The sequence below is a fragment of the Cryobacterium sp. TMT1-3 genome (assembly GCF_004402315.1).
GTDB classification, from domain to species: domain Bacteria; phylum Actinomycetota; class Actinomycetes; order Actinomycetales; family Microbacteriaceae; genus Cryobacterium; species Cryobacterium luteum.
Genome location: NZ_SOFW01000034.1, coordinates 1 through 56,507, shown reverse-complemented (window position 1 = coordinate 56,507; position 56,507 = coordinate 1). Strand labels below are relative to the sequence as shown.

Here is a 56,507-nt window from a genome sequence, read left to right as displayed (position 1 = left end):
GCTGATGATTCCCACGTTGCTGACCGTCGAGGTGCCCTCGGCCGAGAGCGCGGCGATCAGGTGGCTAAAGCCGCCGCGCAGGTCGGGCACGACGATGTCGGCGCCGTGCAGCTTGGTCGGACCGGTGATGACGGCCGAGTGGTTGAAGTTGCGCTGCCCGAAGCGGCACGGGTGCCCGCCGAGGCACTCCTTGTGAATCTGAATGGTGGCGCCCATTTCGACGAGCGCGTCGACGAAACCGAACCGCTGTTCGTACACCGTCTCGTGCACGATCGAGGTGCCGTGCGCCTTCGTGAGGGCAATGACGAGCGGCTGCTGCCAGTCCGTCATGAACCCGGGGTGAACATCCGTTTCGATGATCACCGGCTTCAAATCGCCGCCGGGGTGATAGAACCGGATGCCGTCGTCACAGATGTCGAAAGCACCGCCGACTTTGCGGAACACGTTGAGGAAGGTGATCATCTCGGCCTGGCGGGCGCCGCCGACGAAGATGTCGCCGTCCGTCGCGAGGGCAGCGGCAGCCCAGCTCGCGGCCTCGTTGCGGTCGAACAATGCGCGGTGGTTGTAGCCGACCAGGCGTTCGACACCCTCGATTCGGATCACTCGGTCGGTATCGACCGTGATGATCGCGCCCATCTTCTGCAGGATGTTGATGAGATCCATGATCTCGGGCTCGATCGCCGCGCCCTTGAGTTCGGTGAGGCCGTCGGCCCGCACCGCGGTGAGCAGCACCTGCTCGGTCGCTCCCACGCTCGGGTAGGGCAGCTCGAGCTTGGCGCCCTTGAGACCGTTCGGCGCCGACATGCGGATGCCGTTGGGCTGCTTCTCGACGACGGCGCCGAATTTGCGCAGCACCTCGAGATGAAAGTCGATCGGGCGGTCGCCGATGCGGCAACCGCCCAGGTCGGGGATGAAGGCTTCGCCGAGCCGGTGCAGCAGCGGTCCGCAGAACAGGATCGGAATGCGGGACGAACCGGCGTGGGCGTCGATCGCGGCGAAGTGCGCGCTCTCCACGTCAACCGGGTCGAGAATGAGGTCGCCGGGTTCGGCGCCCTCGGTCACCTTGACGCCGTGCACCTCGAGCAGCCCCCGAACGATCCGAACATCGCTGATGTTCGGAACGTCCTTGAGCACGCTCGGGGTTTCTCCGAGCAGGGCGGCGACCATGGCTTTGGTGACGAGGTTCTTCGCCCCCTTCACCTCGATGCGGCCGACCAGCGGAATGCCGCCACGGATGGTGATTTTGTCGGCGGTGAGGCCAACGGATGCCCCGTGGTTCTGGGCACTCCCCCGCTCGTTCGCGTCGTCGTTGAGCCTGGCTTCGTTCAAAGTTTTTGCCTCTTGATCACGCCGGGCTTCGCTGAGAGTACTCACAAATTACCTGTCCTGGTGCAAATTGATGCAATACAAATTAGTGCAAATTAGTACATTGATTCCGGGGATCGCGCGGGAAGGGTCTGGGGCAACCACGACTCTCGCGTCGCTTCGAATTCGTTGATGCGCGCTTCGTCACGCAACGTCAGCCCGATGTCATCCAGACCTTCGAGCAGCCGCCATCTAGTGTAATCATCGATCTCGAAATTCACGGTTAGATCGCCGACACGCACGGTTTTACCCACCAGATCCACGGTCAGCTCGATGCCGGGGTCGGCTTCTACGAGGTTCCACAGGGTTTCGGCATCCGCTTCGCTGATCTGCCCGGCGAGCAGCCCCTGCTTGCCGGAGTTGCCGCGAAAGATGTCGCCAAAACGAGGGCTGAGTACCACGTCGAACCCGTAGTCGCGCAGGGCCCAGACCGCGTGTTCGCGCGAGGAACCGATGCCGAAGTCGGCCCCGGCGATGAGCACGCGAGCGCCCTGGTATTCCTTCTTATTGATGACGAAATCGGGGTCCTGACGCCAGGCCGCGAAGAGGGCGTCTTCGAAGCCCGTGCGCGTGACACGCTTGAGGTACACGGCGGGGATGATCTGGTCGGTGTCGACGTTGGAACGGCGCAGCGGTACCGCGACTCCGGTGACGGTCGTGAACTTCTGCATGCTACTGGTCTCCATCCTGAACGAGGTCCCACGGACTCGAAAGCGTGCCGCGAATGGCCGTGGCGGCCGCGACGAGCGGCGACACCAGGTGGGTGCGCCCACCCTTGCCCTGGCGTCCCTCGAAGTTGCGGTTGCTGGTGGACGCGCAGCGTTCGCCGGGTTCGAGCTGGTCGGGATTCATGCCGAGGCACATGGAACAGCCGGCAAAACGCCATTCGGCTCCGAAATCGAGGAAGATCTGGTCGAGGCCCTCGGCTTCGGCCTCGATGCGCACCCGGGCGGAGCCGGGAACGACCATCATGCGCAGTCCCGCGGCGATGGTCTTTCCCTTGATGATTTCGGCGGCCGCGCGCAGGTCCTCGACCCGGCTGTTGGTACAGGAACCAAGAAAAACGGTGTCGACCCGAATCTCCTTCATCGGGGTGCCAGCCTCAAGGTCCATGTATTCCAGCGCCCGTTCGGCCGCCGAGCGCTCGTTGGCATCGACGATATCGGCGGGGTTCGGCACGGATCCGCTGAGCGAGACGCCCTGCCCGGGATTGGTCCCCCAGGTGACGAACGGCTCGAGCTTGTTGGCGTCGATGATGACCTCGGCGTCGTAGCTGGCACCCTCATCGGTGGCCAGGGTCTGCCAGTACGCGACGGCGGCGTCCCAGTCGGCACCGCGCGGTGCGTGGGCGCGACCCTCGAGGTAGTCGTAAGTGGTCTGGTCCGGCGCGACCATACCGGCGCGGGCGCCAGCCTCGATCGACATGTTGCAGATGGTCATGCGCCCCTCCATGGAGAGGGCACGGATGGCCTCACCACGGTATTCGAGCACGTAACCCGCTCCCCCGCCGGTGCCGATCCTGGCGATCACGGCGAGGATGATGTCCTTCGCGGTGACCCCGGTACGCAGCGTGCCGTTGACCGTGATGGCCATGGTCTTGAACGGGTTCAGCGGCAGCGTCTGCGTGGCCATCACGTGCTCGACCTCGCTCGTGCCGATGCCGAGCGCCATCGCCCCGAACGCGCCGTGCGTGGAGGTGTGCGAGTCACCGCAGACCACGGTGATGCCGGGCTGGGTCAGGCCGAGCTGCGGGCCGACCACGTGAACGATGCCCTGCTCGATGTCGCCGAGCGAGTGCAGCCGCACGCCGTACTCGGCGCAGTTGCGTCGCAGAGTCTCGATCTGGGTGCGGCTGGTCAGATCGGCGATCGGCTTGTCGATGTCCAGCGTCGGCGTGTTGTGGTCTTCGGTCGCAATGGTCAGATCGGGCCGGCGCAGCGTGCGTTCGGCCAGACGCAGCCCATCGAACGCCTGCGGGCTGGTGACCTCGTGCAGCAGATGGAGGTCGATGTAGATCAGGTCGGGCGTGCCGTCTTCACCTTTGGTGACGAGGTGCTTGTCCCAAACTTTCTCGGCGAGCGTGCGCAGGCCGATGCCGGAACTCCGTTGCGAAGTGGGTATTACGTTGGTCATTTTGAGCGTCTTCCTCACGAATCGATGGCAGCCACGCCGAACGCCGCGACGAGGGAGGCCTCAGGACAGGGACTCGTCGCGGCACAGAAGAAGTCGGTTGAGCACCACGAATTCAGGGTAACACCTCGCCTCGCACCCTGCCTCGCACACGGTCCGGCGAACAGATCAGCCGAACGCCGACTCCACGTAGATGACGCTCACGTTGTCGCGCCCGCCGTGTTCGATGGCTTCATCGACGAGTTGGTCAGCGATACTGCGTTCGTCGCCCTCCGAACGGATGTCCGTGGCCAGAACGCGCGCAATCGCCACGTCGTCGAGTTCCTTGGTCAGCCCGTCGGAGCACATCAGAAATGACTGCTCATTGTGGGCGGGCAGCAGCCAGACGTCGGCGTCAACGAACTCGTCGGCGCCGATGGCCCGGGTGATGACGTTACGCTCCGGGTGTTTTTCGGCATCTTCCATTGAGATCAGGCCGGCGTCCACCATCTCCTGCACCGCGGAATGGTCGACCGAGAGCTGCGTCAGAACGCCGTCGGTCCAGGTATAGACGCGGGAATCACCCACGTTGAAAACCATCCAGTGGTACCCGACATCATCGCCCGCGTCGACGAAGGCGATACCAGCCAGGGTCGTTCCCGACACGGCGGTGCCGAAGTCGTCGGCAGCGCTGAGATCGCGCACGGCATCGTTCGACGAATGGATGGCGTCGAGGATGCGTTCCGGCGTCGACGGCAGGTCGCGCGCGATGTGTTCGTCGAACACGCGCAGCACCGTCTGGCTGGCGACGTCCCCCTGAGCGTGACCGCCCATGCCGTCGGCCACGAGAAACACCGGGGATTGCGCGAGAATGCTGTCTTCGTTGACCTTGCGCACGCTGCCCACATCGCTGCGGGCACTGAAACAGAGGCGGGCGGTAGCGGCGGAGAGTTCAATCGTGCTCTGCTGGTTCAGAGTCATGAGAACCCCCCGTTCGCCGGCGCCCGGCCTCGATCAGTCATTCCTTGGCGTCGACCGAAATCTTCTCGGCCAGAGTGACCCCGCTCTTCTTGGCATCATGACGGGCTTTGATCAGGCTCGCCACGGTGGCCACGGCCATGCTACCGATGATTACGCCGAGCGAGGTCCAGGTGCCGATCTCCGGCGCCCATTCCACGCCGTTGCCGCCGTTGATGAACGGCAGTTCGTTTTCGTGCATCGCGTGCAGCACGAGCTTCACGCCGATGAAGCCGAGAATGACGGCAATGCCGTACTTGAGGTATTCGAGGCGTTCCAGCAGGCCACCGAGCAGAAAGTACAGCTGACGCAGGCCCATGAGGGCGAAGATATTGGCGGTGAACACGATGAACGGGCTCTGCGTGATGCCGAAGATCGCGGGGATCGAGTCGAGCGCGAAAATGAGGTCGGTGGTGCCGATCGCGATGAACACGATAAGCATCGGGGTGAAGACTTTCTTGCCGTCGATCTGGGTTCGCACCTTGGAACCGTCAAATTCCGAGGAGATCCGAATGCGGCGGCGCAGCAGACGAATAACCGCGTTCTCCTTGTCTTCGGTTTCTTCCTCCGACGAAAAGGCCTGTTTGACGGCGGTGTAGAACAGGAACGCGCCGAAGATGTAGAAGATCCAGCTGTAGCTTTCGATCAGCTGAGCGCCGAGCAGGATGAAGATTCCGCGCAGCAGGAGGGCGATGATGATGCCCACCATCAGTACCTCTTGCTGGTATTTTCGCGGCACCGAGAACCGGGCCATGATGATCACGAAGACGAACAGGTTATCGATCGAGAGGCTGTACTCGGTGAGCCAGCCGGCCAGGAATTGCCCGGCATGTTCGGCGTCGCCGAGCACGAGCATCAGTAGAGCGAAGATCAAGGCGAGGCCCACATAGAAGGCCACCCAGAGTCCGGCTTCGCGCATGCTCGGAACGTGCGGCCGCTTGTAGACGATGAGCAGGTCGGCGACCAGAATCAGGGTCAGAACGACGAGGGATCCAACTTCGAACCAGAGGGGGAGAGCGAGTTCCACGGGGGCCTTTCAAGTGATGACGGGAGTCGGGTGGTACAGAACCCGAAAGTCTCTCCCGCACCAAAATGGCCCTATTGGAACCAATCGATACCACCGCGACCGGGGCCCCGTCAGTGCGGCCCGTATTGACGATCGCGATATAGAACCCGATCGGGCCCAGAGGGATACTCCCCTTCGCTTGCAGAATTCTACCAGTGTGATGGACCCGCGCGTGCCCGCGCGAAGGCGCCAGGCTCGGCCGCCACCTATAGTTGAGGGCTATGACTACGCACCGGTTTCGATGACGGCCGCCGACAACCCGCAGGAATACATCGACTGGTCGAACGAGGGGCAGCCGGCCACCGCGTCCTGGCGATCTGCGAACGGAGCACCAGCCCCCAAGCGGGTCGTGCCGGTTGACGACACCATCACAGCGGATGCCGCCTACCGGCTGGCCTCGCAGGGTATCGCGATGCTCTGGCACGGCGACTTTCAGAATGCCCGCCAAATTCTGACCGCCCTCGAGCACCGCACGCGGCCCAAACCGGATCGGACCGAGCGAACGACCGCCGAGCTGTTCTACCGGTATCGGCAGAACCGTTCGCACCGTGCGCGCATCCTCGGTCATCTGCTCATTCCGCTTGAGGGGGGCAATATCATCGGGCTGCGGCGGGCGCCCGACGTGGTCTCTGCCACGGTCGACGCCTATGGGAGCATCACCGAGGCATCCGTTGTGTCGCTGCACGAGGTGCTCGGTACGATCGGCGCCCACCAGTGGCGCACTAAGGGCATTCCTGTTGCAGCGTTGAACGCCAGCGTCTATCCGCATTACGGCACGTTCTTTCCGGTGCGCAGCGAGTACGTCGGCCTGGTGGCGAGCGCTCCGCTGGCAGCTCCGAAAGTGGCCTTCGACATCGGCACCGGCACCGGGGTGCTCGCGGCGGTGCTGGCGACTCGGGGCGTACCGAGGGTGGTCGCGACGGATATCGAGCCGCGCGCGGTGGCATCCGCTCGAGAAACAGTGTCGCGCCTGAAGCTCACCGAGCGGGTAGAGGTGCACCTGACCAGCCTGTTTCCCGACGGTCGCGCCGATCTGATCGTGTGCAACCCGCCGTGGATCCCGGCGACGGCGCATTCCCTGCTCGACGCGGCCGTCTACGACCCCGGCTCCCGCATGCTCAAGGGTTTTCTGGCCGGGGTGCTCGGCCATCTAGAGCCCCGGGGCGAGGTGTGGCTCGTGCTCTCCGATTTTGCCGAGCTGGTCGGGCTGCGTTCCCGCGACGACCTGCTGAAGGAGATCGATGCGGCGGGGCTGCGGGTGATCGGTGCGCTCGAAGCGCCCGCCGTACACGCCCGCGCGACGGACACGAGCGACCCTCTTCACGCGATACGCCGGAACGAGGTCACCTCATTGTGGCGTCTGACCGCGCGTGAGCCGACGACTTAAACAAAGAAGCCCGGCGCTTTCGACCTGAAAGCAACCGGGCAATTGTGACCCCAGCGGGATTCGAACCCGCGTTACCGCCGTGAGAGGGCGATGTCCTAGGCCGCTAAACGATGGGGCCGTTTTTGCAACTTACCGAGTATGCCACACACCGGAGCGCACTTCCAAACTGAGCGTTTGCGGCGCGTCGCACCGGGTGGGTGCGTCCCCGTTCGGTGCCGACCCAAACCCCGAGTAGAAAGCGGACGCTGTTGCGCCACGGCTCGAATCGGGGTTAGCTCAGGGCATGAAACTGACCAAGCTGGAGCATGCCGCGCTGATTCTGGAGCTTTCGGGCAAGAAGCTCTACATCGATCCCGGCTCGTTCACCACCGCGCTCACCGGCACCGCGGGCGCCGTCGCCGTGGTCATCACCCACGAGCACGCCGACCATTGGACTCCCGAACAGCTGGGGCGCATCGTTGAAATGAACTCGGACCTGCGCATCTTCGCGCCGGCCGGTGTCGCTCGGGCGATAGCCGCGACCGACGCCGCGCTTGACGTCACGACGGTGCAGGCCGGCGATGTTATCGACGTCGACCCGTTCACCCTGCGTTTCTTCGGGGCGACCCACGCCGTCATCCACGAATCGATCCCGATCATCGACAACGTCGGGGTGCTTGTCAACGACGAGCTGTACTACGCCGGTGACGCCTTCACCGTTCCCGAGGGGATGCAGGTGGGGACGCTCGCCGTGCCGGCCGCCGCGCCCTGGATGAAAATCAGTGAGGCCATGGATTTCATTCTGGCCCTCAAACCGAAGCGCAGCTTTCCCACCCACGAGATGCTGCTCTCCCGGGCGGGAAAAGAGCTGTCCAACGCGCGATTCCAGAGCGTCACCGAACGGGGCGGCGGCGTGTTCTTCGCGCTCGAGCCCGGTGACAGTCTCGACCTGTAAGCCGTGCGGCGCGGCATCCATTCGGAACACGGCTCTTCCTCAGGCAATTTGCAGCAACTGCAACTTAGAGTGCAGTTACTGCAAATGTGGCCCGTGCGGGTCGCCAGAACCGAGGGAAACCGATGGACTCCGAGTGGGTAATTGATGCGCAAGGCTTGGAGAAATCCTACGGTTCGGGGGCGAGCCGTTTCGACGCGCTGAAGGGTGTGTCCGTTCAAATAGCGCCCGGTGAAACGGTGGCGATCATCGGCAAGAGCGGGTCGGGCAAGTCGACCCTCATGCACCTGCTCGCCCTGCTCGACGAACCCGATCGGGGAACACTTCAGGTCGCCGGCAAGAACGCCAAGTCGCTGTCAAAGCGCGCGGTCAACGAACTGCGCAACAAGGAGTTCGGCTTCGTCTTTCAGCAGTTCTTTCTCACCCCCAACGTGAGCGTGCTCGACAACGTCATCCTGCCGCTGAAGATCGCCGGCATGGGCGGCAAGGAGCGACGCCGCCGCGGCATGGAGGTTCTCGAACAGCTCGAGCTGGCCGACAAGGCCGGCAGCAAGGCCACGACCCTCTCGGGCGGGCAGAAGCAGCGCGTCGTCATCGGTCGCGCCCTGGTCAATGCGCCGCGCGTGATCTTCGCCGACGAACCCACCGGCAACCTCGACACCGCCACCGGAGCCGTGGTCGAAGACATCCTGTTCAACCTCAACCGCAGTCAGGGCATCACGCTCGTTATCGTCACCCACGACGAGGAACTCGCCGCCCGCTGCGATCGCCAGATCTACATTCGCGACGGACTTGTCGTGTCCCACACCACGTCGACCCACACGGGTGCCCACGCACTGATCATCGGAGGCGCAGCATGAGAACCAAAGACCTCGTCGTCACCGCGATCTCCAACACCTTTCGCAGCAAGCTGCGCACGACCCTGACCGTGCTGGCCATTTTCGTGGGCGCGTTCACCCTCACCCTGACCAACGCGGTCGGCGCCGGCGTCAGCCAGTACGTCGATGCCCAGGTGGGCGCCCTCGGCTCCCCCGACGTGTTCATCATCACGCAGGCGAGCGATGCCACCGCCGCCGGCGACGGCCCGGTCGAGTACGACGCGGCCAGTTCGGCATCCGTGTCGAGCCAGCAAGGCCCGCCCGGGACCACGACCAAGGCGCTGACGGATGCCGACCTCCAGGCGATCGGCGACACCGCCGGCATCGAGTCGGTCGATCCGATCCGATCCGTGCAGCCCGACTACATCGAATACGAGTCCGGCACTCCCTACGAGTTCAGCATCAACGCCACCTCGGCCGTGACCACGGCCGACCTCACGGCGGGCGCGCAGCTCGACGGCGGCGCCACTGAGGCTCAGCTCGTGCTGCCGGACGCCTTCGTGACCCCGCTCGGGTTCGCCTCCGCGGACGACGCGGTGGGGGCATCCGTTTCTATCGGCATCACCGACATTCTCGGCGCGAAGCACGTGGTTAATGCGACCGTCGTCGGCGTCTCGCTCGAGAGCCTGCTCGCTGCGGGCGCCGGGGCCAACGACGCGCTGATTGCCGAGTTGGCCGATGCTCAGTCCGGTGGCATCGACACCGCCGTCACGAGCTACGGTGTGGCCGTGGCGCACTTCGACACCGCGTTGTCGACGGATGCCGTGACCGCCCTCAAGGCGGATCTCGCCACCGCGGGCTACACCGCGAGCACGATCGAAGACCAGCTCGGCGCCGTGCAGACGGTGATCAACGGCATCGTCGGCGTGCTCAACGCCTTCGCGGTGATTGCCCTGATCGCCGCCGCATTCGGTATCATCAACACCCTGCTGATGAGCGTGCAGGAACGTACCCGCGAGATCGGCCTGATGAAGGCGATGGGGATGAGCGGCGGCAAGGTGTACACCCTGTTCAGCCTCGAAGCCATCGTCATCGGCTTCCTCGGCAGCGCCATCGGAGCCGGTGTGGCCATCGGGCTCGGCTCGGCGTTGAGTGCTGTGTTGTCGCAGGGCCTGCTGTCCGGGCTGCCGGGGTTGAACATCCTTCTGTTCGAGCCGCTGTCGGTGGCCTTCGTGATCGGGCTGGTGATGCTGATCGCGTTCCTCTCCGGCACGCTGCCGGCCCAGCGGGCGGCCAGGCAGAACCCGATCGAGTCGCTGCGGTACGAGTAGCGTCATGAACCAGGATGAGGCCTTGGCCGACACCCCGCCGCCCGGCGCGACCGTGCGCGCGCAGACTCGTCACGACAAGCATCACGCGACGAGCCTGCGCGTGGAGCGGAGTGCGGTCAGCCTCGTTCTGGAACACGGTTTCGACAGCGTCACCGTGGATATGATCTGCAGCCAGAGCGGCATCTCGCAGCGCACCTTCTTCAACTATTTCAAGACCAAGAAGGCCGCCATCATCGGCGCCGAGCCGCCCACGATCGATGAGGGGCGAGCGCGAGAGTTCATCGCAGCCCCCGGCGACGACCTGCTGCCCGACGTGCTCACCCTGATGAGCGCGATCGGTCCGCGCGAGGGCATGGACGAGCAGCTGTTCACCGACCGACTGCGCATTTTCGGATTGCACCCCGAGCTCATGCAGGAGCAGATGGAGCGGATGACCAGGGTCACCTCCGAAATCACCGAACTGGTCTACCTGCGCCTCGGTCGCGGTGCCACCGTTGACGGCGAGAACGACCCCGAGCTGGCTTTTCGGCACGGGCAGGCCGAACTGCTCACGCACGCGATGCTGGGAGTCGTGCGTTTCATGGCCCTACAGTGGATTCCCGATTTCGAGCGCCCGGCCGGCGCCGCTGGCAGGACCGACCGGGCGGCGGCGCCGACCCTGGCCGAGTCGCTGAGCCGAACGGTCGAGCTGTTGCGTCGCACACTGAGCATTCCCGGACTTTAGCCGCTCTCGATATCCGCGTCATGCGGCAACCATTTTTGAAGGGCAGCCCGCAATTTGCCGAGGTACAGCGGACGCATGAGGCACTCGTTCATGCCGACCATGCGGGTGTGGTCGGCATCACCACGCACCGCGCTGGCCGTCATGGCCAGAATCGGGATGTGCGCGGCTTGGTGATGTAGGCATCGCACCCGGCTTGGCGCGCTCGCTCCTGATCGCGAGTCATGGCCATCGCGGTCAGGGCGATCACCGGGATCTCCCGGGTGATTGGGTCGTTCCTCAACTGCGCGGTCGCGGCGAAACCGTCCATCCCCGGCAGTTGGATATCCATCAGAATCAGATCCGGCAGTTCGACCTGCGCGAGCAACAATCCGCTTTCGGCATCAACGGCTTGCAGTGTGGAATGCCCGGCCCGGCGCACGAGCAGGGTGGCGAGTTTCATGTTGACGGGGTTGTCTTCAATAATCAGAATTCTGGCCACGATGCATCACCCGCCCAGATCCGGCCCCGAGTTCAGTGCGCGGTTGACCTCGTCGATGAACGCTCTTCGATTGAAATTCTTCGTGCCGAGCACGCGCACGGGCTGGGTGGGATCACTGTCGACGGCCGCCAGTTCCTGCCGGGTGAGTTGCTTGCCAGTAACCACGAGCACGGGAATGTGTTCGGTTTCCGGGTCACTCTGCAACGCCAGCACAACCTGGTACCCGCTGAACCCTTCCATCATGAGATTGAGCAGCACGAGGTCAGGGTGCAGCCGCTGTGCCATCTCGATCGCGTCGTTCTTGGTGAAGGCACGTTCTACCGCATACTCCGGCCGGGTTAGAAAACGTGCGATTACATCAACCGTCTCGGGGTCGTCGTCGGCGACCAACACTCGTCGGGTGCGTCGGGCGTCTGGACTGAGACCGAGCACATCCAGCGACTGTTGCAGGGCTGCCCGGCTGATCGGCTTTTCCAGCACGGCCGCCGCACCGTGGGTCAATGCCAGGCTCACATCGGTGTCCCCCGCGATGATAACGATCGGGACCGCCGCGAGATCCGAGAACTCGTGCAACCGAAGCAGAAATCCCCAACCGTCCATCCCCGGCAAGCGGATGTCCAGGGTGATGAGACTGAGATGTTGGTGCGGGGCGAGGGCGAGACCCTCTTCTCCGCTGGGCGCGACGATGACGCGAAACCCCTCGGCTTCGAGCAGGAGCCGCAGAACTTCAGCGCTCTTGGCGTCGTCTTCGATGACGAGTGCCACGTGTTTCTCCGAGCGTGCCTCATATCCCTGCTGCGGCTGGGACTTCACCGCGGTGGCGAGCGACTCGGTGACCGGCTGGCCGGCCCCGAGCGAAAATACCTCGGCGCCGGGCGCGGTCGAATTTGGTTCCGTTTTTTTCTGAGCTACCGGCGCCGCTGCCGTGGCGGACGGGTGAAACGGATGCGGCTTCGGCCGGTTGGCAGCGGACGCCTGCGTCTCGATCGCGGCGGCCGCATCGCGATTCGTCTCCGACTTCTCCGAGCCCGGTGCTGACCAGACCGGTGCGCTCTGGTCGGTGCCGCCGAGTGGGAGCCACACAGCAAAACTTGCGCCCTCGCCCTCAGCACTGGCGACGGCAACCGTTCCTCCCTGGATTCCCACCATTTCCTTTACGGTTGCCAGACCCAGGCCGGTACCCTCGAAGCGGCGAGCCAGCGTGCTGTCGATCTGACTGAAGGCGAGGAACAGTTTCGACATGTTCTCGGACGAGATGCCCATCCCGGTGTCGTCGACACGAATTTCGAGAAAGTCTGCGATGGTACTGGCCGGCAGTGGAAAATCGTGTACCGGCCAGACACCGGCAATTTTTCCCACTGCGCTGCGCGGCACACGCTTGGCGATCAGGGTGACCTGTCCCTGGTCGGGAGTGAACTTGACCGCGTTGGACAACAGGTTGTAGATGATCTGTTTGGTTTTTCGCCGGTCGAGCAGCGGCACCCCGAGGTTGTCGGCACCCTCGAAACGAAGCTGAATTCCATGGGCCGCAGCACCATCGCGCACGATCGAGAGGCTCTGCTCGAGCAGCGAGCGCACATCTACGGCCTCCAACTCGATGTCCATCATTCCCGCCTCAACCTTGGACAAGTCGAGAATGTCGTTGATCAGTGCCAGCAGATGGTGCCCGCTGGTGAAGATGTCACCGATGTATTCGCGCTGGGAGTCGCTCATGTCACCAATGAGCCCGTCCTTGAGCGCCTCGGAGAACCCGATGATCGCGTTCAGGGGCGTGCGCAATTCGTGAGACATCGTCGCCAGAAACTCGGTCTTCATGCGGCTGGCGTGCTCCAGCTCGATGTTGCTCTCTTTGAGCGCACGCTCGAACCGTTTGCGTTCCGTGACGTCTCGCGCTGACGCGAATACTCCCTGAACGACGCGGTCGCGATCGTAGAACGTGGCGGCGTTGTAGGAGACGTCGGTCTCCTCGCCGTTGAGAGCGCGCACCGTGAGCTCGTAGTCGTTGACTCTGCTCTCGGTGAGTGCCCGTCGAATGGCCGCGTCGGCGCGGACCGGGTCGGTGAAGAAGTTGCGGCAGGGCGCGCCGATGAGTTCGTCCCGGGTTCGACCGGTGAGTTCGATCATCTGCTGGTTGACGTCGGAGATGATGCCCATGGTGTCGGTGGTCATCAGCGCATCGATATTCGACTCGATCAGCGAGCGAGTGTAGAACTGCTGATCACGCAACCGTTGGTCGAGAACCGACTGGGCTACCTCCACCTGTTTGCGCGACGTGTTGTCGGTGCCGATCAGCAGGTAGCCGATGATCGCCTCGTTCTGGTCCCGCAGGGCGGTGACCGAGACGATGGCCGGAAACCGACTACCGTCCTTGCGAATCTTGGTGAGTTCGTAGATATCCTCGATGCCGCGACTGGCCTTGAAAACGAGGGCTTCAAAACCGGGCTTGATCATGGTCCCGAACTCCAGACTCAGCTGGGCAGCCCGCAGCACGATCTCTTCCGAATCGTGGATCTCGGCCGGCGTGATCTTGTTCACCACCTCCTCCGCTGTGTAGCCGAGCATCCGCTGCGCGCCCACATTGAAAATCTGGATGACACCCTGGGCGTCGGTGGCAATACTCGAGAAATTCGCGCTGTTGAAGATCGCGTCCTGCAAACTCACCGTCTGCTGCAGCAGGTTTTGGGCCCGAATCGCCTCCTCCTCGATCTCGCTGTCTGCACCGGACGGGCTCTCGACCGTCACACTTCCTTTAGCGGTGGTGTGCTGCCGGGCAGGACTTCTTGGGATGTCGGTCATGGTCATCACGCCTTTCGTGATCTATCGAGTGCGTTGTGAGCGTGAGGTACAGAGAACGCGTCACGATAAGGCAGAAGAGGCACGCGGTCGGCAACTTCGCCTCGCTGGATTGCCGCGAGTCGACCGGGGGAATTTCCCTCACTTAAATCTATATCACGAATGCGGTCGAATCACCCCTATTTGGGGGTCGTCAAGATCGAAGCTCCGGGGGCGTTTCCTTCCACGATGGTGACATCCGAAACGGCGGTGTCGACGAGGCTGTCGGTTGCCACCAAATGTCGTTCTGTGCGCTGAGAAGGTAAGCGTCACCCAGGGTGGATCGCAAGAAACGCCAGCGTTCGGTGCCGGAGCAGTGCGGCCGCAGCAGCGTCGTACGACGGCAGCGAGCTGTCGGCGAAATAGTGTGGGTCACCGGGATAGAGAAAAAGTTCAGCCGTCGTCGTCGATTCGACGAGCGCGCGGGCGGCATCGAGGTCACCCTCACCGGCAAAGATTGGGTCGGCGTCCATGCCGTGCACCTGCATGGGAACACCATCCGGCCAGGCAGAGCCGAACTCGGAGACCGGGACGCAGGAGTAAAACAGTCGGGCACCTTGTGCGCCGGCTCGAGCCTGCGCGAGCTTTTGTGCGGGGAGTACACCGAGGGAGAAACCCGCGTAGACCAGTTCCGCCCTAGGGAAAGGTCGAAGGTCGAAGGTCGAAGGTCGAACTAGTGTGAAAGGTCACACCGGGAGGTATTCATGGCCGAGCTCCAGCCCATCCAGCCGTGCCTATGGTTCGAAGCCTCCGCTCGCGAGGCGATGCAGGTTCAGACCGCTGCGAGACCGTTCGGGCCCGAGCACCCCGAGCCGTGCGGGCCCCGGCACCGGGCGTCATTGCGTGCTCGCAGTGCTCTGCACAGCCCGCCCCACGGTATAGGGCTCCAGATTACGGAATTGGAATTGCAGTCGAACCGAGCCGTCGAGCGGCAGCACGAGAGTCGTATTGTGGTTATCCCAGGCGTTGGGGATGAGAAACATACGATCATCACCGACGATGAGCAGTCGCAGCCCCCAATAGCGGAAGCGAAAGGTCTCGTCGGCCAATGCGGGCAGCGCGGTTTCGCTCACCCGCGCCTCGTCCGGGAGGAAGAGCCGCTGCTCGGTGTCGACAATGACGCTGGGAAGGTTGTCGGGGGCCCGCGCCTGCTGCTGGGCGAGACCCAGGCCCGACCACTGTGCGACGGTGGCTGTCGCCCAGAACACGCAGGCGGCGACCGCAGCCCAGAGCAGCACGACGACGCCCGTCGGCGGGCGGTGACCCCCACCGGTTTCGCGGGCCAGGAATCGCACCGTCCCCACGCAGTATGCGGCGATCGCACCGCCCAGGGCCACGATGAGCGGGGTGACGAGCGGGTAGTAGTCCCATTCAGCCAGGAGCGGATAGGCGAAGAGCAAGATGAGACCCACCGCCAGGATGCCCAGGCCGACGACAACCCCGCGTCTCACCGCAACCGCGAAGCCGGATCGGCTCGAGCGGCGACGAATCTGAGCGTGCCAGGCGATCAGGGCTGCACCGACGAGCGCGAACACGAGGAGCGGAACCAGGAGAGGCTGCGGACTGCGCATCACGTAGTCCTGGGTGTTCAGGCCGATGACGTCGACATCGATGCCGAAGTAGTCGTACTGGGCCCGGGATGAGACATAACCGAAATAGAAGAGCAGGGCGCCGAGAAGTGTCGCCGGAGCGATGATGCTGCCGAGCACGTTCAGCCCGCGTTCGAACCGTGCAGCGTTCTCTCTCTCCCCCGGTTCGGACATCAGGCCGGTCCGCTCGTCGTCACTCCCAAGCCCTCATCCGCGGGCGGTGTATCGGAGGGGGTGTTCGCGGGAGGCGTGTCGAGGGGGATGCTGAGATTGCTTTCAGTGAATACTGCAGACAGGAATTTTGCGCAGTCCAGTGACTCACCGTCGCTGCAGGTGACCTCACCGGTGAGGCTCACGTTCAGCGGCGCATCGGGTGGACTGGGCTGATTGCCGGTCGGCACGATCGCCAGATCACAGGTCTGGTCGGCGATGTCGAAGACGAACTCGATGCACGGCGGGTTCTCGCCGCTGCACCCCGAATCGGCGAGCGCGTAGACGTCGTCCGTGAACCTGGCACCGCTGATCCAGATCTGCACATTCTCCGGTATTTTGGCATTGTCTTGTTCGACGATCCAGTTCACCGTCACGCAGTTGTCGGCGAGGGTATTTTCGTCGAAACTCACGTTGCCGCCGATCGGGAGCTGCGGGAGATCGACCGATATTGCGCCTCCGCCGGTGTCGGGAGGCGGCGCAGGCAGCGACGTGCTCGGCCCCGAGGAGCTGGGGGCGTTCGGGGGCGTCTCAGGCTGCGGGGGCTCTGCGACGGCACAACCCGCCAGGGCAGCCCCACGAGAGTGATCTCGACGAGAACAACGCCGATGACTGCAAGTCCTCGCCGTGCGTGCATGACAACCTCCCGGTGGAGGGTGACGACGAAGCGATGCGAATGTCGGTCGCGTTCGCTCCGGAACGCCACTGATGCCTTGAGTATCCCGCGAGTCGGGCGTGCCGGCAATACTCTGACACTATTTGGCAGACCGCAGCGTTGGTCGATAACGAGCGCCGAGTTTGCCCCGCGGAGTTCGCGCACCCCGGGTGGTCATCGCCGGCGCGAGTGCACAGCATGATGCCACAGGGTTCGATATCGCGAACCGGAATGAACTCGACATCCGCTCCCGCGTAGTACGACGCAATTGAAGTGACTGCAGTCTTCACTTTTAGCGGATCGAGGTGCCCCGTCTCTGCCCTGGACCGCGCCACGGCGGATCCGATCGGCAGGAGCGAGGCTTGCGCCTCGCAGCACGGGCTAACGAGCCACGCGGTGCCGGAGGTAGACGATTCCCGACTTGAAGGCACGGGTTTCGATGAGTTCGAGATCGACTCGGCGCTCGTGCCGGGGGAAGAACGGGATGCCGCCGCCGACCAGTACCGGGTAAACCATCACCTGGTATTCATCGATGAGACCCAGAGCGGATGCCTCGGCGGCGAGAGTCGCGCCGCCAATGGCGATGTTGCCTTCCCCCGGCTCGGCGCGCAACCGTTCGATCTCATCCGCGACGCCGCCGGTGGCCAGGCGGGCGTTGCCCTGCACAGCCGAGAGCGTGGTGGAGAACACCACCTTGGGGAGCGGATTCCAGAGCTCGGTCCACTCGAGGTCGGCAGCGTCGAGCGAGCTTTCCTGGTCAGCGCTCTCCCAGTACAGCATCGTCTCGTACAGCCGTCGACCCAACAGGTGAACGCCGACGGTTCGAATATCGTCGATCCAGAAACGAAAAACCTCGTCGTCGGGTGCCGTCCAGTCGAACGTGCCATCCGGCCCGACGATGTATCCGTCCAGGGACATGCCCATGGAATACGTCACCTTGCGCATCAGAAACCCTCCTTGGTATCGCGTTCGAGAATACGCCGGACGCCGCGGACTTTGGTGGAACTTGCAGCGGTCAGCGTTGCCGTGTGTCGCGATACTCGGCGACGCTGTAATCCTCCTTGAGGATCTGCAAGTGAATCCACGTCGAGATGCCAACGACCGTTGGCTCGCGTCGAAGTACCTCCACAAAGTCATTAGCGTCGCGTAAAGTAACGAAAACTGCCGTTGCGATGATGCCGAAATCACCCGTCGTCGTGGCAATGAATTCCACACCGAGTTTGCTCAATACTTCTACGCAGGGGCCGCTTACGCCCTTGTGTCGTACGCCCAGACCGAGTGCGATCGTGTGCGCACGGCCAAAATTCCGGTTCGGCACTGCAACCACTCGGATGATTTCGCCATCAATCAGCCGCGTCATTCGGTGACGTGCGGAGCTTTCAGGCAGACGCAGGGCCTCAGCGAGCACCCGAACGGGAGCTCGACCATCTAGTTCGAGCGCTTCGATCAGGCGCATATCAGTCTCGTCGAGAGAGAACTCATCCTCGGCCTGAAGTGTCGGTGCATAGATATTATGGACGATGCTGTCGTACCGATGCACCTGGATTGAAAGCACCTCATCGTGTTCTCGGATCGCAGCAAGCAACTCGACCAATTCCGCCTCGAAGCGACAGCGCATCTGAACGCACAGGCCCGCATCGCCTGTCGTTGTGGAAACATAGGTCGTCAACGACGACCCGACCATTTCTTCGTAGAGAGCACTAGCGTCACCACGAAGGACCACGTGCAGGTGGCCCTCGACGTGGAAACCGAACATGCGCGGATTTGCACTGGCCGTGAATCGTAGTTGACCGCTGTCAACCACAGATTTCACGATTTCAGAAACGTGATTTCGAGTGAGATCGAGTGCTTCTGCGATGGATGAGTATGAAGCGCGCCCATCCCGTCGCAGGTAGTCAATGACGTGATCTTCGTCAATTGAAAATCCGGATTTGTCCGACACTCGTCACCTCGTCTCAAGTTTACGTAAAGGGATTCACGCCAGACGCACTAACAAATCCGTCTTAAGGTATGCCTATTATGGGGAAATTGTACGTATTGGTTCCGATTTTGGCTATGCTTCATCATATTATCGGCCATATAAGTCCAATACTGACTATCTGGCATTCAGGTCCAGGAAACACCAACGATGGGGTTGGTCGTCGCTCAGTTCACTCGCTGCGCCTCGTGCCGCTCACTGAGGAGAACCGTGAAGGTCATTATTGTCGGCGCAGGCCTCGCGGGTTTGACGGCTGCTTGGAAGCTGCGTCAACTGGGTCATGAGCCCGTCGTTCTTGAGGCTCGCAGCAGAGTCGGTGGGCGTACGTGGTCAGAGAAACTCGGCAACGGTCAAGTCACTGAGCGCGGGGGTGAGTATATCTTTCCAACGGAGTTCGCCATTCGTGGATTGTCCGCAGAAGTCAAAGTCCCGATACTCACGCACAATGTTCGGTACGCACGACGAACGGTGAGTGGTTCGCATTTGAGCCCCAGCGAGCTGACCGAAGTTACTCTGCGCCTCACCAACACGCTCAAACAGATGCTTGCAGACGGCATGCATCGAGTCTCCGTGGACGCAGTTTTCCGGGCCACAATGGGGTCCAATTTTCATACCCACGCGGCGTATCGGCGAATGGCAACGTCGCTGGCCGGTGATCCTGACCTGATCAGCGCGGAAGCTGCCCTACTGCATGAGTCCTCCGCCGACGGCGGTTACGTCGAGGACGCTGGCAGATTCCTGTGGGGCAACCAGTCGCTTGCCAACGAGCTCGCCCGCATGCTTGGTGCGGCCATACGGCTGGAGTCCCCCATCACGGCGATCGAACAATCCCCAACGGGCGTTCAGGTGACCCTGCACGATGGAAGTTCGGTCGATGGGGACTCCGCAGTGCTTGCAGTGCCGCTACCAATTTTGCGTACTTTGCATCTTGGGTTCGAGCTCCCGGCCTCACAACGCGCTGCACTTGACCACCGCTCCATGGGCACGGCTGCAAAGCTCGGCGTTCCCCTGTCTCATGTTGATAGTGACGTTGCGCTCCAGAGCGCCCACCATGCCTGGTGGTCGTGGCGTTCTATGTCGATAGACGGCGAAAATCGTGTGCCGGCGCTCTCGTGCTTTGCGGGAGGAGGCGGTACCCTCGCCGCACTTGATACGGCGAACGGCCCCCAGCGCTGGGTCGCAGAACTGAAAAAAATGCGTCCCGAATTAGTCATTGACGGGGATGTCCTGCTCACTGACTGGACAAACGACGAGTGGACTCTGGGGTCATACTCGGCTCCGTCTCTCGATTGGACAGAAGAAGACACCTCCGCGTTCGACTCGGCGGCGGGGCTCGTCGCAATCGCGGGTGAGCATACTGGCCTGCAGCAGTCCCTGAATGGTGCCGTCGTGTCCGGCTATCGAGCAGCCAAAGCGATTTCCGATCGAGCTCACGAACGTCAAACTCAATAATGGGCCAGAGAGTGGAATCAACAGACGTAGTTGTCATCGGCGCCGGATTCGCCGGACTTGTTGCCGCACGAGAACTCGGCCGCGCCGGTCACCGAGTGATCGTGCTCGAGGCGCGCGATCGGGTCGGTGGGCGTACATGGACTCAGCATGCCCTCGGACATGAACTCGAATTTGGCGGCACGTGGGTGCACTGGGTGCAACCCCACGTGTGGGCGGAAATGACTCGATATGGCCGGAGAATCGTTCGCAGTCCGGTCGCAGAAAACGCATACTGGCTCGGTGCCGATGCCGCGTTGCGAAAGGGCACTCTTGAAGAGTTTATGGCTCTCATCCGCGACGGGCAGCAACAGATAGTTGCAGATGCGCTCACAGCGATTCCGCGTGCGGTGGACCCCACCGCTGGAGCAATCACCGAATGCGACGAACAATCATTGCAGCAGCGCCTGGACGAAATCGTCCTCGACGATGAGGCCCGCGCCGCGAACGAATCCGTGTGGGTAGGGCACGTAAATGCCCCACTGCGCGAGGTGGGTCTGGCCAGCGCTCTGCGCTGGGCGAGTGCGGCCGGTGGCCATTGGCCCCTCATGCATGACGCTTCAGCGACGTACCGCGTCGAGGGAGGCATGTCGTCCTTCACTGCGGCTATCGCCGCGGACGTCGCCGGAGAAATACGGCTCAACTCGACCGTCACGCACATCGAGCACGATGAGCATGGGGGTACCGTCACCCTCTCCGACGGTCGCCAGCTACGTGCGCAGCGCGTCATCCTGACCCTGCCCATCAATGCAATCGACGCGATTGCAGTAACACCCCCACTTCCGGCGGTGTGGAGGCGAGCCAACGACGAGCGCGTGGCATCTCAAGGAGTGAAGGTGTGGATGAGGGTGCGCGGTCGCGTGCCACGGTTTTTTGCTTACGCTTCGCAGCACCACCCGATCTCGGTGCTGAAAAGCGAATTTATCGAGGATGATCATTCGATACTGGTCGGCTTCGGCCCGGATCACACTGCCATAGACGTGAGCAGTATCGAACAGGTCCAGGCTGCTATTCGAGTATGGGGCGATGGCTTGGAAGTGACCGACGTTGCCGCGCATGACTGGATGAAGGATCCGTTGTCGCAAAATACCTGGATGATTCACCGTCCAGGACAACTGACGCGTGATCTATCACAGTTGCAAGTACCGGACGGCGTGCTCCACTTCGCCGGGTGTGACACAGCGGATCTTTGGGGCGGGTTCATTGATGGCGCCATCGAGAGCGGTCTTCGGGAGGCCCGGCTCGTTACGGCCCTGCTCACGCAGTGAAGCTGCCGGGCCTCATTCGCTGGGCCCGGCAGCCTCATGCTTATCAACACGGTCCGAAACTAAGTCAGTGACACGCCGGCCTCACCGGTGTCGACAAGAAGCACCCCCGAATCGACGTTCCATCTCATCACGGCACGCGTACCGGGCTCGCGCACGATGGTCGAGTGCGCCTCACGAACGGTGCCGACGCTCCCATCCGGAAGCTGCACCTCACAGCGCCAAGCTGAACCCAGATAGCTCGAGTCCAACACGATTACTGGCAGCGAATTGATCCGAGTGGAGTCTGTAACGGTGCCTTCATCGTGCAGAGTTATGTTTTCGGGGCGGATGAGAATTGCCAGGGATGTCGAATCCTGTTCACCGGGAACACGAATATCGTGCCCAGAAATATTCAACGTTGTCGTACCGTGAAGGGAATCGACCCTTGAGCCGGAAAGTACGGTGGATTCACCGAGAAAGCGCCCGACAAAAAGAGTTGCAGGCCTTTGGTACAGCTCAGCGGGGCTGCCGACCTGCTCGATCCGCCCATTGTTGAAGACCGCAATCCGGTCAGAAAGGGAAAGCGCCTCCTCCTGGTCGTGCGTAACGTACACAAAAGTTGATCCCACCTCACGGTGAATTCGCTTGATCTCTTTCTGAAGCCATTCGCGCAATTTCTTGTCGAGGGCACCGAGCGGCTCATCCATGAGCAATACGCGGGGCTGATAAACGAGTGCACGCGCGAGGGCCACGCGCTGTTGTTGCCCCCCTGAGAGCTCCGTCGGGTATCGATCGCCGAACTCTCCCATGCGCACCATCTGGAGCGCACCGGCGATCATCGTCTTCTGTTCGGATCTCGAAATTTTACGCCGATCGAGCGGATATGCAATGTTCTCAGCGACGGTTTTGTGCGGGAACAGCGCATAGTTTTGAAAAACCATGCCGATGTCTCGTTTATGTGCTGGCAGCTTGGCAACTGGCTTGCCGTAGATGTGTAGCAGCCCCTCCGTTGCCGAGACGAAGCCAGCAATCATGTTCAGAGTCGTCGTCTTGCCCGACCCGGACGGGCCGAGGAACGTCATGAATTCTCCCGGCTCAATAACGAGGCTGATGTCGTCAACTACGGCTTTCTTCCCATAACGTTTGGTCACAGCCCGAAGACTGATCCCCGCGTCATTGATTACGCCGATGATCTGGGTATTCAGATTTAATTGCCGAAGTTCCTGTTCGTGAATGTCAGGTGCGGCGTCAATACTGTCCGGTCTCATGCCGAAACTCGCTTTCTTTTGCGGGTAGCAAATTGTGCAGTGAGCATCACAATCACAGATGTGAACATTGCGACAACAGCCACCGCGGCGACAGTCGGGTCACTCGCCTGGGTCACGCTGTTGTAAATCTTCACGGGCAAAGTTTGCAGCTGCGGGCTTTGAATAAAGAGGGACAAAATAATTTCGTCGAAAGAAGTCACGAATGCGAACAGCGCACCAGCTGTCACTCCCGGCATTATCAGTGGAAGGGTGATGCTGAAAAATGTTCGAAGTCGACCCGCTCCCAAGGTAGCCGAAGCCTGTTCCAAGCGTGGGTCTACCCCCTGCAGTGAGGCCGTTACGTTGATGATGACCAAAGGGAGTGCAACAACCGTGTGAGCGAGCACAAATCCGGGGAGAGTGCCCAACAGGTTGAATCGCAGGAAGAGGGAGTACAGCCCGATGGCGATCACAATGCCGGGCACAATAAGCGGGGTGAGGAAGAAGTTCTCCAACAAGGACTTTCCGCGAAATCTAACTTTAGATAATCCGATAGCCGCCATGATTCCCAGGGCCGTAGCGACAACCATGGTGATGAGCGCAACCTGCAGTGATGAGCCCAACGCTCGCATCCATGACGGATCGGTGAAGAAGTTCGCGTACCACTGCAGGGAAAAGCCCTGGGGCGGAAAATTGAACGACGCCGCCGAATTGAACGACATCGGAATGATGACCAGAGTTGGAAGCAACAACCAGAGGACGGTGAGAACGGCCAGGGCGCTCAAAGCGCGTTTCAGCGTCATTTTGTTCTCCCCGCAAACAGGCTCGTGCCCTTGGAGGCGCGTCCCACAAGAGCAAGGACCACGATTGTGGTCGTTAGCATGAAGATGCCCAGCGCGGTGCCGTGACCCCACATCAGGAACCCACTGATCTGCTGGTACATGAGTGCAGACATCATGATTTCCTTTGACGAGCCGAGCAACGCGGGGATGATGTAGAAACCGAGTCCCAAAATGAAGACCGTGACCGAGCCTGCAAATATCCCTGGCCGTGACAGTGGCAAATAGACCGTAAAGAAAGCCGTAACCGGCCTCGCCCCAAGATTGGCCGCCGCGGGAAGCAACCGCTTGTCGATCTTGGCAAGTGCCGAATATAGCGGCAACACCATGAAGGGCAGCAGCACTTGGGTCATGCCTAAAGCCACTCCGAAAGTACTTCGGATGAGAGGCAGGGGGCCGATTCCAAACACAGACTCGAGTAGTCCGTTTATAGGGCCCGTGTCCTGCAAGAGAACCATCCATGCGAGCGTTCGAACCAAAATACTGGTCCATAAAGGCAGCATGATAAACAGCTGCAACATGTTACGCGTACGATCGCTCACGATTGTCATCAAGTACGCATAAGGGTAAGCGATGAGTAGGCAAACGATCGTCACCAGGAACGAAGTTCCGAAAGTGCGACCCGCGACGACCATATTCGTCGGAGTAGTAAAGAGCCACACGTAGTTCTGGATACCAAGGCTTGGATCGGTGATGCTCCGAATGAAGACATCAATGAGTGGCGCGAGAAAGAAGAACGAAACGATGATAAAGGCTGGTATCAGCAGGAGAAAGGGCCGCCAATTTCTCGGCTCACGAGTCGGCCTTGTCGTGTTACCCCCTGCAGCTGAGAGCTTATTTAGTTCGCGAATTGGAGATAGGTCTGACATGCCGGTTAGCTCCCGGTAACCCATCCGGCCCATGCTTCCGACAAAGCATCGTAGTTCTCGACCCAGAAGTCGATGTTGGGCGCGTGGCCTGTGGCGAGATGTTCTGTGGTGAGCCACGTCTCCAACGTCGCATCCACTTTGGGCTTCGCGTCGATGTTTACCGGCCCATAAGAGGTCAGCTCCGTCATGCGTGCCTGCTGTTCTGCGCCGAGGTAAAAATTGACGGCGGCGAAAGCGGCTTGTGGATCCTTTACACCTTTGGGGATAGCCGTTGAATCGACCATGATCATCCATTCATCCCACATAGGAGCGACCGGGGCACCGGCTGCAGCCGCGCCGTAGCCACGTCCAGACCAGACCAGACCCATAGCAGCCTCGCCCGATTCGAGTTGTTGCTGCGCTTGGGCGCCTGAGGTCCAACCAATGACGTCATCTCCAAGGCCGCGATATTTGTCGAAGGCAAGGTCGATGTCGGCAACGTTTACATCGCTCAGATCTTTACCGTCCGCCGCAAGGGCGAACTCGACCGTCTGGGGGTCTACGTACGGCGATTGACTGACCGTGCGCTTGCCCGGAAACTTCTTTGTGTCGAAGAAGTCAGCTGCGCTGGTGGGTGGGTTGTCGCCGAACGCGTCCGTGTTATAGGCGACGACGAGGCCGTAGAGAATGTTTGGCACCATGCACTTGTCTGTGATGGTTCCCTCGGGAACTTTCGAGATGTCGACCTGCGAGTAGTCATACTCCTCGTAGAGCGTTCCGCAGCCACGGGCGGTGTCAAATTGGGTTGCATTGGTAATGTCCCAAGACACGTTCTTGCTGTCCACCATTGCTTTGAGTTTGCCCGCATCGAATGCGTCCTGGAGAAAAGTTGCCCCCGATATCTTCGCAAACGGATCCCAGGCTGCGTCACGTTGACCATCCTGAAAAATGCCGCCAGAGGCGGCGTAAGTCAGCGTGACACCATCGAAAACGCCATCGGGGACAACGCCGGCTACCGGGGTGCCAAGGTCCCGACTCGCTACTGGTTCGGCGTCACCTGCGCTTGCGCAGCCGGCGATCAGGAGAGTCGCCACTCCACCCATCGCAATCACGCACAGCTGTCGCTTCAGTTTCTGGTTCCGCATTGTGATCCTTCTTCTTTCACTCCGTTGTGAACCCCGTAAAGACAGATACACACGCACAAGGTGCATCGCCCGCCCTCGGAATCGGTTAGCCCCAACGTAGCAATTGCAATCCAAAAGTGCGAGCACTTTATCAAGATCAGTGGGTAGTGTCGACGAAAAAGTCGGAATTTTGAGCAGAACGTGATGCAATTTTGCACAACACACACAATCTCTAGCTAAAGTGCGCTGGCGCCCCCTAGCGAGGGACAAGCGATGCGGTGGGAATGCCGTGCTCCCACGGAACGGTCAGCGATTCGGCGAACACGGATAACTGCCGCAGATGCTCGGGCCGCGATGGGTGATTGAAATAGGCGTCGGCTTCGCGCTCGTTGACGCGGCGCAGAAAAAATAGCTGCGGGCCGTGGTCGGCCAGAATGAGTTCGAACCTGGTGCGGCCTTTCTGCCTCACAACGATTACCCGCTTGCTCGTAAGATGAGGCAATGAGAACGGTTGCGGTTTACAGCACCAAGGGTGGGGTCGGCAAAACAACAGCGGCGGTCAATCTCGCGTGGGAGGCATCCCAACAGTTCCGGGTGCTGCTCTGGGATCTGGACCCGCAGGGCGCCTCAACCTATGTCCTCAATGTGAAAGCGCGAGTCAAAGGGGGCGTAGATTCGCTCATCCGCGGAAAGACTGAGATGGATGCTGCTATCCGGTCAACCGCCTACCCAAACCTCGATGTGCTGCCGGCTGATGAGACGTATCGAGGGCTCGACCTGGTCCTCGACGCGGCGAAGAAGTCCACACACCGCCTTGCCAAAGTGCTTGAGTCAGTGGCGAAAGAATACGATGTCGTCATCCTGGACTGTCCGCCCGGGGCGTCCCTCGTCGCCGAGAACGCGCTCCACGCGGCCGACCTCGCCGTGGTACCGCTCGTTCCTTCGCCGCTGTCACTGCGGTCACTCGCCCAGGTCAACGAGATCATCGCAGCATCGGACCATCCGCCCAAGGTGTTCGCATTCCTGTCGATGGTGGACCGCCGCAAACTGGTACACCGTTCTGCCGTCGAATCCCTGCCGCGGGAACACCCACAGGTTATCGACCTCGTAGTTCCCTCGACTGTCGTCATCGAGCGGATGGGGTCTGAACGCGCCCCGATCGGCATCTACGCACCGGGAACTGAAGCTGCTCGTGTCTTCGCCCGACTGTGGGAGTTCGTCCACTCGGCGTCAAAGGTTAAACGGAGCGCACGGCTCGAGTAGTACGACCGAAGTTATCGTGCAGCGCCTCACGCGCCGATCACAGGGATGTCACTACTGTGGAGAAAACGGCCCTGTGCCGACGACTCAGTGGAGGTGCGCATAATGGCGCAGACAAAGAAGAACAAGACTACGTCCGTTTCGACGAGCAGCAAGAAGCGTGCGAAGAAGGCGCTCGCGCGGGCCGAGAAATCGGTGCAGTCAGCCCGCAAAGCTGTCGCCCATTCCAGCACGAAGTTGCGCAAGCAAGCGCAGGCCTTGACCAAACAGACACAGAAATTGGCGGCCAAACAGGCGAAAGCGGCCGGCAAGCTAGCGGCCGCGACCAAGACCGCCCGTACCCAGAAGGTGCCCGGGAAGGCACCCAGCCCAGCCGCCCAGTTGATTGCAGCCCTTCCTCGGCCCTCCGAGCCGACCATGGCCGAACTGCGGGGTAAGGCACGGGAACGCAAGATCGTTGGCTACTCGCGCATGAACAAGGCCGCCCTCATAGCAAAATTGAAGTCTGCACGATCCTAAAACACTCGAGTTTGTGTGCACGAGTGCCGCCATTTCGGGGGTGACACCCCCAATTGCTGGCCACGGCAGGAACATCACACGCGCCCAAAGGCGGGCCCGACTATGTTCGACGCCGTCGGCGCGCCGCACCTGCAAGGCTTGACGTGTGCCCGCGGCCAGGTTGTCAGCCCTATCAAGACCGCGTCCTGTGGATGCCCTCGTACCCGCCCGAATGGTCTGCCGTCGATTGGATCACCACTCGTATCGAGGGAGGGATAGCGAACACCACACCCACTGGTGCCGGCGCCACGCGGTCATGGGACGGTGCAGGGTGAAGGAATCTCAAGAGATTCCAACGCTTTGCTAGGCTGCGTGCGGCGCTTCGAATGGCGCTGCGTCTCGTTCGGCGCGCAGCTGGGACCGTGCCGCGTGTTCTACCAGCACGGGGATGAAGTCCCGGATGGGCTTGTCGGAGAGCGAGCCGTGACACTCCGTAACCACTGATTTGACCCGCCCTGTCGGCAGATCGGCGTACCGTACCTCGAGCCGACGCACCACATCGTCGACCGCATTCTTCTCCTGCTTTGAGTCCATAACTTATTGTGGCTGCATTCCGTCTCGGTCTGAGCACGTCCCATCCCCCCAATTGGGGGAGAACGAGACATTTCTCGCGACTCGATCAGGTTTGCGCGCTCGACCAGTTCCTGACCGCGCGAGTGAATCTTTGGGGCCTCAGAGGAAGGCGACCGCTCGCACCGGCGCCCCGTCGCCGCCGAGTCGCAGGGGGAAGAAGCCGATCTGCACCGGTGAGGGCAGGTCATCCAGTCCGCAGAGGTTTTCGACGATCAGCCCACCGCGGCCCAGCACGACCTCGTGCACGGGAAAAGCGCCCGACGAGGTACCGGTCGGGTCGGGACTCAGCGTATCGACCGCGAGGATCCGCATCCCGCGAGCGACAAGCTCACTCGCTGCACCGGCATCGAGGGCCGGATGCCGCACTGCGCGCGCGTCGCCGAACCACCGCGCCCAGCCCGTGTCGATCACGACAATCGGGGGCAGTCGATCAGGTAGCGGATGCTCCGCATTCAGCCGCTCCCACCCGTATACCTCGCCCTCGGCGAGGGCTCGCACCCGCACCACCAGAGCATCGCCGAGAAGCTCGTCGAGGGTCACATCGGCCATGGTCCGTCCACCAGCGATGGTATGGGACGGCGCATCTATATGTGTCCCGGTATGAGACCCCATTTGCAGCCCCGTCACGGCCACCCCGTCGCGGTCGAGGTCGAGCGCGGCGCCGACGTGGACCGGCGGGTCGCCGGGATAGACCGGCATCCCGTCGGTGATCGGGTGGCTAAGGTCCCGGAGCGCCGAGCGAGGCGGCACTCCAGGGCCGTCAGCGAGCGGGGTCAGCATCAGCGAGGTGCCGGCTGGGCTCGAAAGGCGTCTTGCTGCGGCGCGCGAGCGAGAAGGCCAGGTACACGACGAAGGTCAGGAGGAATGCGGGAACAGTCGCACCGAACGGGAGCGGCCACACGTACGCCCACACATAGGCGGACGCCGCACCGACCACCCACGACGCGACAGCGCGCCAGTTGATGCCGCCGGTGTACCAGTAGCGACCGCCCTGAGCCTTCAGGATGTCGGCGCTGTAGCTGCCGCGCGCGACGATGTAGTAATCGACGATCATGATCGCGAAGATCGGTGCGAACAGGGCACCGATCGTGACCAAAAACGTCGTGAACTGGGCCAGAAGACCGAAGAAGGTCGAACCGATGATTGAGATGAGCCCGAGGACGATGGCGGTGGGCAGGAACCGCACTCGCCGGCCGGGGAGCGCGTTGACCACGCTCGTGACCATGCCGTAGACGACCATCGTGTTCGTCGCCATCACGGACAGGAAGATCGCGACCGCGAACAGGGCGCCGAAGGGCTCGATGATCGTCACGGGGTCGAACGGCATCGCGTCGCCGCCCCCCAGGACGACGTAGCCGATCGCGCTCGCGCCGAGCGACATCGAGATCACCGTCGACAGGGTGTAACCGATTCCCGAGCCGACCACACCCGCGCGGGTCGACGATGCGAAGCGGTTGAAGTCGGCCGAGAGCACTGTCCACGATATGGCGGTCGCGACCACAACATCGAACGTCAGTCCCGGGGAGTAGAACGGCTCAAGCGACGCCGGAATGGCCGCGAAGTCTGCCGGCGAGAACGTAGAGAACGCCGTGACGAAGATGTAGGCGGCGATCGCGAGGATGACCGCGGCGAACCACGGTTCCACGCGAGCGACTCCGGCGTGGCCGAAGATCGCGAGGATCACGACGATCGTCTGGCAGAGCACCGCGAAGATGACGGGATTGGAGAACCCGGTCGTCGACGCGACGATGTAGTTGAGGGCGATCCCGGCGAGCATCGCCTGCACCCAGCTCCAGCCCATGAGGATGACCACGTTGGCGGCCACCGGCAGCAGGCTCCCGCGCGTTCCGAACGGTCCGCGCGTGATTGCCATCGTCGGTAGGCCGGTGCGAGTTCCGATTGCGCCGACCGTCACGAGCACGGCTGCTCCGACGATCGTTCCGCCCACGATCAGGGCGATGACGAGGCCGAACGGCACATCCGGCACGAAGAGCGTGCCGGTGAGAAGAGTGGTGACCACAAGGTTCGCGGCCAGCCAGATCATGAGCACGCGGCCAAGCGAGTAGGTTCCGCGAACCGGGCCCGCGTCATCTGATTGTGTGTCCAGTTGGCCTTCGATACCGGTGTAGAGCGACATCTTTGGGCTCCTCGATGAATGGGGTCGGTCAGGGCTGGGGTGACAGGTGTTCGTGGATGGCGATGAGGCCGGCAGAATCAGACCGGAAGACGATCGTTTCGCGCTCCCGGTAGGACTCGGGTCCGTCCGCGGTGCTCACGCTCGTGCTGACGGAGTGCGTGAAGACGGCTCCGCCGGGAAACGTCTGCATCGCGGGCGCGCTCGATGCGCAGGATTTTACGCTCCAGCCGTCGCCCACCCACTCCGTCCACATGGCTTCGTAGGCAGCCCTGTTTTCAATTCGCGCAGGTTCGGTGTGGAAGACGAAGGTTGCCTCGGGTGCGAACAGCGAGAAATAGCGCGGGCCGTCGGTGGCGGCGAACGCCTCGACGATGGCGGATGCCGCGGCACGGACTGCTTCGTCCGTCGGGGTGGGCAGTGTCATGGGTGTCTCCTCTATCGGGCTGGCCGGTCGGGTTCGGGACTTTTGTGTTTGGTCGGGGCTTTCTCGGTCGGCCGGGTTACCCAGGCGCCATCGCACTTAGCAGCTCGTAGATGACATGGCTGGCCGCGATAGCGGTCAGCTGGGCATGGTCGTACGCAGGGGCGACTTCGACCACGTCGGCGCCGACGATGCGCAGATCGGCCAGGGCCCGCAGCATCCGGAGTAGTTCTCGGGTCGTGAGGCCGCCCGCCTCCGGAGTTCCTGTTCCCGGCGCGTGGGCGGGGTCGAGAACGTCGATGTCGATCGAGATGTAGAGCGGCGCGTCTCCGACTCTGGCTCGGATGCGTTCGACGGCGGCCGCGACGCCGTGCTCTTCGACGAATTCGCTCGTAACGATCGCAAAGCCGAGCCGGTCGTCGTCCGCGAGGTCGTCCTTCGAGTAGAGGGGGCCGCGGATTCCGACGTGCATGCTCGCGGTCAGGTCTATGAGGCCTTCCTCGGACGCCCGCCGGAAGGGGGTCCCGTGAGTCATCGGCGCCCCGAAGTATGTGTCCCACGTGTCGAGGTGGGCATCGAAGTGCAAGACCGCGACGGGCCCGTGCTGCGCGTGCGCGGCGCGAAGCAGCGGCAGAGCGATCGTGTGGTCTCCGCCGATGGCGACGAGTCGGTCGGCGTGTTCGCTGAGCTGGCGCGCGCCCGCCTCGATTTCCCCCACGGCAGCAGCGATGTCGAACGGGTTCGCGGCGATGTCGCCGGCGTCGGCGACCTGCTGGGCGTCGAACGGGAAGACGTCTTGCGCAGGATTGTACGGTCGCAGTAGACGCGAGGCCTCGCGCACATGCGCGGGGCCGAACCGAGCACCGGGTCGGTAGCTCACTCCGCTGTCGAAGGGAATCCCGACGATCGCGATGTCTGCACGCTCAACCTCGTCGAGCCGCGGGAGTCGCGCGAAGGTCGCGATTCCCGCGAACCGGGGCACGACACTCGCGTCAACCGGCCCGCGGGGCTCATCCGTCGCATCTTTGCTGAAGGGTTGCATATTTGACAACTTTCGGTACGCTATAGACAACTACGGGGCTTACGGTACGCTGCCCCGGGCAGATCGTCAAGGACGAGAGTGCGAATAGCTTCGAGGAGTAACTGTGCGCGCCATTCACCCCACCGCCGAAGGCACCGCGACACCCATCGGCGCCAAGCTGCGCTCCGCGCGCACAGCTCAGGGCATGTCACTCGCCCAGGTCGCTCAGACGACGGGCCTCAGCAAGGGTTTCCTCAGTCGGGTCGAGCGCGACGAGACGTCACCGAGCGTGGCAACACTTGTCCAGTTGTGTCAGGTGCTCTCGTTACCCGTCGGTGCACTCTTCGCCGAGCCCGACGTTCACCATGTCGCGTACGCCGACGCTCCGCGCATCAACTTGGGCGGAGTGCACGCCGACGAGCGGCTGATGTCGCCGCGCGGCGAGGAGCGGGTTCAGCTGCTGCGATCAGAACTCGACCCCAACGCACACGGCGGGTCCGATCTCTACACGATCAACTGCGACGTCGAAGTGCTCCACCTCGTCTCGGGATCGCTCACCGTGCGATTCGCCGGTCGCACCGTGGCCGTCCACGCCGGCGACGCGCTGACCTTCCCGGGTCGAGAGCCGCACACCTGGCAGGTCGAGGACGGCGAGCCGGCCGTCGTGCTGTGGGTCATCGTGCCCGCGCCGTGGAGCGGCTCGGCGTGACAGAGACCGTCCCTCACCAAGCTCTGGCTCGGTCCTCGTCTTGGCATCACCAGAACTTTCCCCACTTCTCGGAACGGAAATCACGCGGGCCGTTGTCTCGTACGATTCGGAGGCCGAGTACGACAGGCTGCCACCTTGGCACGGGTGAGTGCTTATGACAGCCAGAGCTCGACTGTGTCGGCGATCCTGCTCGAAGGCGAAAGCGCACCGGCACCGCCGTCGCCATGGCCTGGCCCTGGCGGTTAACTTCGGCCCGTGCCTCGTCTTCGGTATCGGCCGTGACCCCGATGCGATGCAGGTGCCCGCTGTCGTCGCGAGCGGATGCGCGAGCTCTGTACATCCCGCTCGGCAGCACGTCGATGACGATGCTGCCCAGCTCACCCACGAGGAATCTTTGGCCTGACCATGTCGATGCTCACGCGCCCAGATAACCACGTCCTGCACGTCATACCGACGTGCCGGGCAAGCTTGAGATAGGGCGGTTTGGTCTGCATCAGGCGCCAATCCTGGAACGTGCTCAGGCACTTGGAGCAGCTCGGAGAGTTCACGCTGAGTGAGAAACGTACAAGTGATTTGCGTTGTCGTGTCCATGCTCAAGAGGTACGCGGCTGAAGTCGTGAGCAGCCCGATTGCGCCGCGACGAGTCCGTAATGGACCCGCGCAACAGAACGCTAAATCCCACCGCCGACGGGGGATATTGGTTCTTTCTGGTCGCTGCCTCGGCGAGAAAGAGGGGTGTGGCCACGCCGGCCCAAACGGGGTATATGCCGCGTTTCCGCGCACTGCCACTCTCCGCTGACGAGACGCAATCAGCTATGCAGATGACCGCCGGCAGGGTGGCATACGTCCTCAAGAGTTTGAGACTGACGGGAGAACCTTGGCCGAGTGCCCTCGATGTCGACGCAGACAACATGGTTCTCACGGCCGAAGGAGACAGGCTGGCTCCCCTGCCTGCCGGCACAACAGCGACTTACACTCGGAGCACGAGCGGTGAAAACTACCGCCTGACTACTACAGACGACGCAACCGAAGCCGGGAGTCGTGACGAACAACTGGGTAGTGCGGTCGTCTTCTACCCGTCTGATGAAGACATTCTGATGAAGGCTGTTGTCGCGCGCGCAAATCGCTCCACCCTGACTGTCGCTGCGACGCTTCCCACCTACAAATGCGTCAAGGGCGGTCGACAGCGTCCCAGAATTCAGCTCGAAGTTCGACTCTGACGGCGTCACTCAAAGTGTCTTCGCCCATTGCTCCAGATAGATCAACCAGAAGCGCCCTGTCGAGGTCACGCGGAATCGACGGTCGACCGTTTCGCAACTCGACTTTCTGGGCATCTGACGCTGTGGTCGCCCAAGCATCAAACGTCTTGGTTGCCACGTGCTCGATCGTCGGAGATAGTTCAGCCAAGTTCTGTTGCAAATGGGCTGCTAGAGATCTGGCAACGGGGAGCGCCTGGTCGAAGGCCGAGGTTATTCGAGGAGGTACCGTCAGCACGCGTGCGATATCTGCCGGACTCGGCTGGGATTGGGCAATGTTCACCTGTGGTGACGGCGTGGAATGGGCTAGCACCGCGGATGCCGCCCGGACAGATGCATCAAGTAGACCGACATCTATAACGTCGAGGTCATCAGCCGCGAGAATTAAGTGCCGGCTGATACCATGATGGCCACCTGTGCGGGCGGGCACTGCGAGGATGGTCACTTGCACGCCTAGGGCTTGAGCCTCCTCGACAGCTTCGGTGAGGTCGTCGTCACCCGACAGTAGATACATGGTGTCGACCGCCCCGTTTCGCGAGTGCCCCACCATGTCTAGTCCGATGCGAAGGTCAACACCTTTTTGCTCACCTTCGACGCCGACGCGTCCAAGACGAAGTTTTACTTTCGGCAGCAGCGCGATGAGTTCTTGACTCGGCGTCGCCACTCCGTCTCGTGCGGCGTCGTACCAGTACACGCGAAGAATCGGCAGGCCAGATTGGTCTTCCACCAGCCGGATCAGGTCCGCGAGTAAATGTGCGTAATCGACATCAACGCCGCGCCTCAAGGACGAACCCGTAAGCCTGGTTGCGGCAGCGGCGATGAGATATCCAGCATCGATATATAAGCCAGAGTGAGAACGCATGGTGGTCTCCAAAAATACATCGTGGCGCTGAATGCAATCGCGCCGCTTGAGAGAGCGCCCTTAAGGATCGCACGGTTCGTCTATGCAAGAATCAACAGCTCGGCGCCGATCGCGTCGTGGACGCGGCCGTAGGCGTCCGAGTCTCAACGTCCCAAGACTCCACCTATGGGGCCGAGGTCACGAGGTGGTTGTCGGTCTGCGAACTCAAGCACGGCCAACCGTTTCATCGGGCACCCTCGCCGAAGCACTTAGCACTCCGGCCGAGCAACGTGGCCAGCTCGTCGAGCGACTCTCCCGTAATTGTGGACTACCCAGTGACACCCTCGAATAGGAGCGCGAGCTCGTCGAGTTCGACGTCCCAGCCCTCTCGGTTCTGCTCGAGACGTTCGCGACGGTAGCGGGTTCCGCCGGGGAGTGTGTCGAAGCCCGATTCGATCACCGTGACATCCGTCCCGGAACCGGCATCGGCGAGGGTGAAACGCACGTGCGTCGAGTACTCGTCGAGCTGTTCGGCGGGGATTCCCGACCAACGGAAGCCGAACGAGCCGTCGGGCACGACCTCGGTGATTTCGATCGGAAAGCTGCCGTAGTCATCCCAGTGGATGCTGCCAGTCGCACCGGGCTCGAGCGCGGCGAACTCCACACCGTCGCCAAACCACTTGACCATCACCTCGGGGTCGGTCAGCGCCCTCCAGACGTGCGCGCGCGAGCCTTCGATGTGCACGGTGCGGGTCACGGTGTGCCCCTTGATTCTTGCGTGATCAGACACGGTGTTTCCTTCACGTTCAAGCCGAGAGCGACGGGACAGTGCCCGCCGAGCGGCACGTCAACAAGATCTGCAAACGCACCTTATCGAGCGTACCCATGATTGCGTATCTGTTCACGGCCGGGCGAACCCCGTGAACGAGGAAGCAACGCATCAGAGGTCGGTCCTTGGGAGCCCAGAGCGCCGAGATGCCACATACTGGCGCCGCTTCTCCCCCTCGCGGTCAGACGGCTGGTCCATCGGCACTCCGATTTCATCAGATGGATCGTTCATGATCGCGGCTACTTGGCCGGCGGCGGGGCCAGCTCGATGACCAAAGCGAGCCGTGCAGAGCGATACGCCGTCGGATTCGTGATGACACGCCCGACCACGATTTGGAGCCGTTCAGCGTCCTCGTCTGCGATCCCGGCGACGGGCTCCAGGCAGTCGGCGATGTCGTTCTGCAGGTTGTGGCCGTCATCGTCGACAGCGACTTGTTGCTGATCACGACGTGCGTGTGCAGGTGCGGGTCACCGGCGCGGCTGTCGAAATGATCGAACGCCGTCGCAATCAGGCCGGTCACATCCACTTGCGCCACAGCGCCACCCCGCGCCGTGGTACCGGTGCGCGTCGCCGCAACCTCCCGCTCCATGTACGCCAGCACCTCGGCCACCGCCGCATGGTGCGCCTGCCCGATGCGCTCCTGCGTGGTCGCGTCGCCCACACCCCACAGGATGCTCGCCGACTTCGGAATCGAAAACGTAAAGTCGCCAGTGACCGGGTCGCGGCCCAACCCGATCAGCAGTTGCAGCTGCGATTCCGCGTTGAAGCGATGTCGACCGTGTCGTGGCGGAGGGACAGCGCTCCTGATGCTCGAACTCGCTGACGCTCCAGTCGCGCGCCTCGATCTCGTCGCGCAGGTATTCCCCGACAGGAAAGGCTTCAGCGACAGTGCTATTCGCTGGACCGGTTATTGTGTCCTCCTCCGAGTTGCGCAGTGCTAGTCGACGTTTGTGATGACCAAAATCTCTTGGCATACCGTGCACGAGACAGTACGCCGGGCCGGCTCGGTCCAGGTTGCTTTAACCAGTCGACCTTCAGGAGCGTCACCAGACCGCCGCATTTGTGATGATTCCCTCACAATCGGGAGACAGTTCGCTCGTGAAAGTCATGAACTGGCCAGTCTGGCCTTCAACTTCTCGACTACCGGGACACGTCGCAAGGATTCAAACGCCTCGATCCCGCTGAAAGCTTTGTCCTGCACAGCTCGGACCTGATCGGAGTCATCCACCGCATTCAGAAAAACGGTGAAAGACCGCCCACGAATCGTGAGTGGTGCCATGAACCGTCCGACAAGCCCTCTGTCCCATTCACGATTGAACTCATCAAAGTCCACGCGAGCCAAATCCTGCTCCGCCAAGAACAACACGTAGTCGCGGATGAAGTCGTACTCCGGTGCGCCCAGCCCAAGTCCAAACTCAGAGTCAGCGTAATCAAGCTTGGCCCTCGCAACATCAACGACGAGGTCCATGCCGAAGTACACGCTTCGACCAAGGTTCATGAGTCCATGCAAGAAGAGGTCAAGGAAGTCGACTGGCAGACCTGCAGAAGGGCTTGTGCGGCCCATGGTTGTTTGGGCAAGCGATGACATCGGCATGGGTTGGACAGGCAGAGGTTCGTTAGTGCTCAGCACGCTACGCACGCTCCCGGCATTGAACACGTTGACCTTCGGCACCTGAATGATTTCTTCGCCCCGCCGGAGCGCATCTCTGGCGTCTACCCAGAAGGTCTCGGCAGCCATTTCGTCGTGCAACACGAGGATTACCGGGAGGGGCGCACGTTCCCAGTAGCTTTTATGCTTGGCGGACGGATAGAAGGGAACCGAATCTGTTGTAGCACCTTTGAAGTAGGAAACACCAGACTTCACCTGGACGAACACCATTCGACCGGTCGCCTGGCCATCATCATTTACGTATTCGATCTGCCCATCGATACCAACGTCGACGCTGACTGTTTCTCGCCAGACGCACCTAGCACGATTCACTTCCCTGGCTATGTGGATGATGCCCTCACGCTCAGTGAATGTCTGGTTTCCGACTGAAGGCAGTTGAGTCATGCCCTCAGTATCCCCTAGCTTTCTTGGGGGCCAGAAGTCGGGCGTTTGTACCGAATAGCCGTCGAGGTCGTCGATCACGAAGACGGCGCCGCCCTCGAAGTCCCCGCCGAGTTCGGGGCCGACCACGAATGACTTCACCCCGGGAATGGATTCACCTTGTCGGCGAAGCAGTGCGATGCCGCGATGCTTGTCGTCCTCGCTCACGCCTGCTTTGAAGGTCAGGCGGTTGATGTGGAAGATCATGTTCGTCGTCCTTTCGAGGGGAAAGCGCGGTGTCGCTCGATTGCTGGTGGTACGCGGGTTTGATTCACACGAAAGCGAGTCGAGGATCAGGCGGCCAGGGCACGCCTGGGGACGAAGCCGTTCCACGAGCGCCAGCCTCGGCACAGGAGGTAGGCGATGACCGTGGTGATCATGATGAAGCCGTCGATAGCCCCGGTCAGGACTGCGTCGGGCTGTGAGATGTTGACGAGGCAGAAGATTGTGATGGCTAGCTTGTGAGCGATGAGGAACTCCCAGATGCCCGGGATGCGCCGCGGCCAGAGGGCCACCAAGGTCCACATGCCCGCGAAGATCGCGAACCCGAACATCTGCCAAGCCTGCACGACGACGTCATCAGCGGCGGCACTGACGGTCAGCGCGATGCCGTTGACAAACGCCACGAGGGTGAGGAGCACGTTGAAGCCCATCAGGCTCCGTCCGACGAGGTCGGCGCGTCGCGAGATGGGGGGTGACGTGGTGGTGCTACTGGTCATGAGGACGCTTCTTTCGAGTCGATGTTCCCGAGGAGTCGTGTCGTTTCACCGACCCCAATTAGGCTGTCGTCTGTAACCTTACAGGCGTCACCCCACGACCTGTCAAGTCGTATGGTAACTTCTGTGCATGCCGTCACAGAGCGTCGAACAGCGAACTCGCAACCGTCGCGGCGAGGGAAGCCGCCTACGCACCGAGATCGTGCAGGTCGCCGCCGACATGCTGGATGAGGGCGTCAATGAAGACAGCATCAGCCTTCGCGCTGTCGCCCGTCGGGTTGGCATTGCCGCCCAGTCGATCTACGCGCACTTCCCTGACCGCGACGCGATCCTGCTCGAGGTCGTGAAGAACGCTTTCGCCGAACTCGGCACCCACCTCAGCCGAGCGACCCTCGCGGCCGAGGGCTCAACGGTTGAAGTGTCGGCGGTCGACAGCCTGTCGGCGCTGTGCGACGCGTACTTGTCATTTGCACTGGAGCGGCCCCGCCGCTACCGCATCCTCTTCGGCGGTGTGTGGGATGCGTCTCGGGCGAAGTCATCGCCGTCCGTCGGTGACGAGGTACAGACCCTTGGGCAAGATGTTTTCGGGATTTTCGTCTCGGCGCTCGACCGGTGCGTGACCGAGGGATCCTCGACCAGCACCGACACCTACGCCGACGCGGCCGCCCTCTGGGCCGGCATGCACGGTTACGCCTCCGTCCGCCCCGCCACCCCGGAGTTCCGCTGGCCCGACGACGTCCCGCGGCGGATCGTCAACGGCCTGGCGAAACTCTGCGGCTCAAGACCTTAGAACAGACCCTCGCGCCACTCGGCGAGTATTGCCAACGAATCATCGGTTCACGGTCGTCACCTGGTCCCGATGCGGACCGTCAACTCATCGGCCGAGCTCAACTAGCTGCTCGTGCGCTACGACGGCCGCGACGACGACCACGGATCGAGAAAGGGGCCCACAGTGTCGGCGACGACTTCGCGATCGAGGCGATAGCGCTCCGGCCGATGCCCGGGGAGTTCGAGACCGGGTTGACGACGTCCTGCGTCGCGCCCGCCACCTCACCGGGCCCGACCAGACCGAGACGCTCACCGAGCGGGTGCACCGACTGAGCGAACAACCCGCACCCGGCCGGCGCCCCGACGCACCCACCCCCGGTCCCCAGCCCCGCGGGCCACAGATGTGAGCACGTCCCCTACGGCCTGGGCCGGTGGCAGCGCGTGCTCTGATTGGCGACCATGACCAGCCCGTCGCAAGACCGCCACGCTCGCCGACGCGCACGAGGCGAAGATGCTCCTCGGGCACTACGTCATGGTCGCGAACACGCCCGAGACCGACCGCCTGTGGAACACGATCTACGCCTGGTGGACCGAGATCGAGGTGCTCATCGTCACCGGCGTCACGAACACCAGAACCGAGGCCGCGAACACCTCAATCAAGAACATCAAACGCACCGGGCGCGGCTTCCGGAACGCCGACAACTACCGCGCCCGTATCCTCCTGAGCAGCGCAGCCAAAAGAGCCGTGTGAACACTCAAATCAGCACCCCTCCACGCTCAACCGCGAAGAGCCACTTTGCCCACCGCTCGATTTGGGCAGGTCTCGTGTCTCGTAAACCTTAGCTTTTCAAGACAGCCCTTCAGCCGTTTGCTGCCGGTGATTCAGCATTGAGACTGATTCGGTGTGACGATTACTCCTCGTCGTCGAACCGTGCCCGCGCCCGCTCCACCTCGGGCATGTTCGCCGTCGTCCAGCGCAGTAGCGCGTCGATGAGCTCGTTGAGCGTGTCGCCAATCGGGGCGATTCGGTACTCGATGGCGAGGGGGCGCGTGGTGATCACGACGCGCTCGACCATGCCGTTGCGCTCGAGCCGACGCAGCGTAGCGGTGAGTGACTTCTGCCCGACGACCGGGATCTCGCGGCGCAGCTCGTTGAAACGCATGGGGCGGCCGCACAGCACATCGAGTACCTGCAGTGACCACTTGTCGAGAATCTGGTCGAGCAGTTCGCGGTGCGGTGCATCGACCTGCAGCAGGGCAGCGTCGGGGTGGGAGGTTTCGTTCATGACACCTAGTCTCCTTGAAGTTCCCTTCGTGCACTAGGTAGACATAGGGTACCTACTCGCTCGAACTGAGGAAAACCTATGACCGTGCAGCTGCTATCCCCCGAGGGCATGATCCAGCCCGTGCCCTACGCCCACGTCTCCGTCGCGACGGGCAGCCGCCACGTGCACATCGCTGGGCAGGTCGGCCGCGATCCCGACACCGACCACATGGCCGACGACCTGGCCGGGCAGGTCGCTCAGGCGCTGCGCAATACCGCTCGCGGGCTCGCTGGCGCGGGTGCGACGTTCGCCGACGTCGTGCGCCTGCGCTTCTTCGTCACCCAGTGGTCGCCAGAGAAGATGGGCGACTTTATGGCAGGCGTCGAACTCGTGGCCCGGGAACTCGGCCTGCCTCAGCCGATGCCACCGGCGTCGCTCATCGGAGTCGAGATCTTGTTCGAAGCCGACGTGCTCGTCGAACTCGAGGCGTATGCCGTACTCGACTGAGCTGGCGGCTCAGGCACCCGGGCGTGCTCTTCGCGCACGATCCAGGATCGCTCGGATCTACGATGGCCGGCCGTGCAGAGGAAGGTATCGGCGATACTGCTACTGTAGCGCTGGCCGTATCCATCCTGGCGACGGACATTCTGTTGGAGCTGGGCGCGAATCCCACCGGCGAAGAAAGCTGAACTTGAACACGATGACTATGCACGGCGGCGCAGATTGGTCCGGGAAGCCGCCCGCTGAAGTCGAGGCGTTCATCCTCGAAACAGGTGACATGCTCCACGAACTCGACGGCACCAGCCTGCACCACTCTTCTACGAACACGGGTATGAGCAAGTAGTGCATTCCCTCGAGAACTGCTCAAACTGCTCGACAACGAACCCGACGCCTAATACTGTAGAGACGTGCGCTTCGCAGGCTTTCGACACTGGAGCCGCCCAGGTGGCCCGCCATTCGTCGGCCCTGAGCGCAAAGCTCACGTGGGGCAACGTGACGGTTCGCCGAGCAGGAGCGCCGCAGCCCCTTGGCGGTGTGGGCGTGTGCGGTTAGGGTTCCCCAGTGACACAGCTTCGGCACGATCGGCTGTTGCGTACAATAGCCCAGATCTGTCTCGTTGGTCGTTACACGTTTCGACGTCCTGAAACCATTCGAACCAGGAATGCGATCACGGCGAGAACCAACAACACCACGCCGACCCATAGCAGAAAGTTAAGGGACTGCACAAAACCACCGGTGATCAAGAGCACAATCGCAATAATGGCCACAACTACAAATAGGATGTTCATCGTTCTACTCTCCCTCCTCCACTGCGCTTCTACTGGTTCACCATACATCTCGGGGACGCACCGGAAAAGTTTTCGGTCACCTCATCCCGATCGCGGCGCCTAAATTTGAGTGGCGTGTGCTCTAATTGCTTGAGTTCTGCTAAGCGGCGAAGGACGCGACCGCTGATTCCAAACGGTCGAACGTGAGGTTCTGGTCCGGCACCTCAATATTGAGGACTTCGAAAGTCGAACCGTAGTGGTGGATGTACCCGAGTACCTTCTCGGGTGAACGCTCGTCTTGCCGCCAGTCCCCCCAGAGAAACGCCGTCATTTGGGTATCGGAATGCACACCCCGTTCAACGTTCACCACGGCCGCGCACCCGCCATTCAGCACGCCCTTGCCCGCGTTCTCACGACGGCTTATACCGAGCACCCTGAACGCTTCGTTCGGCAGCACCCGCAGCCACCCACGTTCCCGACGACGGCCTGGATCAACGAACCCGAGGAGGAAGGAACGAAATCAATGACCGGCTAAAAGAACTGACTCATAAAGGTTGACATCTTCCGCGCACCGCGTCAAGCCCCATGCGCTCGACGCTCGCACGCAGCACTGTCCCGGCCAGATCATCCGGACGGATGCCGGCGAGTGCCCCGCTTGCACGCCCGAACGGCGTCCGCACCGCGTCGTAGATGTAGGTGCCGCTCATGTCGATCCTCTCGGTTCAGTCTGCTCCCCGAGCGACGCTACCGCGCATGGACTCGACCGCGAAGCAGCATCCCCGTTCCGAAACAGCGCGATTCCGACGCAGTCTCGGAACGGAGACGCAGTCTCGGCGATGTTGCGGGGCAGAGTCGGGGTCGGCCCGGCGGGATGGGCGAAGGGGCAGAGGTTCTGTTGAACCCCTGCCCCCTAGACCTGCCGCAATCAGTGGCGACGGTCTGGCTTCGTCACCTTGTCGGTCTTCTCCGAGGTGACAGTGACTGGCACGAAGCCCTCTAACACACCGGTGACCACGACCTGAACCCGCTTGTTCTGATCACGGTTGGTGAGATCGTACGTCGCTTCGTCGGCGCCGCGGATCACCTTTCCTTCACGCAGCCACTGGTACGACACCTGCTCGGGCTGGGGTGCCCAGCCGCTGATGTCTGCAGTGAGCGTCTCGCCGACCTTCGCGGATCCTGTCACCGCAATGCCGGTCGAGGCGAACTCCGCTGGCGCGTTGCCGAGGATCGCGTCGATCTGCACGTTGTCGATCGCCCACCACCAATTGTTCCCCGCCGTGTAGTGGAACTTCACCGTCGCCGACTTCGCACCCACAGGCACCGTCACGACCCCATCACGGTGACTGTTGATGTCATCCATCTCGGGTGAACCGTCACCCCAGGCCGCGAGGGTGACGTGATCTCCGTTGTCAAACTCGAGAAAGGCTTCAGCTGACTGACCGGCCTCGTGGCGGTAGCTGTTGTCCCATCGGACGCGCACTTCGGTGGCACCCTCGGGCAGCGTCAACGCCGGCGCGTTCAGCGTGGTGTCCATCACTCCCGCGCCTGCCGCGTCGTTCCACTCGTCACCGTCGGCGACCGCGATCACGCCGGTTCCCTTGGTGAAACTGTCGCGGCCCTGAATATCAGCCAGCCAGAAGTCCGGAGTCGCGAAGGTCCAGCCGCGAAGATCCTTCATGCCGTCTGCGCCCATGGCATCTGCATTGGTCACCGACCAGCCGTCCGGCCCCTCGTGGGTCCACCCCACGACATCTGGGTTGTGCTGAACGCCAGGCTTCAACGTCCCGGCAAGCGAGTCGAATGATTCGACAGCGATCTCGCTGGCGAGGTTCTGCCACTGCGCGTACAGCGTCACGGTCGAACGCGCCTCAGCAAGCGCACGCACGTCGACACCAGCACCGAAGCGCTCGCCAGTGCCATCAGGTTCAGTGCCCCAACCGATGAAGCGGTGGTAATCCCGCTCGAAGCCGTTCAAGGCCAGCGTCCCCGAGCCGTCTACCGGCAGCTCGCCCGACGCAGTCTCGCCGCCTGTCGCACCGTTGCCGTCGTAGACGATCCCGTAGTGGTCCGGCAGACCGAACACGCCGGTCACCGTGACGTCGCGCTCCGGCATCACGAAGGTGCTGCTGCCATCCACCTGGATCGTCCCGACCGGCACATCCAGACCGTCGACTCCGAGCTCCCAGGCCCACAATTCGTTGCCGTCGGCCGGCTCGCCACTGAGTGTCACCGTCGTACCGCCGATGGCGGCAGCCGGGTCAGCGGAGACGACCCCGTTGCCGCGCACCGTCGTTGTGACGGCGTGCGCGTCGACGGAACCCGAGGAGCCGGTAAAGACCGCCTCGATCGAGACGTGGCCGCTTGGCATCGTGAAGGCGCCTTCGACGATCTCGACGTCTCCCTCGATGACATCCCAGCCCAGGAAGATCTCGCCTTCCGCGGGCGTCGCCGTGAGAGTCACGGTGTCGCCGGGCATCGCGTCTGCGAGATCCGCGGAAGCGGTGCCCGCACCCGCCAGAGTGATCCCGACGTCGTAACCCTTCGTGCTGAAGGTCGTCGAGATGTAGTCGCCCTCCTTGCCCCAGGTATTGATCGGCGAAATGCGCGCCTCGTACTCGCGCCCCGGCGCCGTGTTCCACACAATGTGATTGAGTGTCTCCGGCATCGGCATGAAGTAGAAGCCTGACCACTGGGTGAACGTGTTCACGACCTGCTCGGTCGCGGTGTCGATCACCTGGTAGCGGTACTTGTGCACAATATCGCCCACCTCGTTCGGCGCGACGGCTGCCTGGTTGAACGTCACCATCGCCTCGGTCGGCTCAATCTCGGAGACCTCGACCGCCGAGCCCTCGGGCCACATTGGTGCCTCGGTCTTGTCAGCGCGAGCATCCCCGAGCGGGAAGCGCTCCTCAAACGGCAGGGCATCATCGATGCTTTCTGCGACGTCCCACGTCCAGACCTGGTCCTCCCACGCGTTCGCACGCAGGTCGTAGGTCTTGATCGTGACCACTGATCCTTCAACCTCGACGATCGCTGTCTCGCGGTTGTCTCCGCCGTCATCGGGCGTGCTGTCGTTGGTGACCTTGCTGTACGGGTCGGTGTTGACGACGCCTCGCTCGAACTCGTAGTACGCGAGCGGCGGTGCGTTCACGGTCGTGAATCCGCCCGCACCCTCTGCACCCTGCCAGATCGACGTTGAGATGTGGTTCGGCGTGTGGATGTGGCCACCCCACACCACTGCCTGCGGGTAGACCTCGAACAGGGAGTCGAAGTCATCACCACATCCGGTTGCGAGTCCTGAGCCGTACCATTCGTTCGACACATAGTGCGTGCAGCGCAGTGGCGCGTGCACGAGGACGAAGACCGGCTGCTCAGGATCCGCAGCGACGGCAGCGGCCAGGCGTGTCTCCAGCCAGTCAGCCGCGTAGGCGTAATCATTGCCGCTCCCGCTTGAGGGGAACATCGTGTCCTCGTTTAGTTGACCGGAACCAGGGCTGACCGAGATGAAGTGGTATCCGTTCATCACGTAGTCGGCGTTCGGCGCCTGTCCGAGAGTGGACTGGAACAGGTTGTAGCCGGAGAGGTTCGAGCCGACATCGTGGTTGCCGAGGGAAGCGATGACGGGCAGGTCGCCCTGGCTGCGGTCGAGCGTGTCGCGCAATCCTTGATACTCCGCTGCGGTCGCGTTGTTGGTGAGGTCGCCGACGAAGAGCGATGCGTCGACGTTCTGTTCATGCCAGAAGTCGAAGGCCATGTCCAGCTCTGACCAGCTGTTGTGGATGTCACCGATGGAGGCGAACGAGATCGAGCCCGGGGTGTCGCTGGGTAGTTCGATCACGGTATCGGTCGCCTGGGGCGCAAGCGGCGCTGGCGAGTCGACCGTGAACTCGTACGTCTCCTGCGCCAGGTTGTCGGCCGAATCCATCGCGGCGTACGTCACGACGTATGTTCCTGCCACCTCGGGCGTCAGAGGAAAGCCGCCGTCCGTGTTCTCATACAGGCGCACGTCGACGCCGTCGGGGCCGGTCGCGGTCACGACGAGCGAGATGTCCTCACCCGAGTCGTCTGTCACTGCCGCCGCCGGAAGCACGAGCTCTTCGTTCAGCTTCGTGGAGTTGGGGATCTCAACATCGGCCAGCGTCGGCGCCGTAGTGTCGGGCGCCGGCGCGTCAGGCGCGGCGGCTTCAGTTGTGGGTGTCGGGGTGGGCACCTGGGGATCCGCAGCAGCCTGCGCGGGCAGCGCGGTCAGGGATCCGATCAGGGCGGATGCCGCAGTGATCGCCAGCACGCGGCCGGCCCAGGTACCCGCCCTGGATGAACGGAAGTGTCGTGACACGATGATCTCCAAAAAAATCGATGGATTAGGGGTCGGCCTCAGGCCACCACCGCGAAGTTGCCATCACATGAACAGCTGCTGACGCTTGCTCCCCTGGAACGCGGAATCACCCGTATCCTCCAGCCCACTGTGCACAATGGGCGCGTCATCGTTGGTCGACTGTCATTTCGAACGCGAACTCGCCTGGCAGATACCGGTCCTCCCCGAACTCCACCACGCGACCATCTCGGGCGAACGTCGAGCGCTCGATGGCGAGCAGCGGACTCGACCGCCGCACGCCGAGCATCCTCGCATCGTGGCTCGAAGCGGGCACGGCCGAAATCCGATGCGTCCCACGCACGGCCTGAATTCCAGCGGCTTCGAGCACGCGCGTCGTAGAGGCAACATCATGCGGCATGGCCGCAATGACGGGCATCACCCAGGGCGCCCAAGTCGAGCGCTCGATCATCACCACGCGCCCGTCGAGCAGGCGCAACCGTGTGAAGCGCAGCAGCTGCGCACCGAGCGCCACACGCAATAGCCGTGCTTCGCGCACCGTGGCATGCACCCGCTCGCATTCGATAATCCGTCCACCGGGGCGGATGCCACGGCTCTCGGCCCATTGCGAGAACGAACGCAACCGGTCAAACCCCTGCACCTGGTCGACCAGACTCACGAACCAGCCGGCGTTACGGTGCGATTCGATCAATCCGCGTCGCGCCACGGCGGCCAGCGCCGTGCGGATAGTCGCACGCGATGTCTTGTACTCGTCGGCAAGCGCATGCTCGCTCGGCAGTCGTGCACCGGTGACGAACTCTCCATCGAGGATGCGCCGGCGGAGGTCATCGCCGATATCACGCGCCGACGACCTCGCGAGCACGTTATCCGCCGGCGAGGACACGTTCGACGAACCAGTACAGTCCCACGACCGCCACCACGGTGCACACTGCGATCCCCACCCAGAGTCCGACCGCGGGAATGCGCTTGCGCAGCAGCACCAACAGTGGGAAGAGAACGACGATGATGGCGATCTGCACGACCTCGATGCCGACGTTGAACACCAGCAGAGCTCCCAGCAACCCCCACGAAAGCGGCTCATCGATCCCGAGTGCACCAGCAAATCCGACGCCGTGGATGAGGCCGAACGCGAACACCACCGCCACTCGCAGCCAGTCCGCGCTGGTCATCCCCAGCGCCCGTCTGCGTGCCGGCTCGTCGGTCTCCACGACCGCCGCTCGCTCGAGCACCGCGCCAGCCCCCGTGCGAGGAACGTCACCCGGCGTGGAGCGGGGCATCGCCGCTGCGGGCACCCCTCGCGCTGCAGGCCAAGCATCCGTGCGCCCGCGGCGCCAAACTCCCCACAGATACCAGATCGCGACCACCGCGATCGACAGGGCGATTATCGGCTCGACGATGAATGCAGGCACGCTGACGATGCCGAGTGCGGCAAAGATGAAGGTGACTGAGTGCGCGACCGTGAACGCCGTCGCGGCGAGCAGGATGTCACGCAGTCGGCGCGAACCGACGATGAGCGCCAACAGGAACAGAAAGTGGTCAAGTCCGAACAGAAGGTGCTCGCCGCCGAGCACGAAGAACTCCCACATGCGAGAGCCCCAGTCCTGGTTCGTCGTCATCGTCGAGTTCGTGTCGGTGTCGAGATTCGCGACGCCCGATCCAGAGCGCAGGTCGTAGCTGACGACCGTCGTGGTCTTTCCCCCTGGCTCGGTTCCGGGGAACAGCTCGGTGGAGATGCGGTAGACCGGGGACTGCACACCCACGAGAGCTCGACAGTCGGAGTCCACCACGATGCGCGCGTGCGGCACGTTCTCGATCAGGACGATCTCGTACGGCGCAGCGAGGGTGTTCGTGCATGCGTCAGTCGGCGGCTCGCCATGGCCGACCTCGGGTGCAACCGACCACCGCGAAAGCACATAACCGCTGACGGTGTCGCTGTACTGCTCGAGAATGCGGGGGGTGAGCTTGCCCGGGTCTTGACCGGATGACTGCACATCTGCGTACGCATCGCGCTCGAAGGCCGCATCACCCATAGCTTCAGCGCCATCGACGGCCAGCAGCACGTACTCCAGGTCCAGCACCGTGCGCACAAGTCCGGGCTCGGGTTCGGTCACCTCCACAAACACGGTCGCCGCATAGTTATGAGCCATGGCCGGTGCCGCCGGAATCAGCACTGCCAGCGCGACGAGAACGACGACAAGAACACGGCGAAGCATTGTGGTTCCTGTTTCTCGCATGCTCGGCAGAATACGAAGCACGAATGAACCCACAGCACACGGACGATGACGAGGAGATGAAGCGAACGTGCAGTGGATCTCTCAGAGCGAGGGAACGCCGAAGGCGTGGGCGCTTTTGGTGGGCGCGGCGGCAGCCGACGAGAGGAACGTCAGGACCTCGGCGGCGCGGGCAGGGTCGGCAGATGCCGTCGCCACAGCGCCCGCGAATATTGTGTCGATCGCAGAGTCATCCGGCATGACGCCGAGGATGCGGACGCCGGGGTGTCCGACGAACTCGCTGAGCTGCTGGAAGCCGAGGAAGACAACGTCCGCGTAGAAAGCGAACGGAACAACACCAATAGCGCTATCCGAGAGCTCCAGGACCAACACGAGCTGGCGCACGCACAAGATACGTCCGGGAAAACAAGAACTCCCCGCTCGAGAGCGGGGAGTTCAAAATTCTATCAATTCTAAAGCCAGTTCATTTGGCCTTAGTTTGAGTAACGTTCATCTGGCTGGGGTACCTGGACTCGAACCAAGAACAAATGATAGGAGTCGGGGTAGTGGTGCGCACCTGCAGATGGGGCAGACTTCCGCGTAATTCCGCGGTTCTCATAGGGTTTAGTGTACGCGCTGTACGGCGGGATACGGCCTGAATCTGGCCACATTTAGGGGTTCATGGTGCGTTTCTGGTCACGGCAATACCAATACGTAGCCGGGTGCAAGCTGGCGTCGGCCTCGCCAGCGATGTCGAACGCGTCCCCTCCGATACCCGGGAATGGAACCCGGAACCTGTGGGTTATGACCCCACGCCGCTGCCCACTTTCGGGCGGTCATCCTTCAAAAAAGGCCGAGTCAGGAATATCAGGTTAACTCGCTCAAGGTGATCGTTCGACCTACCTAGACCCGTTTGGGACGCGGTCGCGCCGAGTTTTCGCCGAGTGGACAAATCGGGCTAGACGCACGAATCGACCGACTACCTCGAACCGCGGGCTCCGGAGCAACGCGCGAGGCAAATAAAACACCGAAGCAGATGGGCAGGAAAGTTTCGGGCCTGCAACACTGCCGTCAAACTAACCACACCCTTCGGCCGGACTCAGACATGAGCGCCGCCCTCGGTCCTACTGAAAATACGGGTCAAACTCCGCGCCGTCGCGTCGTCCCCCGAACATTGATATCAATGCAAAGGAGACCCGGTTCGGGATGGTGTCTTCTATGTAGCGCGGCAGCATTAGGTTCCCTTCAGATGCCCGGAACGCTGCTTCCTTGGCGAGTCTTTTTGCAACCCGATCCGTCAAAGTGAGAAACCTCCATTGAACGATCTCGCGCACATCGAAGTCCCAGGGGACTCTCGAACCGGTACTCGTCTCAATTGTGGTGCCCCATCGATTAGGTCTACGCCCGACTGGTCCGAGCGTGTGGTACCCGAGTAGGCAGTCGAGGAAGGTCTTGTCTTCCAGAAGTTCCGAATCGTCAGGAAGGATGACAGACTCGAAATCGATGCTAGCTCGAATAGTCACGCCGGGTTCCCATGGGATCAAAGCAGATTCCACGACATCAGCATTCGTGTTGTTTTCTGAATAGATCTGGCCGGAGGGCGCGACTAGGTATTTTCCTGACGTTCGCCCCCATGGAAAGTGGGCTTCCCGCACGGTGAATGTCGCTGCCTCATCGCTGTCCCGAATGTGGACCTCGACACGGTCGCCGCCGAAGATTTCTTCCTGCCACATCATGCTTACTCCTATGCTGTGCCGCCGCTCAAGTTGGATGTGTTCTCACAGGGCAATCCCGAGTTTCCAATCGAAATGGCAACATCGATGTATCGAACTCGTAGGCTGATGGATGCGTGCCTATCGCGACCGAAGCCGTATAAGTCTTTGTCGGATGTCTGACTCAAATTCGCTGTGGGCACCTTCTTCAAGAACGTCTAATGCGAGTTCGTAATTAGCAACGACGTAGTCGAGGAAGCGTGTGTCGCCCCGGCTCGTTGCTAGTTCAGCGGCGCGACCGGCCCAGTAGCGAGCCCGCACTGCGTTGTCCATATCCCCCCTCTGGAGAAAAGCTTGAGCTGTCTCACCAAGTCGCGCCACAAAGAGTTCGGGCTCGCTCAGGGACTCGTTTATGGCGCGTTCAAATCCATCGAGCTCAAGTTGAGTTCCAAATTTCGTGTTCCCACGCCCAAGCGTTACGACTAAATGTTTGAGCACGCCCTCATACCAATCAGCTCGAGCGGAGGCTCCCGCTGAGCGCTGCCGTTTCACGAACCAATGGAGGGTGTCAATTGCGTGATCCATCAGGGTTTCAGGAGGCGTTCCAACTCCGCCGAGGATTTGTTGAGCAGGAATACTGCCCGGGTCTTTGTCATCCATAGCCAGAACGAACTGGTGATCTTTTACATATATGAATATCTGGTAATAGGCGCCCGTACTGAGTATCAGAAGCGGCGACGGCTTTGCATCCACGAATGAATACGTAAGCGACTTTGAATGCGATGCGTACCACGCCACGAGTTGCCGCATCGAAATCGAATCCCTGAAGCCCATCTGAAACTCTCCCACTCGGTGGATGTGAGCCTTCTATTTGGAAGTGACCCTACTACTTTCCACGTGAAGCACCACTCGATAGTTCTAAAATTCAGGGCCTGTCCACGCCCAGAGCCCTCGAACTGCGACCATATGCACGACCGTGGATCAGCGCGTCGCTGTCGGCCCGCACATCCACTCTGAGCGCTGCCGCGTGAATTGCATTTTGCACATCCGCACTCGCGAGTCGGTTCATGGGCAAATGATGAATCACTTCCGGCATCGCAAGGTGCACGATCAGCGACTCGACTGCAACACGTGGTTTCGCACGCTGGGTTCGGGCCAAATTCTCCATGGCTGCGACTTCGATGAATCGGCAGAAGTGGCGGTGGGCGTGTGCGACGAGCGCCTTCACAAGTCCGTCGAACTGACGCTGCCGTTCCTCGCACCGGACTTCGGCCTTCGTGCTTCGCACGGCCGCGGCCACGTCGCGGCCGGTCAGGAGGTCGACCCGGCGCATCCGCTCTGCGACGATCTCGACGGCTCTGGCGTAGACGATGGTCTCATCTGGCACCGGCGAGAGGCCCATGCGCGCCCTGGTCTCCTCATAGGCCTCGGCGAACTCGCGCATCCGGGCGCTGTTCTTGAGCATGTGTTCGGTGAGCGATTCGGCGAACACGGTGAACTGCCGCAGATGCTCGGGCCGCGACGGGTCATTGAAGTAGGCGTCGGCCTCACGCTCGTTGGCACGGCGCTCTGCCGCGGTCGCCACGTGGATATGTTTCGGTGGCAGGCCGGCCCGACTCAGGCTGCGCTTCAGACGCCGCGCAGCCGCGTTGGCCTCCAGCTCGGACTGGTAGACCTCCGGATCGCTGCGACGATTGCGCTGCAGCTCGGCTCGGCGCTCCTTGTTTCGCTCGGCCCACTGCAGCGTGATCTGCTTCGTGCGCTCCGGGTCCGCATCCCGCCTGGCCACGGCCCGGGCGTTCACCTCGTCGCGATGGGCCGCGTAGTAGCGGTTGTAATACTCGCGCACCTTCTCGCGATTCTCCGTCACCCACCGCTGCTGATACTCACGCCTGCGCTCCGGATGCTCCTCCCGCCACCGCTTCGCCCGCTCCCTCCCCCGTGCCCGCAGCTCCGCCTCGCGGTGCCGGCGAGCCGCGGCCCGACGCATCGAATCACGATTGAGCTCACGGGCCCGGTCGAGATGTTCCGACCGCCAGAGACGATTCAACTCACGGATCCGGTCACGGTTCGCCGCCACATACTGACGCCGCTTCTCCGCCTCATCATCACCAGACGGATGCTCCGTCAGCGCCTTCCGAGCCGCGCCGCCTTCCTCAGATGGGTCGTTCATGATCGCTGCTACTCGGCAGGCGGCGGGGCCAGCTCGATGACCAGGGCAAGCAGGTCCGAGCGATGTGCGGTCGGATTTGTGATCACTCGCCCGATCGCGACACGGAGCCGTTTGGCGTCCTCGTCCGCGATCCCGGCCACGGGCTCTAGGCAATACGCGATGTCGTTCCGCAGGTTGGGGCCGTCATCGTCGACGGCGACCTCCGGATAGTAGAACAGCGAGGCCAGCGCGGTGCGACTGAGTAGGTCGTCGAACTGCTCCTGCGGGATCGTCATAGTGAAGCCTCCTGTCGGCGGACCTATGTGTGAGCCAATCATGCCGCTATCAAGAGGTACACCGGCCTAGACGCGCCGTTAGCCGTGCCTCGAAACAGGTATGGGATCGTCGAAGTGCTCGACGTCGTCGGCGAGCTGCGTCCAGGTCATGCGACGGCGTGCCACGGCTTCACGAACGCGTACCGCCATCAACTTCAGCAGGCTGATCGGCCCGATCAGAAGAACCTCAAGGTATTCCATAGACGCAGAATCACGAGCAGGTTCAGCCAACCAGGCCCGCCTGCATCGATCTGCGCTCGGCAATATAGAGCAGCAAACGCATACGGAACCGCGAGCAGCATAGCCGGCACGCCCCACTTCAGCCCGCGCCGCGTAGTGATCGCATCGATCACGATGGCGGTCGGCATGAACCGCCGGCACTAACCCTGGCGTTGGGTGACGGCGACCAGGCGCGGTTCGCCGAACGGCCTCAAATGACTTTCCAGTCGCTTCCTGAGAGCCAAGCACCCTAAGTGGATTATCTTCAGCGCCAGGCTGCATCGTTCGGCGCGCACCTGATTGAGGAAGGGTCGAATAGGTGCTGCTGGCGAGTCGCTCTAGATTTGGCATGCCGACTACAGAGTTTGGAAATCAATGCCACAGGAGTTCAGTCCCAGAGTACGCAGACACTTCCGTGAGTTGGGAGTCAGTTTCGTCCTGAGAGAAATAGACGCCTTTTGGAGTGACGAGGGTTTCACCCGTGCTGGTCCTGTTACCGTCGAGCAAGGCGAACGCCGGACTCGGTGGGCTGAATACGAGATGTCAGTTGACTGGACAGATCCCGCTCACCTCGAGCGTGTAGCTCGGGTGTACGAGCAGGTGCTTCCAGAGGTGGGGTCGCCAGAATTGCAAGCAACGATGGTCATCCTTGCCCGCGACGGTTGGACAATGACCTCACTTCAACAGATCCGACCCTCCGAACCCGCACCGCGCTTGAATCACACCCCCGCAGCGGCCGTAGAAACGACACCTTTGATGGGTCGCCGGTATTTGTTGGACCTGAACCCTGTTGGTGAGGGAGGGTTCGGCGCTGTCTTCTTTGCCACAGATACTTTCGCCAGGTTTGGAGACCCTAAGCGAGTCGCTGTGAAGAAACTTCTCCCACAAGCGCTGTCGAATGCTGACGCTGCACGTCGGTTCCGTCGTGAGATCAAAATTATTTCTGGTCTAAGCCACCCCAACGTGCTGCCAATCCTCGATTCAGGTCAGGACGATGCCGACGGCGATTGGTATGCCATGCCAATTGCTGATGGTGGGAGCCTCAAGGACCTTGTGCCTGATGGAATTGGACTGGATACCGCTGAGGTCCTCGAAGTGCTTCGACAGGTGGCAGCGGGGATTCAACATTTGCACACCCGCGACACAATCCACAGGGACCTGACCCCGGGCAACGTCCTCCTCGTAGATGGAACGTGGATGGTCTCTGATTTCGGGCTTTCTGTGGCAGAGGAGTGGGCCACGGGCTTCCAGACAACGTCCGTTTTTGGGATGGGCACCGGGGGCTTCATTTCTCCCGAGCAGGCGACATCCTTCAAAGACGTGACGCACGTGACCGATATCTACTCATTGGGAAAACTGACGCAGTACATGACTACAGGCAACTGGCCTACATCTCCGGTTCTCGCCAACAATGCGCTTCATGGAATTATTCAACGGGCTACCCAGCATGATCCCGACGATCGACACCAGAACGTCGGAGACTTCCTCGCAGCTGTCGAGATTGAGCTGGGCAAACCGCCTGCGGGCCCTGAGACTCCTATGGATGTCGCTGAACGCTATATCAGAGGCCTGCGCGCAGGAGCCATCTCGCGGCCCGAAGCAAAAGAGATCATGGATTGGATGCGTCTCCTCGACCCGTCCGCTTCGCGGAACGCAGAGCATATTCTGAACGTTGGCTCCGCGTTCACTTGGGAAGCACTCAAGACCATGTGGGCGGTGGATCCCGGTGCGTTCGAGTACATCATCAGAGCATTCTGCAAAGTGGTGCTCGACGACGGCGATCTTGGGTTCGCCGGGGTAGATGCGCCCGCCCGCGTAATCTACTGGGCGGACAGCGTGGCGCAGAGCCCGAGTATTCGACAGATCGTCATCACGAGCCTCTGCCTCTTGGGTAGTTCCTACAACCGATGGATGGTGGCCGATCTCATCGATACCATCCTCAAGTCCACGAATGTCAAAACTTTGGACGAACCCACGCTATCTGGGTTCCGGGCCGCCGGTGACAGCGCGGCCGAGTGGGCACTGTCGGGTAAGGATTTCGAGAACTACAATCGTCGCCTCGGTGCGTGGCTCACGATGTTTACGCCCGCTGGGATGGAATTCCTCAAGTCCCAGCAGGCCACATAGAGGGCACTGCCACCACACCGACCTCTCACGGCCTCCTAATTCCTACGGGACAAGGCGCAAGGGCAGGTGGGCGTCCTCCTTGAGGGTGACACCTGTTCTGTGTTCGCTCAAGTCCCGTGCCAAGGTTGTTCCGCATGCGCCGCCCGATTAGGACGGTTATGTCAGCAGGTAGAATAGCTATTGCAGAATCTGCCGAATAGGGCTCCCCTCATGTCCTGTCTCATCTAAGTTAAGGCAGCCTCATTTTTTGATATCTATGCTGCTTGGCGCCAGGGATAGCTTGGACCGAGCCGCTCCGGCTTCATCGGGACCCCGCAGCATGAACACGTCAGGGTTTCGCGTCCGGAGCTGAGTGAATCGGCAAGTGGACGCCAACGCCGTAAACAAGATCTAAGTCGGGGACACTGACGCAAACGAGGCGACCGCCGACTCGAAATGATCGAACATGACGTGCCGTCGCGGCGCCTCTATATTCATGACTTCAAAAGCAGAACCACGTTTCTCGATGTAACCGAGCACCTTCTCGGGTGACCTTTCGTTGCAGCGGCGATCGCCCACCCGCCATTCATGATCGGACAGGCTTCGGACCTCGAGATCTCCCGTTGCGCACGGTTCATGACCCTGATTCGACATTGAATCTCCTTCGTGATGAGCAGCCCGGACCGGCGGTACCTCAACCAACTCCGATGCCGCTTGCATCTCCACCTAACATAGCCCCCACCCCTGACCGCATGCCATGGCCGCATGCCGTTGCCAGCACATGCAGCACCTACCAATCACCGTTATTGGGGACAGCGCTGCGCAAAGTCCGAACCGACTTCACGCAGACGGTGTTACCGGCGGTTCCGGTGTTGCCTGGCGAGTAATCCGAGCCGCTTTTGGCCCAGTTCTTGATCTATTCGGGCTCACACTCAATCGAATTTTTGGCGTTGCAGACCTGCCGAACACAGCATCTCGTAACCCTGCGGTTCGGAGCCTTGGCTTAAACGGAAAGATTTCTTCTGCAGGGTCGCCACAAGCTTGCGTTCATATCCGATGAACTCGCCGCACTCACCTCAGCCGGGGACGGAAGCGTAGCCTGGCTCATAGTCGCCGCCGTGGTCAACAGCGTCGCCAGCCTGCCCTCTTATCTACGCTGGCTGGCACCGATGTTCTCCCAAGCGTCCGCGCTTCCTTTTCCCAGCGACCTCATCACCTGTCGCCGCTGCAGCACGCAGGCAGCGCGACTGGACAGGTCGCTTAGCCTCGATCCACCGGTCCGCCTTGAGTGAGCGTGGTCGCTGAATTCTGAGCGGTGTTGTGGTGGTGGGCGCGGCGAAGTTGTCGGCCTTGCTGCCGATGGTGTTCCGTGATCTTCGGTGCCGTGTGGCTGGTGGTCAGGTGGGGACGGTCTGCGGCGGGCCGCAGGCCGCTGCGAATGCGGCTGTCCAGCCGGTTTCCCATGGCCAGCTGGCCGGCAGATGCAGACGAATTTTCCGGGCTGAGGTGGAGATTCGGGCGGGAATGTTGATGAGTTTGCGGCGGATGGTGCCGCTGCGCGCTTTGCCAAGATCGGCGCTGGCGAGTGAACCAACGGCGCGGGAGAGGTTGAACGCGATCGTGGCCAGCACGAGCCAGGCCGCGTTGGCCGTGAAGACACCGGAGGGCAGATGGGCCAACGCGCTGTCCTTGAGGTCGGCATTGATTTGCTCGATGATGGCATGCTGGCGATGGGTCTGATCGGCCGTGACGGTGTCCAGCGCGCTGGTCGTGAAGAACGCGTGAAAGCGGTGCGTGTCGAAGAGGGTCGGTTGTCCTTCGCTCGCTTTCTGGTTCAGTTCCGGGATCCGCCGTACGACCGGTCGGCCCTTGATGCGTTCGGATTTCTTGCGTGAACTGAACGCGGTGAAGGTCACTTCGGCGACCTCGGCAGACGAAATCCAGGCGCCAGTTTCCTCGTCTCGGATCGCGTCGGTGTAGTTAATCGTGGTCCACTGGTCGGCGGTGATCGTGGCGATCGCGCGCTTGACGGCGGGGTCCATCCGCGCGGTAATGGACACTTTCACCCCAGCACGGTGCGCGGCGGCGACGACAGCGTGGCCATAGAACGCGCTATCAGCGCGCAGCAGCATAACGCCGGTCGCCGCTGTACTGCGCAGGCGTTTCACTGTGGCGAGCACGTCGCCGACAAATTTGCCCGCGCCGCGGGGAGAGCCCGTCGATCCTTTCCGTAGCCGGGATCCGATGATGATCGGTGCGGCCTTCGGTGTTGAGACGATGCCGATCAAGGCGTTCAGGCCGCGCACTCCGGAGTAGCCGTAGCCGGATCCTTGCTTCTGGTAGTCGTGGACTTCCTTGATGGTGTCGTCGATATCGACTAGGGCATAGTCATCGATCCCGGCGACGATTGGCGTGTGGGTGGCCAGGTTGACCAGCCACCGCC

The 56,507-nt window shown here is 61.9% G+C and carries 57 protein-coding genes, 1 tRNA gene and 3 pseudogenes (1 of these 61 running past the window's edge); 16 read left to right on the top strand and 45 right to left on the bottom strand.

Features of this window, described 5'->3' with window-relative positions; all coding sequences use genetic code 11:
* From murA to E3O25_RS11150, 5 genes are all read right to left on the bottom strand, one after another.
* Positions 1 to 1,242: the 5' portion of a UDP-N-acetylglucosamine 1-carboxyvinyltransferase gene (murA, locus tag E3O25_RS11170; protein ID WP_241984038.1), read on the bottom strand. 66 nt of this gene lie to the left of the window's left edge; only the first 1,242 of its 1,308 coding nucleotides appear in the window; it begins with the start codon at positions 1,240 to 1,242; its stop codon lies beyond the left edge, outside the window.
* A gap of 179 nt (positions 1,243 to 1,421) precedes the next feature.
* Positions 1,422 to 2,036: a 3-isopropylmalate dehydratase small subunit gene (gene leuD, locus E3O25_RS11165; RefSeq protein ID WP_092108987.1), complete on the bottom strand. Its 615-nt coding sequence runs from the start codon at positions 2,034 to 2,036 to the stop codon at positions 1,422 to 1,424.
* 1 nt (position 2,037) lies between these two features.
* Entirely contained in the window at positions 2,038 to 3,498 is a 1,461-nt protein-coding gene (gene leuC / locus E3O25_RS11160; RefSeq protein ID WP_174721734.1) for a 3-isopropylmalate dehydratase large subunit, read from the bottom strand.
* A gap of 165 nt (positions 3,499 to 3,663) precedes the next feature.
* The gene (locus tag E3O25_RS11155) at positions 3,664 to 4,455 is read right to left on the bottom strand and encodes a PP2C family serine/threonine-protein phosphatase (protein ID WP_134361164.1); all 792 of its coding nucleotides are present in this window, start codon (positions 4,453 to 4,455) and stop codon (positions 3,664 to 3,666) included.
* Positions 4,456 to 4,492: 37 nt separating this feature from the next.
* On the bottom strand, positions 4,493 to 5,518 hold the full coding sequence (locus E3O25_RS11150; RefSeq protein ID WP_092108995.1) for a TerC family protein: 1,026 nt from the start codon (positions 5,516 to 5,518) through the stop codon (positions 4,493 to 4,495).
* A gap of 280 nt (positions 5,519 to 5,798) precedes the next feature.
* Here E3O25_RS11150 and E3O25_RS11145 point away from each other — a divergent pair, with 280 nt between their 5' ends.
* Positions 5,799 to 6,944 carry a class I SAM-dependent methyltransferase gene (locus tag E3O25_RS11145; protein ID WP_134361163.1) on the top strand — a complete coding sequence of 382 codons (1,146 nt, stop codon included), beginning with the start codon at positions 5,799 to 5,801 and terminating at the stop codon, positions 6,942 to 6,944.
* 45 nt (positions 6,945 to 6,989) lie between these two features.
* Here E3O25_RS11145 and E3O25_RS11140 read toward each other — a convergent pair.
* Positions 6,990 to 7,062, bottom strand: a tRNA-Glu gene (locus E3O25_RS11140).
* 165 nt (positions 7,063 to 7,227) lie between these two features.
* Here E3O25_RS11140 and E3O25_RS11135 point away from each other — a divergent pair.
* The 4 genes from E3O25_RS11135 (at position 7,228) to E3O25_RS11120 (ending at position 10,748) form a co-directional block, all read left to right on the top strand.
* Positions 7,228 to 7,878 (top strand): MBL fold metallo-hydrolase, encoded by a 651-nt coding sequence (locus E3O25_RS11135; protein ID WP_134361162.1) that lies wholly within the window; start codon positions 7,228 to 7,230, stop codon positions 7,876 to 7,878.
* A gap of 122 nt (positions 7,879 to 8,000) precedes the next feature.
* Positions 8,001 to 8,735 carry an ABC transporter ATP-binding protein gene (locus E3O25_RS11130; RefSeq protein WP_134361161.1) on the top strand — a complete coding sequence of 245 codons (735 nt, stop codon included), beginning with the start codon at positions 8,001 to 8,003 and terminating at the stop codon, positions 8,733 to 8,735.
* Positions 8,732 to 10,024 carry an ABC transporter permease gene (locus E3O25_RS11125; RefSeq protein ID WP_092109006.1) on the top strand — a complete coding sequence of 431 codons (1,293 nt, stop codon included), beginning with the start codon at positions 8,732 to 8,734 and terminating at the stop codon, positions 10,022 to 10,024. Before E3O25_RS11130 ends, E3O25_RS11125 begins: the two co-directional genes overlap by 4 nt.
* A gap of 4 nt (positions 10,025 to 10,028) precedes the next feature.
* Complete coding sequence (locus E3O25_RS11120; RefSeq protein ID WP_092109009.1) at positions 10,029 to 10,748, top strand: TetR/AcrR family transcriptional regulator; 720 nt, start codon at positions 10,029 to 10,031, stop codon at positions 10,746 to 10,748.
* Here E3O25_RS11120 and E3O25_RS17000 read toward each other — a convergent pair.
* The 8 genes from E3O25_RS17000 to E3O25_RS11085 form a co-directional block, all read right to left on the bottom strand.
* On the bottom strand, positions 10,745 to 10,891 hold the full coding sequence (locus E3O25_RS17000; RefSeq protein WP_166787799.1) for a hypothetical protein: 147 nt from the start codon (positions 10,889 to 10,891) through the stop codon (positions 10,745 to 10,747). The genes E3O25_RS11120 and E3O25_RS17000 overlap by 4 nt on opposite strands.
* Positions 10,888 to 11,226 (bottom strand): response regulator, encoded by a 339-nt coding sequence (locus tag E3O25_RS11115; protein WP_092109012.1) that lies wholly within the window; start codon positions 11,224 to 11,226, stop codon positions 10,888 to 10,890. Before E3O25_RS11115 ends, E3O25_RS17000 begins: the two co-directional genes overlap by 4 nt.
* Positions 11,227 to 11,232: 6 nt before the next feature.
* On the bottom strand, positions 11,233 to 14,022 hold the full coding sequence (locus tag E3O25_RS11110) for a response regulator (protein WP_134361160.1): 2,790 nt from the start codon (positions 14,020 to 14,022) through the stop codon (positions 11,233 to 11,235).
* 305 nt (positions 14,023 to 14,327) lie between these two features.
* Positions 14,328 to 14,687: a dienelactone hydrolase family protein gene (locus tag E3O25_RS11105; protein ID WP_134361159.1), complete on the bottom strand. Its 360-nt coding sequence runs from the start codon at positions 14,685 to 14,687 to the stop codon at positions 14,328 to 14,330.
* A gap of 207 nt (positions 14,688 to 14,894) precedes the next feature.
* Positions 14,895 to 15,821, bottom strand: a complete 927-nt coding sequence (locus E3O25_RS11100) for a hypothetical protein (RefSeq protein ID WP_134361158.1) — start codon at positions 15,819 to 15,821, stop codon at positions 14,895 to 14,897.
* Positions 15,821 to 16,270: a hypothetical protein gene (locus E3O25_RS11095; protein ID WP_134361157.1), complete on the bottom strand. Its 450-nt coding sequence runs from the start codon at positions 16,268 to 16,270 to the stop codon at positions 15,821 to 15,823. The genes E3O25_RS11100 and E3O25_RS11095 overlap by 1 nt, the downstream gene beginning before the upstream one ends.
* 623 nt (positions 16,271 to 16,893) lie before the next feature.
* The gene (locus E3O25_RS11090) at positions 16,894 to 17,457 is read right to left on the bottom strand and encodes a dihydrofolate reductase family protein (RefSeq protein WP_092109026.1); all 564 of its coding nucleotides are present in this window, start codon (positions 17,455 to 17,457) and stop codon (positions 16,894 to 16,896) included.
* Positions 17,458 to 17,527: 70 nt separating this feature from the next.
* Entirely contained in the window at positions 17,528 to 18,454 is a 927-nt protein-coding gene (locus E3O25_RS11085) for an Lrp/AsnC family transcriptional regulator (RefSeq protein WP_134361156.1), read from the bottom strand.
* Between the two features lie 246 nt (positions 18,455 to 18,700).
* On the opposite strand from E3O25_RS11085, the gene E3O25_RS11080 reads away from it, so the two are divergent.
* Both E3O25_RS11080 and E3O25_RS11075 read left to right on the top strand, forming a co-directional pair.
* Positions 18,701 to 19,942, top strand: a complete 1,242-nt coding sequence (locus tag E3O25_RS11080; RefSeq protein WP_092109156.1) for an NAD(P)/FAD-dependent oxidoreductase — start codon at positions 18,701 to 18,703, stop codon at positions 19,940 to 19,942.
* Positions 19,943 to 19,953: 11 nt separating this feature from the next.
* A complete protein-coding gene (locus E3O25_RS11075; protein ID WP_241984031.1) occupies positions 19,954 to 21,246 on the top strand; it encodes an NAD(P)/FAD-dependent oxidoreductase in 1,293 nt (430 codons plus the stop codon).
* Positions 21,247 to 21,305: 59 nt separating this feature from the next.
* Here the strand turns inward: E3O25_RS11075 and E3O25_RS11070 are convergent, their stop codons facing one another.
* The 5 genes from E3O25_RS11070 to E3O25_RS11050 all read right to left on the bottom strand — a co-directional run bounded on the left by E3O25_RS11070 (position 21,306) and on the right by E3O25_RS11050 (position 25,752).
* Positions 21,306 to 22,493, bottom strand: coding sequence for an ABC transporter ATP-binding protein (locus tag E3O25_RS11070; protein ID WP_092109034.1), 1,188 nt, complete (start codon positions 22,491 to 22,493; stop codon positions 21,306 to 21,308).
* Positions 22,490 to 23,275 (bottom strand): ABC transporter permease, encoded by a 786-nt coding sequence (locus tag E3O25_RS11065; RefSeq protein WP_092109036.1) that lies wholly within the window; start codon positions 23,273 to 23,275, stop codon positions 22,490 to 22,492. Before E3O25_RS11065 ends, E3O25_RS11070 begins: the two co-directional genes overlap by 4 nt.
* Positions 23,272 to 24,180 (bottom strand): ABC transporter permease, encoded by a 909-nt coding sequence (locus E3O25_RS11060; protein ID WP_092109159.1) that lies wholly within the window; start codon positions 24,178 to 24,180, stop codon positions 23,272 to 23,274. The genes E3O25_RS11065 and E3O25_RS11060 overlap by 4 nt, the downstream gene beginning before the upstream one ends.
* 5 nt (positions 24,181 to 24,185) lie before the next feature.
* The gene (locus E3O25_RS11055) at positions 24,186 to 25,304 is read right to left on the bottom strand and encodes an extracellular solute-binding protein (protein WP_241984032.1); all 1,119 of its coding nucleotides are present in this window, start codon (positions 25,302 to 25,304) and stop codon (positions 24,186 to 24,188) included.
* Between the two features lie 235 nt (positions 25,305 to 25,539).
* The gene (locus tag E3O25_RS11050) at positions 25,540 to 25,752 is read right to left on the bottom strand and encodes a hypothetical protein (protein ID WP_134361155.1); all 213 of its coding nucleotides are present in this window, start codon (positions 25,750 to 25,752) and stop codon (positions 25,540 to 25,542) included.
* A 32-nt stretch (positions 25,753 to 25,784) separates the two neighbouring features.
* On the opposite strand from E3O25_RS11050, the gene E3O25_RS11045 reads away from it, so the two are divergent.
* Entirely contained in the window at positions 25,785 to 26,546 is a 762-nt protein-coding gene (locus tag E3O25_RS11045; RefSeq protein WP_134361154.1) for a ParA family protein, read from the top strand.
* A 102-nt stretch (positions 26,547 to 26,648) separates the two neighbouring features.
* Positions 26,649 to 27,062: a Rho termination factor N-terminal domain-containing protein gene (locus E3O25_RS11040; RefSeq protein ID WP_092109045.1), complete on the top strand. Its 414-nt coding sequence runs from the start codon at positions 26,649 to 26,651 to the stop codon at positions 27,060 to 27,062.
* A 342-nt stretch (positions 27,063 to 27,404) separates the two neighbouring features.
* Here E3O25_RS11040 and E3O25_RS11035 read toward each other — a convergent pair whose 3' ends face one another.
* The 5 genes from E3O25_RS11035 to speB form a co-directional block, all read right to left on the bottom strand.
* The gene (locus E3O25_RS11035) at positions 27,405 to 27,635 is read right to left on the bottom strand and encodes a three-helix bundle dimerization domain-containing protein (protein WP_092109048.1); all 231 of its coding nucleotides are present in this window, start codon (positions 27,633 to 27,635) and stop codon (positions 27,405 to 27,407) included.
* A 138-nt stretch (positions 27,636 to 27,773) separates the two neighbouring features.
* A complete protein-coding gene (locus E3O25_RS11030) occupies positions 27,774 to 28,454 on the bottom strand; it encodes a cyclase family protein (RefSeq protein WP_092109049.1) in 681 nt (226 codons plus the stop codon).
* Positions 28,435 to 29,811, bottom strand: a complete 1,377-nt coding sequence (locus E3O25_RS11025; protein WP_134361153.1) for a cytosine permease — start codon at positions 29,809 to 29,811, stop codon at positions 28,435 to 28,437. The genes E3O25_RS11030 and E3O25_RS11025 overlap by 20 nt, the downstream gene beginning before the upstream one ends.
* A gap of 28 nt (positions 29,812 to 29,839) precedes the next feature.
* A complete protein-coding gene (locus E3O25_RS11020; protein WP_134361152.1) occupies positions 29,840 to 30,235 on the bottom strand; it encodes a nuclear transport factor 2 family protein in 396 nt (131 codons plus the stop codon).
* A 76-nt stretch (positions 30,236 to 30,311) separates the two neighbouring features.
* On the bottom strand, positions 30,312 to 31,274 hold the full coding sequence (speB, locus tag E3O25_RS11015) for an agmatinase (RefSeq protein WP_092109058.1): 963 nt from the start codon (positions 31,272 to 31,274) through the stop codon (positions 30,312 to 30,314).
* Positions 31,275 to 31,377: 103 nt separating this feature from the next.
* Here speB and E3O25_RS11010 point away from each other — a divergent pair, with 103 nt between their 5' ends.
* A complete protein-coding gene (locus E3O25_RS11010) occupies positions 31,378 to 31,962 on the top strand; it encodes an XRE family transcriptional regulator (protein ID WP_134361151.1) in 585 nt (194 codons plus the stop codon).
* Between the two features lie 46 nt (positions 31,963 to 32,008).
* On the opposite strand, the gene E3O25_RS11005 is transcribed toward E3O25_RS11010, so the two are convergent.
* The 6 genes and pseudogenes from E3O25_RS11005 to E3O25_RS10980 form a co-directional block, all read right to left on the bottom strand.
* Entirely contained in the window at positions 32,009 to 32,347 is a 339-nt protein-coding gene (locus E3O25_RS11005; RefSeq protein WP_134361150.1) for a hypothetical protein, read from the bottom strand.
* Between the two features lie 785 nt (positions 32,348 to 33,132).
* A complete protein-coding gene (locus E3O25_RS11000; RefSeq protein ID WP_134361149.1) occupies positions 33,133 to 34,080 on the bottom strand; it encodes an NYN domain-containing protein in 948 nt (315 codons plus the stop codon).
* A 307-nt stretch (positions 34,081 to 34,387) separates the two neighbouring features.
* Complete coding sequence (locus E3O25_RS10995) at positions 34,388 to 34,849, bottom strand: SRPBCC domain-containing protein (protein WP_134361148.1); 462 nt, start codon at positions 34,847 to 34,849, stop codon at positions 34,388 to 34,390.
* A gap of 469 nt (positions 34,850 to 35,318) precedes the next feature.
* A pseudogene (gene mobF, locus E3O25_RS10990) lies at positions 35,319 to 35,648 on the bottom strand (MobF family relaxase); the annotation flags it as partial.
* 345 nt (positions 35,649 to 35,993) lie between these two features.
* Entirely contained in the window at positions 35,994 to 37,184 is a 1,191-nt protein-coding gene (locus tag E3O25_RS10985) for a DUF4365 domain-containing protein (protein WP_134361147.1), read from the bottom strand.
* Positions 37,185 to 37,270: 86 nt separating this feature from the next.
* Positions 37,271 to 37,696, bottom strand: coding sequence for a hypothetical protein (locus E3O25_RS10980; protein ID WP_092109073.1), 426 nt, complete (start codon positions 37,694 to 37,696; stop codon positions 37,271 to 37,273).
* 127 nt (positions 37,697 to 37,823) lie between these two features.
* Here E3O25_RS10980 and E3O25_RS10975 point away from each other — a divergent pair, with 127 nt between their 5' ends.
* The gene (locus E3O25_RS10975) at positions 37,824 to 38,483 is read left to right on the top strand and encodes a TetR/AcrR family transcriptional regulator (protein ID WP_092109076.1); all 660 of its coding nucleotides are present in this window, start codon (positions 37,824 to 37,826) and stop codon (positions 38,481 to 38,483) included.
* Positions 38,484 to 38,969: 486 nt separating this feature from the next.
* A pseudogene (locus E3O25_RS10970) lies at positions 38,970 to 39,212 on the top strand (transposase); the annotation flags it as partial.
* Positions 39,213 to 39,372: 160 nt separating this feature from the next.
* Here E3O25_RS10970 and E3O25_RS10965 read toward each other — a convergent pair.
* Positions 39,373 to 39,747: a helix-turn-helix domain-containing protein gene (locus E3O25_RS10965; protein WP_092109082.1), complete on the bottom strand. Its 375-nt coding sequence runs from the start codon at positions 39,745 to 39,747 to the stop codon at positions 39,373 to 39,375.
* A 78-nt stretch (positions 39,748 to 39,825) separates the two neighbouring features.
* Between E3O25_RS10965 and E3O25_RS10960 the strand changes: the two genes are divergently transcribed.
* Positions 39,826 to 40,233, top strand: a complete 408-nt coding sequence (locus E3O25_RS10960; protein WP_092109085.1) for a RidA family protein — start codon at positions 39,826 to 39,828, stop codon at positions 40,231 to 40,233.
* A gap of 184 nt (positions 40,234 to 40,417) precedes the next feature.
* Positions 40,418 to 40,570 (top strand): hypothetical protein, encoded by a 153-nt coding sequence (locus E3O25_RS16995; RefSeq protein ID WP_166806016.1) that lies wholly within the window; start codon positions 40,418 to 40,420, stop codon positions 40,568 to 40,570.
* A 280-nt stretch (positions 40,571 to 40,850) separates the two neighbouring features.
* Here the strand turns inward: E3O25_RS16995 and E3O25_RS16990 are convergent, their stop codons facing one another.
* Both E3O25_RS16990 and E3O25_RS17275 read right to left on the bottom strand, forming a co-directional pair.
* Positions 40,851 to 41,015 carry a hypothetical protein gene (locus tag E3O25_RS16990; RefSeq protein ID WP_166787800.1) on the bottom strand — a complete coding sequence of 55 codons (165 nt, stop codon included), beginning with the start codon at positions 41,013 to 41,015 and terminating at the stop codon, positions 40,851 to 40,853.
* Positions 41,016 to 41,154: 139 nt separating this feature from the next.
* On the bottom strand, positions 41,155 to 41,325 hold the full coding sequence (locus tag E3O25_RS17275) for a hypothetical protein (protein WP_206750217.1): 171 nt from the start codon (positions 41,323 to 41,325) through the stop codon (positions 41,155 to 41,157).
* A gap of 12 nt (positions 41,326 to 41,337) precedes the next feature.
* Here E3O25_RS17275 and E3O25_RS17270 point away from each other — a divergent pair, with 12 nt between their 5' ends.
* Positions 41,338 to 41,529: a hypothetical protein gene (locus E3O25_RS17270; RefSeq protein WP_134361146.1), complete on the top strand. Its 192-nt coding sequence runs from the start codon at positions 41,338 to 41,340 to the stop codon at positions 41,527 to 41,529.
* A 31-nt stretch (positions 41,530 to 41,560) separates the two neighbouring features.
* On the opposite strand, the pseudogene E3O25_RS10950 reads toward E3O25_RS17270, so the two are convergent.
* The 10 genes and pseudogenes from E3O25_RS10950 to E3O25_RS17920 all read right to left on the bottom strand — a co-directional run.
* Positions 41,561 to 41,701: pseudogene (locus E3O25_RS10950) on the bottom strand (3-oxoadipyl-CoA thiolase); the annotation flags it as partial.
* 218 nt (positions 41,702 to 41,919) lie between these two features.
* Positions 41,920 to 45,333, bottom strand: coding sequence for a metallophosphoesterase (locus E3O25_RS10945; protein WP_134361145.1), 3,414 nt, complete (start codon positions 45,331 to 45,333; stop codon positions 41,920 to 41,922).
* Positions 45,334 to 45,478: 145 nt separating this feature from the next.
* Positions 45,479 to 46,213 (bottom strand): GntR family transcriptional regulator, encoded by a 735-nt coding sequence (locus E3O25_RS10940; protein WP_092109091.1) that lies wholly within the window; start codon positions 46,211 to 46,213, stop codon positions 45,479 to 45,481.
* Entirely contained in the window at positions 46,194 to 47,543 is a 1,350-nt protein-coding gene (locus tag E3O25_RS10935) for a HupE/UreJ family protein (RefSeq protein WP_092109094.1), read from the bottom strand. The genes E3O25_RS10940 and E3O25_RS10935 overlap by 20 nt, the downstream gene beginning before the upstream one ends.
* Positions 47,544 to 47,645: 102 nt before the next feature.
* Positions 47,646 to 47,945 carry a hypothetical protein gene (locus E3O25_RS10930; RefSeq protein ID WP_134361144.1) on the bottom strand — a complete coding sequence of 100 codons (300 nt, stop codon included), beginning with the start codon at positions 47,943 to 47,945 and terminating at the stop codon, positions 47,646 to 47,648.
* Positions 47,946 to 48,664: 719 nt separating this feature from the next.
* Positions 48,665 to 49,276: a hypothetical protein gene (locus E3O25_RS10925; RefSeq protein WP_092109100.1), complete on the bottom strand. Its 612-nt coding sequence runs from the start codon at positions 49,274 to 49,276 to the stop codon at positions 48,665 to 48,667.
* 117 nt (positions 49,277 to 49,393) lie between these two features.
* Positions 49,394 to 50,101, bottom strand: a complete 708-nt coding sequence (locus E3O25_RS10920) for a hypothetical protein (protein ID WP_134361143.1) — start codon at positions 50,099 to 50,101, stop codon at positions 49,394 to 49,396.
* 76 nt (positions 50,102 to 50,177) lie between these two features.
* A complete protein-coding gene (locus E3O25_RS10915; protein ID WP_134361142.1) occupies positions 50,178 to 51,425 on the bottom strand; it encodes a hypothetical protein in 1,248 nt (415 codons plus the stop codon).
* A gap of 8 nt (positions 51,426 to 51,433) precedes the next feature.
* The gene (locus E3O25_RS10910; RefSeq protein WP_092109109.1) at positions 51,434 to 51,700 is read right to left on the bottom strand and encodes a hypothetical protein; all 267 of its coding nucleotides are present in this window, start codon (positions 51,698 to 51,700) and stop codon (positions 51,434 to 51,436) included.
* A 78-nt stretch (positions 51,701 to 51,778) separates the two neighbouring features.
* Complete coding sequence (locus tag E3O25_RS17920) at positions 51,779 to 51,940, bottom strand: hypothetical protein (RefSeq protein WP_338419463.1); 162 nt, start codon at positions 51,938 to 51,940, stop codon at positions 51,779 to 51,781.
* 606 nt (positions 51,941 to 52,546) lie between these two features.
* Between E3O25_RS17920 and E3O25_RS10900 the strand changes: the two genes are divergently transcribed.
* A complete protein-coding gene (locus E3O25_RS10900) occupies positions 52,547 to 54,085 on the top strand; it encodes a serine/threonine-protein kinase (RefSeq protein ID WP_166787801.1) in 1,539 nt (512 codons plus the stop codon).
* A gap of 390 nt (positions 54,086 to 54,475) precedes the next feature.
* On the opposite strand, the gene E3O25_RS10895 is transcribed toward E3O25_RS10900, so the two are convergent.
* Positions 54,476 to 54,718 carry a hypothetical protein gene (locus tag E3O25_RS10895; RefSeq protein ID WP_134361141.1) on the bottom strand — a complete coding sequence of 81 codons (243 nt, stop codon included), beginning with the start codon at positions 54,716 to 54,718 and terminating at the stop codon, positions 54,476 to 54,478.
* Positions 54,719 to 55,461: 743 nt separating this feature from the next.
* Positions 55,462 to 56,507 (bottom strand): IS1380 family transposase (locus tag E3O25_RS10890; RefSeq protein ID WP_134361140.1); only part of this gene is annotated, 1,046 nt, incomplete at its 5' end.

Coding starts and splice junctions, on each gene's coding strand:
- leuD (WP_092108987.1), bottom strand. CDS start 2,036: ATGCAGAAGTTCACGACCGTCACCGGAGTCGCGGTACCGCTGCGCCGT.
- leuC (WP_174721734.1), bottom strand. CDS start 3,498: ATGACCAACGTAATACCCACTTCGCAACGGAGTTCCGGCATCGGCCTG.
- E3O25_RS11155 (WP_134361164.1), bottom strand. CDS start 4,455: ATGACTCTGAACCAGCAGAGCACGATTGAACTCTCCGCCGCTACCGCC.
- E3O25_RS11145 (WP_134361163.1), top strand. CDS start 5,799: ATGACGGCCGCCGACAACCCGCAGGAATACATCGACTGGTCGAACGAG.
- E3O25_RS11135 (WP_134361162.1), top strand. CDS start 7,228: ATGAAACTGACCAAGCTGGAGCATGCCGCGCTGATTCTGGAGCTTTCG.
- E3O25_RS11130 (WP_134361161.1), top strand. CDS start 8,001: ATGGACTCCGAGTGGGTAATTGATGCGCAAGGCTTGGAGAAATCCTAC.
- E3O25_RS11125 (WP_092109006.1), top strand. CDS start 8,732: ATGAGAACCAAAGACCTCGTCGTCACCGCGATCTCCAACACCTTTCGC.
- E3O25_RS11120 (WP_092109009.1), top strand. CDS start 10,029: ATGAACCAGGATGAGGCCTTGGCCGACACCCCGCCGCCCGGCGCGACC.
- E3O25_RS17000 (WP_166787799.1), bottom strand. CDS start 10,891: ATGACGGCCAGCGCGGTGCGTGGTGATGCCGACCACACCCGCATGGTC.
- E3O25_RS11110 (WP_134361160.1), bottom strand. CDS start 14,022: ATGACCGACATCCCAAGAAGTCCTGCCCGGCAGCACACCACCGCTAAA.
- E3O25_RS11100 (WP_134361158.1), bottom strand. CDS start 15,821: ATGTCCGAACCGGGGGAGAGAGAGAACGCTGCACGGTTCGAACGCGGG.
- E3O25_RS11090 (WP_092109026.1), bottom strand. CDS start 17,457: ATGCGCAAGGTGACGTATTCCATGGGCATGTCCCTGGACGGATACATC.
- E3O25_RS11070 (WP_092109034.1), bottom strand. CDS start 22,493: ATGAGACCGGACAGTATTGACGCCGCACCTGACATTCACGAACAGGAA.
- E3O25_RS11065 (WP_092109036.1), bottom strand. CDS start 23,275: ATGACGCTGAAACGCGCTTTGAGCGCCCTGGCCGTTCTCACCGTCCTC.
- E3O25_RS11060 (WP_092109159.1), bottom strand. CDS start 24,180: ATGTCAGACCTATCTCCAATTCGCGAACTAAATAAGCTCTCAGCTGCA.
- E3O25_RS11055 (WP_241984032.1), bottom strand. CDS start 25,304: ATGCGGAACCAGAAACTGAAGCGACAGCTGTGCGTGATTGCGATGGGT.
- E3O25_RS11045 (WP_134361154.1), top strand. CDS start 25,785: ATGAGAACGGTTGCGGTTTACAGCACCAAGGGTGGGGTCGGCAAAACA.
- E3O25_RS11040 (WP_092109045.1), top strand. CDS start 26,649: ATGGCGCAGACAAAGAAGAACAAGACTACGTCCGTTTCGACGAGCAGC.
- E3O25_RS11035 (WP_092109048.1), bottom strand. CDS start 27,635: ATGGACTCAAAGCAGGAGAAGAATGCGGTCGACGATGTGGTGCGTCGG.
- E3O25_RS11030 (WP_092109049.1), bottom strand. CDS start 28,454: ATGCTGACCCCGCTCGCTGACGGCCCTGGAGTGCCGCCTCGCTCGGCG.
- E3O25_RS11025 (WP_134361153.1), bottom strand. CDS start 29,811: ATGTCGCTCTACACCGGTATCGAAGGCCAACTGGACACACAATCAGAT.
- E3O25_RS11020 (WP_134361152.1), bottom strand. CDS start 30,235: ATGACACTGCCCACCCCGACGGACGAAGCAGTCCGTGCCGCGGCATCC.
- speB (WP_092109058.1), bottom strand. CDS start 31,274: ATGCAACCCTTCAGCAAAGATGCGACGGATGAGCCCCGCGGGCCGGTT.
- E3O25_RS11000 (WP_134361149.1), bottom strand. CDS start 34,080: ATGCGTTCTCACTCTGGCTTATATATCGATGCTGGATATCTCATCGCC.
- E3O25_RS10985 (WP_134361147.1), bottom strand. CDS start 37,184: ATGATCTTCCACATCAACCGCCTGACCTTCAAAGCAGGCGTGAGCGAG.
- E3O25_RS10980 (WP_092109073.1), bottom strand. CDS start 37,696: ATGACCAGTAGCACCACCACGTCACCCCCCATCTCGCGACGCGCCGAC.
- E3O25_RS10975 (WP_092109076.1), top strand. CDS start 37,824: ATGCCGTCACAGAGCGTCGAACAGCGAACTCGCAACCGTCGCGGCGAG.
- E3O25_RS10965 (WP_092109082.1), bottom strand. CDS start 39,747: ATGAACGAAACCTCCCACCCCGACGCTGCCCTGCTGCAGGTCGATGCA.
- E3O25_RS10960 (WP_092109085.1), top strand. CDS start 39,826: ATGACCGTGCAGCTGCTATCCCCCGAGGGCATGATCCAGCCCGTGCCC.
- E3O25_RS16990 (WP_166787800.1), bottom strand. CDS start 41,015: ATGAACATCCTATTTGTAGTTGTGGCCATTATTGCGATTGTGCTCTTG.
- E3O25_RS17275 (WP_206750217.1), bottom strand. CDS start 41,325: ATGACGGCGTTTCTCTGGGGGGACTGGCGGCAAGACGAGCGTTCACCC.
- E3O25_RS17270 (WP_134361146.1), top strand. CDS start 41,338: ATGCACACCCCGTTCAACGTTCACCACGGCCGCGCACCCGCCATTCAG.
- E3O25_RS10935 (WP_092109094.1), bottom strand. CDS start 47,543: ATGCTTCGCCGTGTTCTTGTCGTCGTTCTCGTCGCGCTGGCAGTGCTG.
- E3O25_RS10925 (WP_092109100.1), bottom strand. CDS start 49,276: ATGATGTGGCAGGAAGAAATCTTCGGCGGCGACCGTGTCGAGGTCCAC.
- E3O25_RS10915 (WP_134361142.1), bottom strand. CDS start 51,425: ATGAACGACCCATCTGAGGAAGGCGGCGCGGCTCGGAAGGCGCTGACG.
- E3O25_RS10910 (WP_092109109.1), bottom strand. CDS start 51,700: ATGACGATCCCGCAGGAGCAGTTCGACGACCTACTCAGTCGCACCGCG.
- E3O25_RS17920 (WP_338419463.1), bottom strand. CDS start 51,940: ATGGAATACCTTGAGGTTCTTCTGATCGGGCCGATCAGCCTGCTGAAG.
- E3O25_RS10895 (WP_134361141.1), bottom strand. CDS start 54,718: ATGTCGAATCAGGGTCATGAACCGTGCGCAACGGGAGATCTCGAGGTC.